At 59.0% G+C, this 40,371-nt stretch carries 32 protein-coding genes, 3 tRNA genes, 1 pseudogene and 1 riboswitch (1 of these 37 cut by a window edge); of the genes and pseudogenes, 25 read left to right on the top strand and 11 right to left on the bottom strand.

Annotated elements, in window-relative coordinates; translation table 11 throughout:
* The 3 genes and pseudogenes from hcp1 to dauA form a co-directional block, all read right to left on the bottom strand.
* Positions 1-140 (bottom strand): annotated as a pseudogene (hcp1, locus tag AACX78_RS10335) (type VI secretion system effector Hcp1); the annotation flags it as partial.
* 585 nt (positions 141-725) lie between these two features.
* Positions 726-813 (bottom strand) — tRNA-Ser (locus AACX78_RS10330).
* A 274-nt stretch (positions 814-1,087) separates the two neighbouring features.
* Complete coding sequence (dauA, locus tag AACX78_RS10325) at positions 1,088-2,824, bottom strand: C4-dicarboxylic acid transporter DauA (protein ID WP_159166131.1); 1,737 nt, start codon at positions 2,822-2,824, stop codon at positions 1,088-1,090.
* A gap of 568 nt (positions 2,825-3,392) precedes the next feature.
* Here dauA and AACX78_RS10320 point away from each other — a divergent pair.
* The 13 genes from AACX78_RS10320 to AACX78_RS10260 all read left to right on the top strand — a co-directional run bounded on the left by AACX78_RS10320 (position 3,393) and on the right by AACX78_RS10260 (position 17,456).
* Positions 3,393-3,468 (top strand) — tRNA-Asn (locus AACX78_RS10320).
* Between the two features lie 2 nt (positions 3,469-3,470).
* A tRNA-Asn gene (locus AACX78_RS10315) sits at positions 3,471-3,546 on the top strand.
* Positions 3,547-3,772: 226 nt separating this feature from the next.
* A complete protein-coding gene (locus AACX78_RS10310; protein WP_159166130.1) occupies positions 3,773-4,879 on the top strand; it encodes an HlyD family secretion protein in 1,107 nt (368 codons plus the stop codon).
* Positions 4,879-5,871, top strand: a complete 993-nt coding sequence (locus AACX78_RS10305) for a DUF2955 domain-containing protein (RefSeq protein ID WP_159166129.1) — start codon at positions 4,879-4,881, stop codon at positions 5,869-5,871. Before AACX78_RS10310 ends, AACX78_RS10305 begins: the two co-directional genes overlap by 1 nt.
* Positions 5,872-5,958: 87 nt before the next feature.
* Positions 5,959-6,444, top strand: a complete 486-nt coding sequence (locus AACX78_RS10300) for a YqhA family protein (protein WP_159166128.1) — start codon at positions 5,959-5,961, stop codon at positions 6,442-6,444.
* A 121-nt stretch (positions 6,445-6,565) separates the two neighbouring features.
* A complete protein-coding gene (locus AACX78_RS10295) occupies positions 6,566-7,015 on the top strand; it encodes a hypothetical protein (RefSeq protein ID WP_159166127.1) in 450 nt (149 codons plus the stop codon).
* A gap of 4 nt (positions 7,016-7,019) precedes the next feature.
* Positions 7,020-10,040 carry a YncE family protein gene (locus AACX78_RS10290; protein WP_159166126.1) on the top strand — a complete coding sequence of 1,007 codons (3,021 nt, stop codon included), beginning with the start codon at positions 7,020-7,022 and terminating at the stop codon, positions 10,038-10,040.
* Positions 10,040-10,879, top strand: a complete 840-nt coding sequence (locus AACX78_RS10285) for an FTR1 family iron permease (RefSeq protein ID WP_159166125.1) — start codon at positions 10,040-10,042, stop codon at positions 10,877-10,879. The genes AACX78_RS10290 and AACX78_RS10285 overlap by 1 nt, the downstream gene beginning before the upstream one ends.
* Positions 10,880-10,968: 89 nt before the next feature.
* A complete protein-coding gene (locus tag AACX78_RS10280) occupies positions 10,969-12,393 on the top strand; it encodes an NAD(P)/FAD-dependent oxidoreductase (RefSeq protein ID WP_159166124.1) in 1,425 nt (474 codons plus the stop codon).
* A gap of 34 nt (positions 12,394-12,427) precedes the next feature.
* The gene (locus AACX78_RS10275; protein WP_159166123.1) at positions 12,428-13,003 is read left to right on the top strand and encodes a hypothetical protein; all 576 of its coding nucleotides are present in this window, start codon (positions 12,428-12,430) and stop codon (positions 13,001-13,003) included.
* Positions 13,004-13,109: 106 nt separating this feature from the next.
* Positions 13,110-14,384, top strand: coding sequence for a hypothetical protein (locus AACX78_RS10270; RefSeq protein ID WP_159166122.1), 1,275 nt, complete (start codon positions 13,110-13,112; stop codon positions 14,382-14,384).
* Between the two features lie 96 nt (positions 14,385-14,480).
* Positions 14,481-16,151: a 6-pyruvoyl-tetrahydropterin synthase-related protein gene (locus tag AACX78_RS10265; RefSeq protein WP_159166121.1), complete on the top strand. Its 1,671-nt coding sequence runs from the start codon at positions 14,481-14,483 to the stop codon at positions 16,149-16,151.
* Between the two features lie 102 nt (positions 16,152-16,253).
* The gene (locus AACX78_RS10260) at positions 16,254-17,456 is read left to right on the top strand and encodes a Bcr/CflA family multidrug efflux MFS transporter (RefSeq protein WP_017412350.1); all 1,203 of its coding nucleotides are present in this window, start codon (positions 16,254-16,256) and stop codon (positions 17,454-17,456) included.
* A 101-nt stretch (positions 17,457-17,557) separates the two neighbouring features.
* Here the strand turns inward: AACX78_RS10260 and nhaD are convergent, their stop codons facing one another.
* Together nhaD and AACX78_RS10250 are read right to left on the bottom strand one after the other, a co-directional pair.
* A complete protein-coding gene (nhaD, locus tag AACX78_RS10255) occupies positions 17,558-18,982 on the bottom strand; it encodes a sodium:proton antiporter NhaD (RefSeq protein WP_099993711.1) in 1,425 nt (474 codons plus the stop codon).
* Between the two features lie 109 nt (positions 18,983-19,091).
* Positions 19,092-19,559 (bottom strand): DUF4357 domain-containing protein, encoded by a 468-nt coding sequence (locus tag AACX78_RS10250; protein WP_159166120.1) that lies wholly within the window; start codon positions 19,557-19,559, stop codon positions 19,092-19,094.
* Positions 19,560-19,756: 197 nt separating this feature from the next.
* On the opposite strand from AACX78_RS10250, the gene AACX78_RS10245 reads away from it, so the two are divergent.
* The 3 genes from AACX78_RS10245 to AACX78_RS10235 are packed head-to-tail and all read left to right on the top strand — an operon-like array spanning position 19,757 to position 23,973.
* Complete coding sequence (locus tag AACX78_RS10245; protein WP_099993713.1) at positions 19,757-20,437, top strand: ABC transporter ATP-binding protein; 681 nt, start codon at positions 19,757-19,759, stop codon at positions 20,435-20,437.
* 27 nt (positions 20,438-20,464) lie between these two features.
* Positions 20,465-22,909 (top strand): ABC transporter permease, encoded by a 2,445-nt coding sequence (locus AACX78_RS10240; RefSeq protein WP_159166119.1) that lies wholly within the window; start codon positions 20,465-20,467, stop codon positions 22,907-22,909.
* The gene (locus tag AACX78_RS10235; RefSeq protein WP_201302826.1) at positions 22,906-23,973 is read left to right on the top strand and encodes a lipocalin-like domain-containing protein; all 1,068 of its coding nucleotides are present in this window, start codon (positions 22,906-22,908) and stop codon (positions 23,971-23,973) included. Before AACX78_RS10240 ends, AACX78_RS10235 begins: the two co-directional genes overlap by 4 nt.
* Before the next feature lie 201 nt (positions 23,974-24,174).
* Here AACX78_RS10235 and AACX78_RS10230 read toward each other — a convergent pair whose 3' ends face one another.
* On the bottom strand, positions 24,175-25,122 hold the full coding sequence (locus AACX78_RS10230; RefSeq protein ID WP_201302939.1) for a hypothetical protein: 948 nt from the start codon (positions 25,120-25,122) through the stop codon (positions 24,175-24,177).
* Between the two features lie 534 nt (positions 25,123-25,656).
* Between AACX78_RS10230 and AACX78_RS10225 the strand changes: the two genes are divergently transcribed.
* The 3 genes from AACX78_RS10225 to kwaB all read left to right on the top strand — a co-directional run bounded on the left by AACX78_RS10225 (position 25,657) and on the right by kwaB (position 28,101).
* A complete protein-coding gene (locus tag AACX78_RS10225) occupies positions 25,657-26,136 on the top strand; it encodes an MgtC/SapB family protein (protein ID WP_236556316.1) in 480 nt (159 codons plus the stop codon).
* A gap of 425 nt (positions 26,137-26,561) precedes the next feature.
* Positions 26,562-27,149, top strand: a complete 588-nt coding sequence (gene kwaA, locus AACX78_RS10220; RefSeq protein WP_159166115.1) for an anti-phage protein KwaA — start codon at positions 26,562-26,564, stop codon at positions 27,147-27,149.
* Positions 27,142-28,101 carry an anti-phage protein KwaB gene (gene kwaB, locus AACX78_RS10215; RefSeq protein ID WP_159166114.1) on the top strand — a complete coding sequence of 320 codons (960 nt, stop codon included), beginning with the start codon at positions 27,142-27,144 and terminating at the stop codon, positions 28,099-28,101. The genes kwaA and kwaB overlap by 8 nt, the downstream gene beginning before the upstream one ends.
* 282 nt (positions 28,102-28,383) lie before the next feature.
* Here kwaB and AACX78_RS10210 read toward each other — a convergent pair whose 3' ends face one another.
* Positions 28,384-29,175, bottom strand: a complete 792-nt coding sequence (locus AACX78_RS10210; RefSeq protein WP_021140618.1) for an alpha/beta fold hydrolase — start codon at positions 29,173-29,175, stop codon at positions 28,384-28,386.
* Between the two features lie 106 nt (positions 29,176-29,281).
* Between AACX78_RS10210 and AACX78_RS10205 the strand changes: the two genes are divergently transcribed.
* From AACX78_RS10205 to AACX78_RS10195, 3 genes are read left to right on the top strand one after another with little or no spacing between them, the layout of a single operon-like run.
* Positions 29,282-29,638: an MmcQ/YjbR family DNA-binding protein gene (locus AACX78_RS10205; protein ID WP_021140617.1), complete on the top strand. Its 357-nt coding sequence runs from the start codon at positions 29,282-29,284 to the stop codon at positions 29,636-29,638.
* Between the two features lie 8 nt (positions 29,639-29,646).
* Positions 29,647-30,123 (top strand): GNAT family N-acetyltransferase, encoded by a 477-nt coding sequence (locus AACX78_RS10200; RefSeq protein ID WP_159166113.1) that lies wholly within the window; start codon positions 29,647-29,649, stop codon positions 30,121-30,123.
* A gap of 55 nt (positions 30,124-30,178) precedes the next feature.
* On the top strand, positions 30,179-30,514 hold the full coding sequence (locus tag AACX78_RS10195; RefSeq protein ID WP_005310468.1) for a DUF3802 family protein: 336 nt from the start codon (positions 30,179-30,181) through the stop codon (positions 30,512-30,514).
* 355 nt (positions 30,515-30,869) lie between these two features.
* Here the strand turns inward: AACX78_RS10195 and msrA are convergent, their stop codons facing one another.
* Complete coding sequence (gene msrA / locus AACX78_RS10190; protein ID WP_111589408.1) at positions 30,870-31,502, bottom strand: peptide-methionine (S)-S-oxide reductase MsrA; 633 nt, start codon at positions 31,500-31,502, stop codon at positions 30,870-30,872.
* 270 nt (positions 31,503-31,772) lie between these two features.
* Between msrA and argA the strand changes: the two genes are divergently transcribed.
* Together argA and lysC are read left to right on the top strand one after the other, a co-directional pair.
* Complete coding sequence (gene argA / locus AACX78_RS10185; protein WP_159166112.1) at positions 31,773-33,101, top strand: amino-acid N-acetyltransferase; 1,329 nt, start codon at positions 31,773-31,775, stop codon at positions 33,099-33,101.
* Positions 33,102-33,209: 108 nt separating this feature from the next.
* Positions 33,210-33,434, top strand: a riboswitch (Lysine riboswitch).
* 89 nt (positions 33,435-33,523) lie between these two features.
* Positions 33,524-34,876, top strand: coding sequence for a lysine-sensitive aspartokinase 3 (gene lysC / locus AACX78_RS10180; RefSeq protein ID WP_059112270.1), 1,353 nt, complete (start codon positions 33,524-33,526; stop codon positions 34,874-34,876).
* A 91-nt stretch (positions 34,877-34,967) separates the two neighbouring features.
* On the opposite strand, the gene AACX78_RS10175 is transcribed toward lysC, so the two are convergent.
* Complete coding sequence (locus tag AACX78_RS10175; RefSeq protein ID WP_159166111.1) at positions 34,968-36,056, bottom strand: hypothetical protein; 1,089 nt, start codon at positions 36,054-36,056, stop codon at positions 34,968-34,970.
* 252 nt (positions 36,057-36,308) lie between these two features.
* Here AACX78_RS10175 and AACX78_RS10170 point away from each other — a divergent pair, with 252 nt between their 5' ends.
* Positions 36,309-38,582 (top strand): LTA synthase family protein, encoded by a 2,274-nt coding sequence (locus AACX78_RS10170; RefSeq protein ID WP_159166110.1) that lies wholly within the window; start codon positions 36,309-36,311, stop codon positions 38,580-38,582.
* Between the two features lie 69 nt (positions 38,583-38,651).
* Here the strand turns inward: AACX78_RS10170 and AACX78_RS10165 are convergent, their stop codons facing one another.
* Positions 38,652-39,665 carry a S66 family peptidase gene (locus AACX78_RS10165; protein WP_159166109.1) on the bottom strand — a complete coding sequence of 338 codons (1,014 nt, stop codon included), beginning with the start codon at positions 39,663-39,665 and terminating at the stop codon, positions 38,652-38,654.
* Positions 39,666-39,856: 191 nt separating this feature from the next.
* Positions 39,857-40,371, bottom strand: the 3' portion of a protein-coding gene (locus AACX78_RS10160) for a substrate-binding periplasmic protein (RefSeq protein ID WP_159166108.1). 244 nt of this gene lie beyond the right edge of the window; the window shows 515 of its 759 coding nt (coding positions 245-759); its start codon lies beyond the right edge, outside the window — the gene reads right to left on this strand; the stop codon is at positions 39,857-39,859.

Raw genomic sequence — 40,371 nt, 5'->3', positions numbered from 1 at the left:
ACGTGTTGGAACTCTTGTACCAGCATCTCGTCTTCGTGGCCCTGCACGAAGATGTTGCCGACGGAATCGGAGGTGAAGGCACTCGCGGTGATGTTGCCCTGGGTTTTACCTTCGATGCTGATATAACATGGAGTTGGCATGTGTATGCTCCTGATTGGTTGAACGGTAATGACACTCGACCGAAACCATTAGCAGTGACCATGCCAAACATTTTTATTTATAAAAAACAAATGCTTACTAAAAACTCAGTTCTAAATCCTCCCCAAAAGAGCGCAACAAGTTGCGCAGCCGGCATATAACACTACCAAAAGTTGCACACCCAGCATTTAAAACCAAATTTAAAGCAATGCTTTGCTCATAATGACACTTAACCCCGCTAGGCAAGTGACAGCGTCTTGTGGCTGAGCTTCCCACTGAGTTATCAATTAGGAGAGCAGTAGCGGAGGGAATCCACTGATGACGCATACGAACAAGGTTCTGGCAATGATGACGGCCAGATCACCCGATGCGATCAGAGTAATGAAGAGGTTGAGTGAAGAGCTGAACCGATATGAGGTCGAATGGCTGCCATGGAAAAATACACCCCCCGGACAATCAGATTGCCTGGGGGTTTGCTGCATGTCAGTGATAACGAGATCTGTACACATATCACGTTCGAACCTGGCAGTCCGTCAAACGGGCATAAAGAAAAGGGCCTGTCTTGCGACAGGCCCTTTTCTTTTATTTGGCGGTGAGGGAGGGATTCGAACCCTCGATACGTTGCCGTATACACACTTTCCAGGCGTGCTCCTTCAGCCACTCGGACACCTCACCAAATTTTCACTTCGTTGAAGTGGCTTTCGGATCACGCCATGCGTGCTTTCTTGCCAACTTCGTCGGCGGGCAGCCTTGCAGACACCACACCAGAATTTCTCTCACATTTTCAGGTGCCTGAGTTGCACCATCGCTTGCGGGCCATGCCGTAGCGACGGGGCGTAATGTAAGGGATGCATTGTGTTGGGGTCAATGCAATTTTGCGGTTTTCAATCTGTTTGCTCAAGAACCGAGCCAACTGCGCAAAATCTTTCCACCTCTGCATCCCATACCATCAACTGGCGGCCGGTTCGTGACTCTGCTCACCTTTCAATGCCTCTTCCAGAGAGCCATAAAACTCCAACTGACCCGGCACAGGGCGCACCTTGGCACGCGCCAGTGTCTTCAACGGCTGAAACTGCAACTCGGCAACCCGCAGCTCTACTCCGGCCTTGGCCATCTGCTTTTCAAACTGCAGGAAAGCAGAGAGTCCCCCGGCATCCAGGATGGAGACAGCCTCCATCTGCAATACCAGCAGCTTGTGCCCCTGAACCTGAGCCACCAGCTCGCCAAAGACACGCTCTGCTGCCGCAAAAAACAGCGGGCCGTTGATCTTGTAGAGCAAGGCATTCGTCGGCACTTCGTCGGCATAGCGCTTGTGATCGGCCAAATCGTGCAGCTTGGTCATCTTGGCAATTTCACGCATGAACAACAGCGACGCCAGGATCACCCCGAAGGTAATGGCAATGACCATGTCGAAGATGACGGTCAGCGACAAACACACCACCAACACCAGCACATCGGATTTGGGGGCGCGACGCACAAGCTCCACCACCTTGTGTGCCTCACTCATGTTCCAGGCCACGATCAGCAACAGCGCAGCCATGGCCGAGAGCGGCAACCAGGAGAGCCAGGGTGCCAGCACCAGAATGGCGGCCAGTACCACAAGCGCATGCACTATGCTGGAAACCGGCGAGGTGGCACCCGCCCGTACGTTGGCCGCGGAACGGGCAATGGCCGCCGTTGCCGTGATACCACCGAAGAAAGGCGCCAATATGTTGCCCAACCCCTGCCCCACCAGCTCGGCATTGGAGCTGTGCTTGCGACCCGTCATGCCATCGAGCACCACGGCGCAGAGCAGCGACTCAATGGCCCCCAGCATGGCCATGGAAAACGCCGCCGGCAGCAAGCGCTCGATGGCCGCCAGGTTCCATTCGACCGGTGAACCATCCGGCCCCGGCAGTGCCCAGGGCATTACCAGAGTCGGCGCTATGGGCGGGATCCCCACGCCTCGTGTGCCATCGGCCAGGGTATAACTGAACTTGCTGCCAATGGTGGCCACATCGACACCAAAGTAGTGCAGACCAAACCCCAGCCCCACACCCACCAGCACGGCGGGCAAGTGACCGGGCACCGGCAAGCGCAGCCGTGGCCAGAGCAATAGCACGGCCAAAGTAGTAATCCCGACCAGCGTGTCACCCCATTGCCAGCTTGGCAGGGCATGTACCAGCGCCTCTACTTTGCCTATGTAATTTTCCGGCATATCGGGCACCTGGAGCCCGAAGAAGTCCTTGATCTGCAAGGTGGCTATCACGATGGCGATCCCGCCGGTAAAGCCCAGGGTCACTGACGGCGGAATGTACTCAATCAGGCGCCCAAGTCGGGCCATCCCCATGGCGACCAGAAAGAAGCCGGAGATCAGGGTCGCCATCAGCAGGCCACCGACCCCGAATTGCTGGGCCACCGGGTAGAGGATCACCACGAAGGCGGCGGTCGGCCCCGACACGGAGAAACGGGATCCACCGGTCACGGCAATGACGATACCTGCGATGATGGCGGTATAGAGACCATGTTGCGGTGGCACGCCGCTGGCAATCGCCAGCGCCATGGCCAGCGGAATGGCGATGATGCCGACCGTGACGCCGGCGATCAGGTCACGGCCAAAGCGAGGGATGCTATAGGGTTCATCAATACAGGATTGGCGTAAAGCAATGGCCAGCTTCACGCTTTGCAAGGGAGCTTGGTTGTGCATGTATGTCGTAATACCAGAAGAGGGAGATAAAGGCCGGATTGAACCGGCGCCCGATCATCATCAAGGGCCGGCAGAACTGTCGACACGGCGATGGTATCCGGGGCAACCATACTCCAGCCGAGGAAATATTTCGATGGGCAGGATCAATGAATGACCATTACACCGCAAAATAGCGGTTTGTTGCTGGCATATCGCCGATTTTTATCACCAGTACGCAGATTTTTCACTTCGCCTGCTAACCAAATGCACACGGCCCGCGGCAGACTCTTCTTTCCCCATAGAGGCGTTGTATGAGGCATGGGACCTTCCATTCACCCACCCCATTTTTATTGAACGGACAGGGATGGTTGGCCATCACTGAGCAGCCAGAACGCAATCCGCCACCAGCGCAAAAATTGATAACGTGGCAGCAAAAGGCCAATCTCAAGCTGCTTATTGTGCTGAAAATAGTCCACAATGACCAAGTTTTGGACAAACAGGGCGAAATTCCATTTTTTGCGCCGGATCGCGGGTTGACACCCGGCCGACAGGCTATTAATATCCGCACCGTCTCAACGAGACAGGCAATTCCTCCTTAGTTCAGTCGGTAGAACGGCGGACTGTTAATCCGTATGTCACTGGTTCAAGTCCAGTAGGAGGAGCCAATTCCCTCGTAGTTCAGTCGGTAGAACGGCGGACTGTTAATCCGTATGTCACAGGTTCAAGTCCTGTCGAGGGAGCCACATTCGAAAGCCCAGCCTTTGGCTGGGCTTTTTCGTATCCAACGTTCGAAGCTGCCATACAGGCTACAGTGGCTTGTACTTTCACCGAACGGCCTCAGCTCGGGTGTCGGCATCCCCTTCTTCCGTGCCCTTTCATGACACCACCCTTGCTTTTTTGCTTGCCTCTGCCGGATATTCATTATCACAATTACCGCCGCTGTTCACACCGTTAAAAGGATCCCTTGGCATGTCTGAGGATGCGATGCAAAAAGAAGCTGTGCCTGCTCAAGCCACCAAGCAGCCAAAAGATCCCGTCCGGCGTCTTACGCTGCAATTAGTCATGCTGGCCTTGATCGTCTTGGTCTATGTGCTGTTTGCTCAACGCCTGACCCCGATGGGCAGTCAGGGTACGGTGCAGGCCTTTTTGATCCGCCTGGCCCCCGAGGTGGCCGGACGGGTGACTGCGGTGGAAGTCAGTGACAATCAGCAGGTTTCCGCCGGTATGCCGCTGTTTCAAATCAACCAGGAGCCCTATCTGATTGCCGTCGCCCAGGCAGAAGCCCATGTGGCGGCAGTCGGGCAATCGATCGGGGCTGACACTGCCGCGGTGCAAACCGCCCAAGCCAAGGTGGTACAGGCCAAATCGGCCAAGGATAACGCTGCCGACAATGCCGCCAGGGTGGTCGAGCTGGCCAAACGAGGGGTCATGTCGATCGCGCAGCGGGATCAGGCGACGGCAACCTTGCAGCAAGCCATGGCCTCCCTGGCGGCCGCACAGGCAGAGTTGCGCCGTGCAGAACAGAGCCTCGGGCCTGCCGGCAATGAAAATCCCAAGCTGAAAGAAGCGATGGCCGCCCTGGCCAAAGCCAGACTCGATCTCATTCGCACCACGGTCAAAGCGCCCAACAAGGGGGCCATTACCAACATACAGCTGGCACCAGGCCAGTATGCCGCCGTGGGAAGTCCGGCAATGACCTTCATCGATACCTCGGCGGTCTGGATCAGCTGTATGTTGCCCGAGAACTCGTTGGAATACCTGCGACCGGGCATCAAGGCCGAAGTGGTCTTCGATGTACTCCCCGGCCGCGTCTTCAAAGCTCACCTCGATACCCTGGGGTGGGGCAGTGCTGGCAATACCACCACAGACCAGACCACCGGCCTGCTCACGGCACCACAAAACAGTCCCAGTGCGCGCCAGTTTCCAGTGAGCCTGGTACTGGATGAGGCACTCCCCCGCGGGTTGCGCTATGGCTCCCAGGCAACCGTCATTTTCTATCTCAACAAGGTGGGCATAATGGATACGATTGCCGCCGGCTGGATCCGTGTTGTCAGCCTGCTGACCTATATTGCCTGATGATGAACAAAGCGTGGTGGCAATGCAGCCTGCGTCTTGGCGTCATTCCCATGGCGGCACTGGCGGTTAGCCTGGGCATGGGTCAGGCCTTGCCCTTTCTGATCCCCATGTTCATCGTCATCATGCTGATGCTGAGTCCGACGCGCCTGCCGCTGATGATGGTAGTGAGAATGCTGGCTCTGATCGTCGGCTGTACCGCGCTCATCTGTTTTCTTGCACATGTGGTCGGCACCAATCCCGTCGCTTTCTGGCTCGCCATGGCTGCGGTTGTGGTACTGGCCTTTGCCCGCCTTGGCAAGAACCCTGACGATCTGCCCGGATTGCTGGTGCTGATCGTGTCGTCGATGACGATGGTGCTGGTACAAAGCCAGCCATCGCTGATCCTGGCACTCCCCGTGTTGATGGGAAAAGCCTTTCCGATCGCCTATTTATGGTGTCTGCTGGCCTTTGCCATCTGGCCTCGGTCTTCGCCTCCGCTAACGCCTCTGACCGCCATGCGCGGTGATGAAAGGGTGATGCTGATCCTGGGAAAGAGCGCCGCTCTGTTGCTGGCCATCGGCATCGCCATCTGGCTGCAAGACAGCAGTGCCATCTTGATCGGGGCCACGATTGCCAACCTGCTGCGCGCCAGCGACCCCCATCTGACACGAATGAACAGCAAACCACTGCTGCAGGCCAACTTGCTGGCGGCGGCCTTGGCCACCCCGGTGATCCTGCTGGCCTACATCAGCCAGTCTCCCCTGATCCTGTCACTGCTGGCGCTCGCCGGCAGCATCTGGCTGGCGGGACGATTGGCGGCAGCCTGGCCCAAAGTGGTGGTGCAAACTGCAATGACGGTTTACATCACTTTGCTGGGAACAGCCTTGCCCCAATATCAGCAAGGGCTGCACCTGGTATGGGATCGACTCGCGACGCTGTTGCTGGTCGTCCTCTATTGCACCCTGGTTGTGCATCTATTGACCACATCAACCGATAAGTCATGTCCTGCTTGAGCGACATCATCTTGTCCAGACCGTTTATTGTCAGAGGGTAGAGACATGCTTTGCCCTTTGCGACCCCCACTCGATTCAGGAGTTTCTATGCGCCGTTTCAACTTAATGCTCAATGGCAGCCGATTGATGATGTTTCCCTTTTACGTGTGCATTCTGGTGTGCGTGGCGCTCTTGATGGTGAAGTTTGCCATGCAGCTCTATACGCTGTGCCGCGACATCATCGACATCCATTATCTTGACCTCATCACAGGGGTGCTGACTCTGGTGGACTTCGTACTGGTGGCGCAGATGCTGATCCTAGTGGCCATCTGCGGCTATGTGCAGTTTATTCAGACTCAGGAGCAGCGCGAGGCGCTCGGCAACAACTGGCTCAGCAAGATCAACTTCGCCTCCCTGAAGCTCATCGTCATCAACTCCCTGGTGACCATAGCGGGGATCGAGGTGCTCAAGGCCTTTCTGGACGATGGCACAGGCAATGAAGTGGAGATGAAGTGGTCAGTCATCGTCTTTTTGGCCTTCTCTGCAGCAGCGCTTATCTATGCAATCACAGAAAGGTTGGCGGAACACAAATAGCCAGCCCTTGTTTTCATTCAGGATTGATTCATCAAGACCAGAATTGATAACTCTTTTCATTACCTTTACCCCATTGTAAACTTGCCCCCCCGGGCTGCACTGCCCGGGCGCTGGAGCACCTATGACAAGCCTTTCTCTCTCACCCCGACACTGCTGGCAGTGGCTGGCCTATCACCATCAGGCCGCCGAGGGCTCCCTCTATCTGATGTTCTTCTCCGGCCTGCTGCTGTGGGAGCCGCTGACCCCGCTCTGGTTCCTGGCTCGCTGGAATCTGTTTCTCCATGTGATGCTCTCGCTCACCCTCTTTCCCCTGCTGTTTGGCGCCTTCTGGCTCTCTCATCGCAGCCTGTTGAACCGCAGCAACAAGCCCTTTTTGCGCACCACGGGGCGGATTATCGAGGCCTTGCTGCTGGTGTGTCTGGCCAGCGGCCTGCTGCTGGTGCTGCACGGCACCCCGGGGGACAGCATGGGCAGCCTCGCCAGCTGGGCCCACTGGCTAAGCGCGTTGGCGTTAACTCCTCTGGTGCTGCGCCACGCCTGGCGCTGGACCATCTTGAAATGGTGCGCCTGATCCCATGTTGAAGTCATCGTTCTGTGCATTTTTGTCACCCCTGCTGGCCCTCCTCCTGCTGCTGGTCAGCCCCTTTGCGTTTTCCCAGCAGATGGGCGCCGGGATGCTCGCCTATGAGGAGGGGCAGAGCCCTCGCCTCGTCACCGCCAACCTGAGCGCAGGCTCGGTTACCCTGCTTGAACGCGATAGCGGCAAGCGAATGAAAGAGGTGCAGCTGGGGGGCGATCTGCGCCAGCTTGCCCACGCAGGCGACGGCACCCTGCTGGTCACCGATTACAGCGGCGATCGCCTGCTGCTGCTGGATGATGATCTCGACCTGGAAAGGACGATCCCCACCGGCCATAGACCCTACGGCGTCATCTTCGATCCCAAGCGGCAGTGGTTCTGGGTCACGCTGTTCGAGGCAGGCCGCCTGCAGGCCTACGACACAGCGGGCAACCTCCAGCTGGATACCAAAACCGCCGAGACCCCGCGCGGGCTGGCCCTGACCGACGATGATCGCCTGCTGCTCACCCACGCCATGACCGGCCAGCTCGCCATCTATGATCTCGCCAAGCTTGGCAACAGCGCCAAGGGCTCCTCCCTGCCCGAAACAACCCTGCCCAAGCCCAAGCTCATCACCCTGGCCGAGACCCACAGCGACACGCCAAGCGACTCTCAGGGACTGCCGCGCCTGCTCGATGGCATCGCCCTCTCCCCCGATGGCAGCGAAGCCTGGCTGCCCCACGAGCTGTGGAGCTTCGATCACCCCTTCCAGTTTCAGAGCACCGTCTTCCCGGCGGTCTCCATCATCGATCTGGATGAAGAGAAAGAGCGGGTCGATGAAAGAAAGCAGCTCTTCTTGCAGATCAACCTGCCCAGCGTCGGCAACCGCAGCCAGATCGTCTCCAACCCGTTTGCCGCGCGCTTCGCCGCCGATGGCAAGCGGGTCTATCTGACCCTGGCAGGCTCGGAAGACTTGTTGGTGTTTGACCTGTCGCGCAGCGGCAAATCCAACAGCAATCGTCACAGACGCAAGAAGTTTCAGGGGGGCGCCAAGGCGACCCAGCTCTTGCGTCACCTGCCGGGCCAGAATCCGCGGGACTTGTTTGTAGACGGCGACCACATTCTGGTGCACAACGCCATGGGGCAGGATCTTACCCGCCTCAATAGCGGCGGCAGCGGCCCCTTCGCCCGAGTCACCGTCGATGTGCCCCACTTCGCCAAGCTGGTGGAGACGGACCCCCGCCCCGAACCGCTCAAGCGCGGCGAGCGGCTGTTCAATCTAGGCAATACCGCCGCCAATGCACGCTTCCCCATGGCGGGGGACAACTGGATGAGCTGCAACTCCTGCCATCTGGATGGGTTCAACTTCACCAACCGCCATCTGATGGCGGCCCATCGCCAGAAGAGCGGCGACAACGCCATCAACGGCCACGCCAACCTCACCAACATGGTGGCGGGGGATTTTGTCGGCGAATACCTGCGCATGACCCAGCAGACCCAGGGCGGCATGGGCCATGACACCCGCGATGGCGCCGAGGTGGTTGACCCCGCCAGGCCACAACCGGAAGTGAAAGCGATGATGGAAGACTTGCACGCCTTCGTCACCGCTGATGGCAACCTCCCCTATCTCGCCAACTGGCTGCGGCTCGATGCCCCGCGCACGGATCCTGCCAAGGCGCCGACCACTCACCCGAAAGAGTGGCTCAACTCCGCCTCCTGCCAGAACTGCCACAGCCAAGCGTTCAAGGACTGGAGCGAGAGCAACCACAGGCTGATGGGCAACTCCCATCCCTATTACAAGGTGGTGCAAGCGCTGGCCCGCGAAACCGAAGGGGAAGCGTTCGGCCAGTGGTGTCAGGGCTGCCACATGCCCCAGCAGGTGATGACCGGCCAGATGGAACTGCCCAAGGGCTCCCACATGTTCGAGCAGGGCGGCGCCTCGCTGATTGCCGCCCACAAGGCGGGTGAACCTGTGGTTGAGGAAGGGACTGGCTGTGTGCTCTGCCATCGCATCACCAAAGTGGAAGATGCAGGCGGCAACAGCGCCTTTACGGTGAATTTGAAAGACCGCGAGAGCTATGTGTTTGAGGATGCCCCGGGGGGTAGCGCCCGCCACTGGCTGGCCGAGCGGCAGATCAACGCCCGCCCCGCCATGCACAAGGCCTCCTATCAGAAGGATTTCTACCGCGACGCGGCCCTGTGCAAGTCGTGCCACAACGAGTTTGCCCCGGGCACAGGCGCCAATATCGTCAACACCTGGGACGAGTGGGAAAAATCCAGCTTCGCAAACGCGGAGGATCCTGCCAAGCGGCGTACCTGCATCGACTGCCATATGAACCCGGAGCCGGGCAATGGCGGCGCGCCGGTCGCGGGCCAGTCCACCGAAAACGGCACCATGAAGGCGCGGCTCTATCGCCACAACTTTACCGGCGCCCAGCACCAGCTGGTGGGGCTGAGGAGTGCAACGCTAGAGCAGGAGAGTCTGGCCCTGCTGCGATCCAGCGCGACGCTCTCCGCCCGCATCGAAGGGGCTGCCGATAGCCAGCAACTGGTGGTGCGGGTCGCCAATACCGGCGCAGGCCACGCCCTGCCCACCGGGGTGGCCGATTTCCGCGAACTCTGGCTGGAGCTGACCGTCACTGACGCCACCGGCAAGGTGGTGCTTGCCAGCGGCCAGCCGGTGGATGGCGCCGTCCCTGAGGATGCGCGACTGTTTCGCAAAGTATTCGGCGATGCCGAGGGCAAGCCGGTGGGGCTCAAATTCTGGCGCTACGCCAAGCTCTTGGAAGATACCCGCATTCCGGCCGATGGCTGGCGCGATGAAGCCTGGCCGCTGCCAGCGGATGCCCAAGGGCCCTTCAAGACCGATATCAAACTCAATTTCCGCACCTACCCCAAGTGGGTCAATGATGCGGTGCGCGCCGCCGAGCCAAGCTTGCCGGAGCCACCCATAGTGCTGCTCGCTCGGCTACAACTTAATCGGCTGCAACTCACCTTGCAGCCTCTTCCCGTCACGCCCGCTACGGAGCCTCAAACCTGATGTTTGCAAGTTTTCTCATTACCCTGCGCGAGGGGCTGGAAGCCTTCCTGCTGGTCGGCATCTGCCTCTCCTACCTCGCCAAGCTGGGGGCGAGCCGCTACAACAAGTTCATCTATCTGGGGGTGGGGCTTGGCCTTATAGCTTCCCTGGTCGTCGCCTTCCTGTTCCAGGTGGTGGTGAGCCAGTTCGAGAGCGAGCGTTACAACCACCTCTTGATGGCGGGGATCCTGATGTTTGCCACCCTGGTGCTCACCTATATGGCGATCTGGATGCAAAAGCAGGCCAAATCCCAGATGGGGGCCATGACGGCGCGCATTGATGCGGCTATCGATGGCGGCAACCTGTTTGGTCTGGTGCTGCTCGCCTTCCTGGCGGTGATGCGCGAAGGGTTTGAAACCGTGCTCTTCTTCTCAGCCCTGCTCTACTCCGGCCAAGGGGTGGATCTGCAATCCGGCCTGATGGGCGCACTGGCAGGGCTGCTGGTCTCCATCGCGCTGGTGTGGGGGCTGCTGCGCTCCACCCGCAAGGTGGCGCTGGCCCCCTTCTTCCGCTGGACCGGGCTGCTGATCATCATCATAGCCGCAGGTTTGCTCTCCTCTGCCGTCAACATGCTGCAGGCAGCGGACATCATCACCTTCTGGACCACGCCGGTATTCAACATCAGCCACATTCTCGACGATCAGGGGGTATTTGGTACCTTCCTGCGTGCCCTGTTTGGCTACAATGCCTCACCGGCCGGCCTGCAGCTGCTGACCTGGGCCCTCTATCTGGCGATCTTCGTTACCCTCTGGCAGCGCAGCTATCGCCCACAGGTCAACGCCGCGCCCGCTAAGGGATAAAAGAGTTTCGCCACTCTCGGCAACAACACTATTCGGGGGCCGCGCCCTGGCGCGATTCCCTTATCTATCAAGCAGTTTCGGAATAGGTCATGAGCGATAACAACAAGAAGCACATTGCGGTACTGGGTGCCGGTCCTGCCGGTTTGATGGCCGCCTGGCGCCTGCGCCGCGCCGGTTTTGCAGTCACCCTGTTCGAGCAGGAGCCGGTCGTCGGCGGCATGTGCGCCACCCAGACCTTCAAGGGGCGCGATGGAGAGTATCGCTTCGACTACGGTGGCCACCGCTTTATCACCAAGAACCCCGAGCTGCTCGCCTTTATCGACGAGCTGATGGGTGACGACCTGCTCCACGCCGATCGCAAGAGCGTGATCCGCTTTGGCGGGCGCACCTATGACTACCCCCTCAATCTGACCAACCTGATCAAGACAGCCCCGCTGCCGCTGATGGCCGGTGCGGTGAAAGACTTGCTGCTGCTGCCTTTTGCCAAGAAGCCCACCGATTTCGCCAAGGCGAGCTTTGCCGAGTGGATCCAGAGCCACTTCGGTCGCACCCTCTACCGCCAGTTCTTCGAGGGCTACACGGCTAAGCTGTGGGGCATCAACCCGGACAAACTTTCCGCAGACTGGGCCGGTCAACGCATCAGCCTCATCGATCTCAAAGACGTGGCGCGCCGCCTGCTGCCAAGACGCAACGGCAACCTCTCGGTACGCACCTATGCCCGCAAGTATCGTTATCCAAAGTATGGCTTCGGCCAGATCTTCGCGACCCTGGGGGAGCGGCTGGTGGCTGAGGGGGCCTTGCTCAAAACCGGCGCCACCATCACTCGCCTTGAGCAGGCTGATGGCCGCATTGAACGGGTTTATTGGTCACAAGATAACATTGAGCAGAGCGAAGCGTTTGATCAGGTGATCTCCACCCTGCCGCTGCCACTCACCTGTCAGCATCTGGGCTTGCCGTGCGATCTCCACTACCGATCCTTGCGCTTCGTCAATATGCCGCTCAAACAGGAGAACCTGTCGGACAACACCTGGCAGTACCTCTCCGACCCCCATATTCTGGCCACCCGCCTGCAGGAGCCGCGCCGCCGCAGCCCCTTTATGGCGCCAGAAGGCCAGACCTCGGTGATGCTGGAGATCCCCTGCAATCCGGGGGATGCCACCTGGCAGGCGCCGCTCGCCGACTTGCGCGGCCGGGTCACCGCCGATCTCGCAAGCCTCGGCGTCGATACTGCCAAACTTGGCGATGAGACCTTCGAAGCCCGCAGCGAATACGCCTATCCGCTGATGGATCTCGGCTATCAGGCACGCCGCGACGCGGCCATTCAGGCGCTGATGCCGATTGGCAACCTCATCATGACCGGCCGTCAGGGGACATTCCGCTACATCTTCACCGACACCGCCATGGAGATGGGGATGATGGCCGCCGACATGGTGATCGACGGGGTGGACAGACGCCACGCAATCTTTAACCATCGCAACGAAAATACCGTGATTGAAACCCAGAGCGTGGCCTGAGTGCCGCGCCATTGGCATAAGTAAGGAGAACAGGATGACCATACGCCCGGGTTTACTCGCCCTCACCCTGCTGCTGACCCTCAGCGGACTGACCCTCAGCGAACAAGCACAGGCTTATTCCTATGCCGCAGCAGGTAAGGAGCCGCTGATCGATGCCCGTGAGGCGCTGCTCGGCGCCGCCACTGACGGCAAAGATGCCAGCGCCACCTTGAGCGAGATTGCCGACGAGCTGACCTATCTGGAAGAGCACCACAAGATGGATCTGCAAGCGCCGCTGGCCGCCGCCATCAAGGCCAAAGATGCTGCCGCCACCGCCGCCCTGCTCAACCGCGCCTATAAAGCGGAGATTGAGCGCCGCCTCGAAGGGGCCAGCCAGAATCTTGGCGACTACCAAACCGCCAAGGTGCTGGTAGTCAAGAGCAAGCGCTTCCTCGACTTGATCCTCCCCTCACTCAGTGAAGGGGATCGCAAGGCCGCCGAACAGGCGCTGGCCAAGGTGCTCGATGCCATCGGTAACCCGGGGGTATTCGGGGTGGGCGCCAAGACCGCCGATGGCGCCGCCTTTAGCGATGCAGAAAAAGCGCTGATGGCCGTGCTGGCGCCGCTTTGATGGCCTCTCATTGATGACGACGGCCCCCCTCATCCCCGGCCCTTCTCCCGCAAGGGGAAAAGGGGGGTGTCACCACGGCCGATTACGCTTCGCTAATCGACCCTACTTGCTGATCCTGCTGCAAGGGGTCTGGATGGGCTGGCTCTTTGCCTTTCCTATAGCCCTGGATTCCGACGATGCCCTCAATTTCGCCCACGGGGTAACACGTTTCAGCGTGCTGGAGTTCTCCCCCCACTTTCCGGGCTACCCCGCCTTTATCTGGCTGGCGCGTCTTGTCAATCTGCTGGTAGACGATCCAGCCCGCGCGGTGCAGTGGGCAAGCCTGCTCGGCACCAGCTTGCTGGCGCCACTGGCTGCACTGTTGGCGGTCAGGCTGTGGCAACGGCCAAGCCTGCTCGCCCCAGTCTGGCTGCTGGTGCTGGCCCTGCCGCTCACCCCGACGCTCGCCCTCTCCGGCCTCTCGGATGGGCCGGCGCTCGCCGCATGGCTCGGGGCTCTCTTGGCCTTGCAGTATCGAAAGATAGCGCTGGCCGGCCTCATGTTTGGCTTGTTGCTGGCGCTGCGCCCCTCCTATTTTGTGCTGGCCCTGCTGCCCCTTTGGCTCGGGCTGGCGCAGCAGGGAACACGCGTCAGGTTTGTGCTCCCCATCGCGCTGGTGGGGCTCACCAGCCTGCTCTTTGTCTGGCAGGCCGATGGCTGGGCCTATTTCAGCGAGGGGCGGCGCTTTACCGACGGCCACTTTACCCTGTGGGGCAACACGGCGGCGGCCCACGGCGATCGGCTGCTGAGCTGGGCGCACACCTTCAACGATCAGCTCACCCCGCTCTGGCCACTGGCTGTCGGAGCCTTGCTGGTGCTACCGCGCTGGCCAAGATCAAAAGGTCAAGCCACTGCTCTCTCCCCGCTCTGGACGCTCTACTGGCTCGTCCTGCTGATCTGGACACTGTTTGGCCAGAATCCCGACAATCCCCGCCATCTGGCGCCCATCACCCTGCTCGGCATAGTTCTGCTGGCAGGCTGGCTGCCGCGCCGTGGTGAGTGGCTGGCTGTGGTGGCCGGCTTGCTGCTGCTCGCGGCGACCTTCACCCTGCCCCGTCCACCCGCCATGGTGCAGGCGGCCAGAGTGGCAGAGAAAGCGTGTCCTGCGCTGGTGACTCAGTGGGGGGTACGTCTGCTGCGAGAGACCACTGCCCTGGCCGTCACCGATGGCTGGTATCGGGGGGATGCACGACTCGCACTGGCACAGGGGGCCTGCCGCCTCAGCCGACGCCCCATCGCCACCGGCGACATGCCGACACCAAACCAGCTGCTCTGGTTTTCACCTCGCTTTCATGCTGAGCCAGGTATCTGGCTCGGGATACCCGCCTACTTTTACCCTTAGTTGGCAGTGCAACGCACTTTGGCGACCATTTGACTAGCGGCTCTGGCGCCCCGGTCGGCTACACTCACTGCGCATCCGTGACAAGTGAGTCTATCCATGAAGAGATCAAGCGAGTGGTTTCTCATCCCCCTGGCACTGATACTGGCCAGCGGAGCCTTGCTATTGCCACTCTGGTTACAGGGGGGAAGCCAGGGGCATGACCTGTTTCATCATCTGCTTTCCGGCCACTATTTTGCACAACAACTGTGGCAGGGGGAGATCTACCCACGCTGGTTGATGGCCATGAATGGCGGCTTTGGCAGCCCCACCTTCTTCTTTTATCCCCCCTTGCCCTACTATGTCAGCGCCCTATTTGCCGGCCCCCAGGCCCCCCTGTATGACGCCATCACGCCCCTGCTCTGGAGCGCCAGTCTGGCCTTGCTGCTATCCGGCCTCTTTGCCTATCTCTGGCTGCGCAGTTTTGCCTCCCCCTTGCGGGCCCTGGCCGCCACCCTGCTCTATCTCGCCTTGCCTTATCATCTGGGCATGGATCTCTATGCCCGCTTTGCCCTGGCCGAATTCTGGGCTTTCGTCTGGGCTCCCCTGATCTTGCTGGGACAAGATCTCGCCAACCAGCGCAGTCGCAAGGGACTCCCCTTGCTGACTCTGGCGCTGGCATTGCTGGCGTTTTCTCACCTTCCCAGCCTGCTGTTGATGATGGGGCTGATCACACTGCGCGCCCTGCTGCAAGCCTGGCGATCCCGCATCCTGTTTCCGATCCAGCTAGTGGCAATGGCCCAAGTGCTGGGGCTGGTCATGGCCGCTATCCTGCTGCTGCCCGCCCTGCTGGATCAAGGCGCCATCTCCATGGAGTTGATGCGGGGCGGCATGTTCGACTTCAGACGCAACTTTCTCGACCGTTTGCCCTCTGGCTGGGGTGACTGGCGCTTTCGCGGCCACCTGGCCTGGCAAAGCATGCTGACCATGGGGCTGCTGCTGGTCGCCTGGGCGGCGACCCGGGAGCCACGTCATCCCGAATTATTGATGTGGGGGATCATAGGGACAGTCTCCTTTCTCATGATGCTGCCCCTGAGCGAGCCCATCTGGCATCTGCTGCCACCGTTGCAACGGGTGCAATTTCCCTGGCGGTGCAACCTGATCCTGGCCCTGGCCACTGTGGCCGTAGTGGCGCTGGGCACCCCTGTCGACCGGTCCTGGCAATGGGTCTGGTGGGGCCTGCTGCTGGTCACGCTCGTCTCCAGCCTTGCCTATGTGGCTTACTCCCCTCTCATCCAGGCACCGCGCAAGGACATGATTGAGAGCGAATTCGACAGCAAGCGCAGTGCCCAGGAATATCGCCCCAATCAGGTGCCCAGAGGGCAGTTCACTCCGACCTTGCTCGCCTGGAAAGGGGAGTTTCAACCCCCAGTCACCACAGAGCAGCCAGGCGCTGAGTGGAAGATCATTCGCTGGCAACCCAGATGGCTGGAGCTGGACGTGAAGGCGCAGCAGCCCACCAAGCTCATACTGCACCAATATGACTACCCCGGCTGGCAGGCCAGACTGGATGATTCGCTGACACTCGAGGTCAGTGCAAACCGGCAGGGACTATTGCAGGTCTGGATACCGGCGGGTCAGCACACCCTCACTCTCAAGCTGGCAGCACGCTGGCCAGAGCAGTGGGGGATTGGGATCTCCCTGTTCGGCTGGCTCTGCTGGCTGGTGCTCGCCTGCCTGGGGGCCAAAAAACCCAAAAAGCGTGTGACCCGGACACGGGTGATAGCGTGACGGGGGGCGGGCTTGGGCATAGTCCTGCCCAAGTCCGCCAAAACTGATAGACTCACCCCTGTTACCTTATTTCACGCGAACTTGCTCACGATCGGACATCCTATGCCCCAACCCTTACCCCTCTCTCCCCGCTTTCTGTTTATCCTGCTTGGCGCCCTGGCGGGCCTGACCCCGCTGGCGGTCGACATGTACCTGCCCGCCATTCCGGCCATCGCCCGGGATCTGGCCACCAGCATAGACGGGGCCCAGCTCACCATCAGTGCCTTCCTCGGTGGCTTTGCCATCGGCCAGCTGTTTTACGGCCCGCTGGCAGACAGCTATGGCCGCAAACCGGTCATCCTGGCGGGGCTCACCATGTTTGCCATCGCCTCTGTGGGCTGCGCCATGGCAGACTCCCTGCCCGAACTGCTAGCTTATCGGATGCTGCAAGCGGCAGGCGGGGCGGCGGGCTCGGTGGTGGTCAATGCACTGCTGCGTGATCTGTTTGAAAAGGATGCATTTTCCCGCGCCATGTCGTTCGTCATCCTGGTGATGACACTGGCACCCCTGGTCGCCCCCGTGATCGGCGGCTACATCAGCGCCCACAGCGACTGGCGGGTGATCTTCTGGCTGCTGGTGGGGATCAGCCTGCTGGTCTGCGTGGTGATGCAGTGGAAAATTCAGGAGACCCTGAAGCCTGAGCACAGACAACCGCTCAAGCTGGGCCAAATCCTGAAGAACTACTGGAGTGTGCTCTCCCATCGCGGGGCCATGGGTTATGTGCTGTGCGGATCCCTGTCGAGCTCCGGCATGTTTGCCTTTATCAGCGCATCCCCTTACGTCTACATCGAATATTTCAAGGTGCCGACCGAGCACTACGGCTGGTTGTTCGGCCTCAATATTCTGCTGATGATGCTGGTCACCTTCGTCAACAGCCGGTTGGTGAAGGGGGTGGGCGCCGAGCGCATGCTGCAATACGGGCTGCTGATGCTGCCCTGTGCCGGCGCCCTGCTCATCTACAACGCCTGGAGCCAGACCGGCGGCCTGTGGGGCATCGTCATCCCCGTAGTGCTGTTCGTCGGTCACATCAGTCTGGTGGGAGCCAACGCCATGACGGGCCTGATGGGGCACTTTCCCCAATCGGCGGGCACGGCCTCCGCGCTGGCCGGCACCCTGCGTTTTGGCATAGGCGCCGTGGTCGGCATCCTGGTCAACCTAGACCCACCACAATCCCCGCTGCCCATGGCCATCGCCATCGCCGGCTGCGGCTTTGGCTCTGCCATCAGTTACTGGCTGCTGACCGGCAAGCGCTCTGCTGTGGCCTGATGACCTGCGCCTCACTCTGATCCTGAAAAAGCCCTGTCTGCATGACAGGGCTTTTTTGCATCAAGGGTCAGCCTGGGGTCAGGCCTAGCACCCTGCGTATATCAGAACAGGGCGCTATTGAGCCAGAGATGCGCACCTATGCTCACCAGATAGCCGAGCAGGATGGCCGGTAACCATTTGAGATGGCTAAAGAAGGTATACATACCGTGGGCCTGCCCCATCAGGGCGACCCCGGCCGCAGAGCCGATGGAGAGCAGGCTGCCCCCCACACCGGCGGTCAGGGTCACCAGCAACCACTGCCCCTGCACCATGTCAGGATCCATCGACAGCACGGCAAACATCACAGGAATGTTGTCGACAATGGCTGACAGGATACCGATAAAGATGTTCGCCATCGTCGGGTTGCCACCGTCATACAGCAAGTGTGAGACCAGCTCCAGATAGCCCATGAACCCCAGCCCCCCCACGCACATGACGACGCCATAGAAGAACAGCAGTGTGTCCCACTCCGCCTTGGCCACCTTGTTGAAGACATCAAATGGCACAATGGATCCAAGGCTGCGCAGCCGTTCATGATCCCCGGTGCGCTCATAGAGTGCCCGCTTGCGCGCCAGGGAGAGCGGCAGTGACTTGCGCAGATAGAAGCCGAAAAATTGCAGATATCCCAGACCCAGCATCATGCCGAGGACAGGGGGCAGATGGAGGAAACTGTGGCAGAGCACAGCCGTGGTGATGGTCAGCAGGAACAGCAGCACTATGCGGCGGGCCCCCCGTTTCAGCTCCACCGCTTCACTGGCCGCCTCAGGCACATGGCGAGGCACCATCAGACTCATCAGCAGGGCGGGCACCAGAAAATTGAGCAGGGACGGAATGAACAGGGCAAAGAACTGGCTAAATTGCACCTTGCCAGCCTGCCACACCATCAGGGTGGTGATGTCGCCAAAGGGGCTGAAGGCGCCGCCGGCATTGGCCGCAATCACGATATTGATGCAGGCAAGATTGATGAAGCGTCGATCCCCGTTGGCGACTTTCAGCACAACGGCGCACATCAAAAGCGCTGTGGTGAGGTTGTCGGCCACCGGCGAGATGCAAAATGCCAGCCCGCCCGTCAGCCAGAACAGGGTTCGCAACTGAAAGCCGGACCGGATCAGCCAGGCCCTGAGCGCATCGAACAGATTTCTGTCTTCCATGGCGTTGATGTAGGTCATCGCCACCAGCAGAAACAGCATCAGCTCGGCATATTCGAGCAAGGTATGGCGAAATGCCTGCTCTGCGGCCGGGCTCATGCCATTTTGCGCATAGGCAATGCCGATCAGGATCCAGATCACGCCGGCAGCCACCAGCACGGGTTTTGACTTGCGCAGTTGCAGATACTCTTCGGCCATCACCAGCGCATAGGCCAATACGAACAGGCCCACGCAAAACAGGCCGATAGTGGAAAGGGTTAACGGGATCGGGCCGCTACTGGCCTGGGCAGGAGAGATGAACAGGGACAACAATACGGCAAAGCGGGTTAGCACAGACATGGGCCTCTTCCTTATAGAACCATCTGGCTGGGATGCTAGCACCTGGATGAAAACAAAAGTTCATCCAGGTCAATGAATTATCAATTAATGCATGGTCGAGGCAAAAGGGTTATTTCTTGCCAAAGCCCGACAGCTTGAGGGTGTAGCCAGCGCTGTTTTGCCAGGCATCCAGGCCACTGCGGTTGTTGCCAGCCACCAGACTGGCGGCCAGGCTCGGGCTGTTGAACAGCTGATCGGCGGTGAACACAAACCTCCCTTCACTGCGCGGGGTGAGGATCCCCTTGCCCAGCAGTTCCTGGCGCAGTTCGATCACGGCTTCACGCAGGGAGGCCGCATCCTCGCCATTGGCGGTGGAGCCCGCCAGCACCATGAAGCCGGGATTTTGCCGCTTGCCCACAGGATAACCGTGAGCTTCGGCACCCTTGCCGTTGAAGTGGTAGAGCTCGCGCTCCCCCGGCTTGTTGTCGGAGAGCGCCTTTTGAAGGGTCATCAGCTCGTTATAAATCTCGATGGGGACGACGGCAGCCTGCTTGTTGCCCTTGCTATCGATGATAAAACTGACTTGCTTGTGTAACATCCTTGCTCATCCTGTGACCCATGGAAGCTCCTATTCTAACCACCTCTGCCAAGCGGGATCCAGCGAGGATCCTCACCTCTTTTGCTGGGGTGATCACTAACTGGCGCTCTTGATCAGTTGCAAGGCGTGTTGATCATTCCCGGCCGTGGTAGCGTAGATGACATGATGAAAGCCATTGACCATCAAGCGGTTATCCCATGCTGACCCTGCACAACCTCTGCAAGAGCTTTGATAACGGCAGCGAACGCCTGCCGCTGTTCCACAGTCTGGACCTCACTCTCACCGCTGGCGAGACAAGCTTGCTGCTGGGGCAGAGCGGCTGTGGCAAGTCGACCCTGCTCAACCTGATAGCAGGCCTGCTCCCCCCGGATGAAGGGGAGATCTGGCTGGGGGAAACCCGGCTCGACACCCAGTCCCCGGATGAACGGGCACGCCTGCGCGGCCGGCATTTTGGCATCGTCTATCAGGATTTCAACTTGCTGCCGACCCTGACAGTGGAGGAGAACCTCTGCCTGCCCCTGTCGATCAACGGCCTGCCACGCCATGAGACAGAGATTGACGATTTGCTGAAAAGGCTCGATCTCGTCCACAAGCGCCACGCCTGGCCGGAGCAACTTTCCGGCGGCCAGCGCCAGCGGGTGGCCCTGGCCCGCGCCCTCATTCACAAGCCCCGCTGGCTCTTGGCCGACGAACCCACAGGGAGCCTCGATGAGCACAACGCCGAGCAGGTGATGGCACTGATGATGGAAGCGGTGCGTGAAACCGGCGCGGGTCTGTTGCTGGTGAGCCACAATCCGGCCTATGGCGCCCTGGCAGACAGAGTGCTTCGCCTCGAAGGTGGCCAGCTGATTGAGCTCAAGGGGGCGCACCATGAGTGAGGCCAGCCGTGATCGCGAGGCCGCCTTATGCTGCCGCTGAAGGCGCTGCTACGCCTCTATCGCTGGCATCCCTGGCTGCTGCTGATGAGTCTGACCGGGCTCATGCTGGGAGTCTCGCTGGTGGTGGCCATTGACCTGCTCAACCACAGCGCCAGCACCAACTTCGTCGCCGCCCGCACCCAGCTGGCGGGAGATGCCAACTATCGACTGGCCCCGAGCGGCGGCCTGGATGAGCAGCTTTACGTCAAACTGGTACGCAGCCAACCAAGCCTCAATGCCATGCCGCAGCTGCACGCCTGGCTCAAAGATGAGCAGGGTCGCAGCGTCCAGTTGCTGGGGATGGATCTCTTCAATCCCGGCCCCCTGAGCCAGCTGTTTGCCAGCGTGAGTAAAGAAGAAGCCCCCTCTTTCTCCCTGAACCAGGCAGACAGCGTCTGGCTGGCGACGCCGGAGGCCAAACGGCTAGGCTGGCTGCCGGGGCAGTCCCGCACCTTTGTGCTGAGCGGCGGTGGCGAGGGTGATCGCCCGCTGATCCTGACGCTCGCGGGCACCTTCGAGCCCGGCGCCGTGCCCATGGAGCGGCTGCTGGTGACCGACATAGGTCTGGCCCAACACATGCTGGGCAAGGCGGGAAGGCTGGATCGCATCGTCTTCAAGCTCAGTGACGCCGAGGCCCGCGCCCTGCAAGCGACCCTGCAAGCCTATCTCCCCCATCAGCCGCTCTGGCTCGAGCCCATCAGCCCGGCGCTCGATGCCAGCCAGCTCGGCGATGCGCTGGCGCTCAACCTCACCGCCCTCTCTCTGCTCGCCATGGCGGTGGGACTGTTTCTGGTGTTCAACGCCCAGCGCTTTGTACAGAGCGTGCGTCGCCCCCAGCTGGCCCAGCTGATCATTCTGGGGCTGCCGCCTCGCCGGGTCCTGCACTGGCTGGTACTGGAGCTGCTCCTTCTCGCCACTCTGGGCACCCTGCTCGGACTGCTGCTCGGCAGCCTCCTGGCCCTCACCCTCATGGGACAACTGACCCAGGCGCTGGCCGACCTTTATGGCCCCAATCCCATCGACCTGCTGCGCCTCTCCCCCATCAGCCTGTTCAAGGCACTGCTGATTGGCCTTGGCGGGACGCTGGCCGCCAACCTGCCCGGCTGGTGGCAACTGCTGCGCCAGTCCCCCCTTGCGCTTCGTGAGAGCAACAGCCGCCCTGCCACCCATCCGTGGCGTCGGCGCTGGCTCGCCATCGCCATCCTGCTCCTGTGCGCCCTATGCCTCGCCCTGCCCCGGACAGGGTTGCCAGGTGCCCTGTTTATCGCCGGTGGCTGGCTGCTGGCCATGGCGCTCTGGCTGCCGGATGCCCTGCGCTGGGTGCTGGGTCAGTTGCGTAAGCGCATGGGTCGCCAGCACAGGCGCAGCAGCCTGACCGCCCAACTGGCGGTGGCCGAGACCCAATATCATCTGGATCGCACCGCCATCGCCGTCATGGCACTGCAACTGGCCATCGCCGCAGCCATCGGCATAGGCGTCATGGTATCGAGCTTTCGCTCGAGCGTGGAGATTTGGCTGGACCAGCGTCTGGCCGCCGATCTCTATGTCACCGCCCCCAAGGGCGCGGCCGGCAGCAGGGGCATACTGAACCAGGTCACCCTGGATGCCATTCTCGCCAACCCCGCCGTAGAGCAAGCCTCGCGGCGTTCTGTGCAGCCCGCCCGCTGGCAGGGACACCCCATTGAGTGGGCACAGATGGATTTTATCCCGCCCCTCAAGGCGGCCTATCCCCTGCTGACCGGTCGCTGGCCCGCAACCCCAGACGAGGTGCTGGCAAGCGAACCCCTGACGGTGCGACTCGGAGTCAGGGTGGGCCAGACGCTCAGCATCACCAGCGAACAGGGCCCAAGGGAGCTCACCGTCACCGGCGTCTATCAGGATTACGGCAGCGACAAGGGACAAGTTCTGCACGCCTTCGAAGATGGCCCAGTGCAATCCCTCGCCCTCTTTAGCAAAACGCCGGAACAGCTGGCCGACAGCCTGCGCACCCGTTTTGGCGAGAGGGTCAACCTGCTGGCGGCCCCTGCCATTCACGCCGCCGCCCTCAAGGTGTTCGACCAGACCTTTGTGGTTACCGAGTTGCTTAAACTGCTGATCCTGGGCATCGCCTTCGTCGGCATAGGCTCGGCCTTCATGGTGCTGGGGCTGGCAAGGCGCAGCGAGTTGCAGACCTTGCAGAGTCTGGGGTTGAGCCCGCGTCATTGTCGCCGCCTGCTGGTGTGGCAAGGTGCGGGCCTGGGGCTGCTTACCGCGCTGCTGGCGCTGCCGGTAGGCTATGGGCTGGCCTGGGTGCTGATCGAGGTGGTCAACCCCCGCGCCTTTGGCTGGCGTCTCGCCTTCGAGGCCGCCCCCTTGCATGCCGTCACGGCCCTGTTGCTGGCCCCTGTGTGCGCGGCGCTCGCATCCTGGTTTGCCGCAAGGAAACTGGTATGAAAAAACGCAATGCCTGGCTACTGCTGCTCACCTGCACCCTGTATGGCGGGGCGGCCTGGGCCAACGATCTGGGCACCATCCTCGGTGGCCGCAGCGATCAGTTCAAAAAGGCTCTGCCGGGCCAATCCATCACGCTGCCCGCCGATCACGCTGCCCACCCCGACTACCGCTCCGAGTGGTGGTATCTCACCGGCAACCTCAAGGATGAGCAGGGGCGCGAATATGGCATGCAGTGGACCCTGTTTCGCCAAGGTATTGAACAGCAGATTAAAACGGACAACCCCTGGCTCACTCCCCAGCTCTGGCTGGCCCAGTTTGCCATCACTGACCTCGGCAAAGGCAGCCACCAACAGGATGAGCGCACCAGCCGCCAGGGCCCCGGGCTCGCGGGTGCCAGCGGCGGCGAGTATTGGCTCAGGGAATGGGGGCTTGCCTCACAGGGGAAGCCACTCTTTCCCGCCACCCTCAAGGTGCAGAGCAAGATTGGCGAGCTGAACCTCAAGGTCGATGCCGCCAAGCCTGTGGTCTTGCAGGGCATACAGGGTTACAGCGAGAAGAGCCCGGGCAACGCCTCGTTTTACTACTCCTACCCGCGCTTGACGCTTACCGGCACTTTGACCCTCGATGGCGAGGCGCGCAAGGTCACGGGTCAGGGCTGGTTTGATCACGAGTGGAGCAGCTCGGTATTGGCCGACTGGCAGTCAGGCTGGGACTGGTTCTCGCTGCAATTAAGCGATGGCCGCGAGCTGATGCTGTTTCGCCTGCGCACCAAGGAAGGTCGTCCCGAACCGGAGAACCGCTACGGCATCCTGATTGAACAGGACGGCAGCAGCAAAGTGCTCTCCCCCGACAGCATTCGCCTTGTGCCCGGCAAAACCTGGCGCGGCCCCAAGGGCCAAGCCTATCCCGTCGAGTGGCAACTGAGCGCCGCCGATATGAACCTCACCATTCGTGCCCGCCAACCCAATCAGGCCATGACAGGGCGCTTTGACTACTGGGAGGGGGCCGTGATGGTATCAGGGGATGCAAAGGGGCTGGGGTATCTGGAGATGACGGGGTATTGAGCGCAATGGCTGCGAATGCTCACACCCAATCCCCCCATACGGTTGCGCATTAACAACGTCCTGTTCTCACCGACGCAGGTTTTCATTCCAGCAAAAAGACCCCGGCATGGCCGGGGTAAACACGGGGTGGAACATAAAACACTTCGGTCGGTCATCACCTCGGCTGCGCTATGCGTCAGCCAAGGCGGCTTCAACAGTGACTCAGGGCTGTTTGTCCGCCATCAGCACCAGACCGTTTTGCTCGGGGAAACCAACCACCAATGCAGTCTGCTTGGTATTGGGGATGGTGAACGCGGCGGCATAGGCTAGAGCCCCGTCCCTGGCTTTGGCCAGGCTCAACACCCACTTGTTCTCAATCGGCGTGAAATCGCTTGAGGCCTTGAAGCGGCACTTGCCAAAGCCGCTCACGGTCAGCTTGCTCAGGCCATTGTGCTGATCGGCCTTGCCCTTGCCGGTCAGGGTGCAACCGGCGCTGGGGAATTCCATCTCCACCGTCAGGGAGCCGCTGTTGTTGGTGCTCTTGATCTGGCCCACCATGGCGTCGGCGAAGCCCTCATCGTCTGCAACTGACCAGCTGTCGCTGCTGATCGCCCGGGTGGCCAGCTTGTTGACGGCGACGTGGCCGCTCCAGGATGGGTAGAGGGTCGTGCTCTGATCCGGCTCCCAAAACTGGGTGCCGGTGCGGGTAAAGTCAAAGGTCCAGCGCTTGACCTCTTTGCCATTCACGTCAATCACCGACTGATCACGGAAGGTGATGAGGTTGTGGTCATTGCTCTGGCTATCGACCTTGTTGCCACGCTCGGAGGTACGCTCCAGCAAGACGGGGTATATCCCATCCTTGTTCTCTTTCTGAGCCGCCTTGCCGCTCCACTGGCTGTTGGTTGCCACCTTGCCCGCATCCTTGTCGACCCAGACACCCCAACGCTGCTCGCGATCCGCCTTGGGATAGATAAGTGCCATCCCTTCCAGCCCCTTGATCATTTTGAACGACGCCTTGTCATTATCGCGGCTCAACAGGCTGGCCTCGTAAAGACCCGCATCAGGCAGTGGCAGCGGTGCGCGCTTGGCAATACTGTTGGCGGCTTTCTCGCTGTCGCAGGCGGACAGGGCGGCGGTGCAGGCGATGGCCAGCATGGCTTTGTGGTGCATTCTCATTGACGCTTGTTCCTTGCAATTGCTTTGTTATGTGAGGTGCATTCAATCGCCGCTGAATTTACTGGAGGGAGGGTTCGCCAGTCGACTCAAGATCTGTAACCAGCTGTTACAAGGACTTGGGTAACAAGACGCAGACAGCACACCCAATATCGCAACAGGAAGGCCGGTGACTGGAAGAAATCTTGTGCGCCATTCGCTCACCCCGTCTGCCAACCCAACACGCTTGGCAACAAGCGAAGAGTCACGCAGCAACAAGGCGGGCCACTGCATCAGACCTTCCCCCTATAGACACTTCCCTACTCAGCTATCCCCACACCAGCACAGGCAGAAACCAGACTGCCATCAAAATTGCGTTCAAATTCCACGGGTTGGATAACATTTTGTTCAACAGAGTCAATCGCCATTTGATACCCTTTCAACCTGCATGCCTGTCAGCCCAAGAAGAGCTCATGCACTCGTCTCTGATGGCAACATAATGAACTTCTCATTATGTTCAGTTGGTAAGTTGCAAGTACAAGGATGGAATTTATGTGGCAAGAAATATGGAAAACTGTCTTGTCTGAATTTGCGGATATTCAGGATATCAAGCAGATGACGCAGATTGTATTACGTCTGCTGGTAGCCGGCTTATTGGGTGGTCTATTAGGCTACGAGCGTGAACAGAAAGGGAAAAGTGCCGGGATCCGCACCCATATGCTGGTCAGTATCGGTGCAGCCCTGTTCGTGCTGATCCCCCAGCAAGCAGGCGCATCAACCGCTGATCTGACCCGGGTGTTGCAGGGTCTCACTGCCGGGGTTGGGTTTCTGGGCGCTGGCACCATCATTCTGGGCACCCGGCAGACAGAAACCCAGGGGCTGACAACGGCAGCCGGTATCTGGGTCACCGCAGCCATCGGCATTGCCGCGGGTATGGGTCGAGAATCCACTGCGGTTCTCGCCACCCTGATAGCCCTGTTTATTTTAACCATTGTGCCTTGGTTGCTGGGTTTTAAAAAAGAGGGGCGCTGAATTGATGGGAAGCCAGATTCGCCCGTCGACACAAGCTCTGTCAATCGCGGTGACAGGCATTGATAAGCAAGGGATATCACCGCGCTTGCTTAACCGGGCGGTGTAACAACAAGAGGAAAAGCCGCCTCCCCGCCCCATATCTCTCGACCTTTCCACATCAAAATCTGACCGCCATCAAGATTTCATTCAAAACCCACGGGCTGGCTGTGTTTTCACTCAACAGGAGAGGTCGGCCTTTGATAGGCTACTCATCCGGCCCTTAGAGCCCCAAAGGCAGCCAAGATGTAGCGATGGTTTGCATCTCTTCAATACGCTTAGAAACAACTCGTTGGGAGCTGAAAATTGTGCGGCAGCAATCCAATTTGATGGCAAAGTTATTATTAAAGATAGTGACATTATGTTAAGGAATAAGTTAGAGGCTTGATATGAATACTAAGGAGAAGATAAAGCTTTACATTCTTTCACTTATGTTCCTATTTGTTATGGTGATTTTTTTGTCCATCAATATGGAATCTCCATCTTCAGATAGTGAACTTAAATATAATATTGTTATATATTATATATTGTCTAATTGGCTTCCTATATTGATGCTTTTCTCCATTATATATTGTGAATTTATAAGGCGTGAATTTGACTTTGAACTTAATGGCAGTGCTAGTGACAGTTTATTGGTCATTGATTGCAAAAGTGAAAATTATGAGCATTTAAGCTTCTTAGCCACATATATTGTTCCATTTGCAGGGCTCAATTTTGATTCCCCACTTAAGCTGCTTGCTTATTTATTCTTATTGGTTGTGATAGGTATAATCTTTGTTAGGACTGATAAGTATTATACAAACCCCACACTATCTATCTATGGATACAAGTTATACAGGGCCACCTTGGCCGATCATGTAAGCCATTACCATTCTGTAATCGTAATAACAAAATATGATTTAAAAAAAGGGCAGAACATTGCCTATAAATTTATCTCTGAAGATGTATGCTTTGCTAGGAAAATAAATAATGACTAGAGACGACATTAAATTTGACATGAAGAAGATTCTGGACACATGTACAGGGATTAAAGTTTTCTTTATTGATGATGATAATAACGAACTATATGATTCAGATATTGAAAGTGAGGGGTTGGATGAATTTATGATTGGCTTTGTCAATGATCTGAAAAACAGATTCACTGACAACGAGAAACTTTCAATTCCAAACCTATCTAATGCCGATGATCGAAAGAATGCACTTTATTATTTTGATTTCGATGTGCGAATTCATGAGTTCAATTATTTAGACAAAGTTAACGACATGCAAGCCAATAAAATTATTGGCAAATACCAAGTTAAAAGCAAAGGTCTGTCAAGTATTAAAGCTGTCGTCATAAGACTGAAAGGAAATGATGGGGAAGTAATCTCATTTTATCAGTACATACATAGAACAGCGCTATGGACTTCGGGGAAAGGTGTATTCTTTACCACTCATAAAACCCGAGTTGTAAAAATGACAGATGATGTTTTGAGACTAAACAACAATTTTATCTTTGCTAAAATAGGAAAAAGCTATTTAATAAACAACATTAATGCATTTGAGAAAGAGTTAGGGTTTGACAAAATAATACATGCTAAGGCAGAGCAATACTGTTCAAGTATTGAATCACGTGGCCTTGTCAATAATCTAGAAAAGTTTAATAAACGGCTAAAAAATGAGACTCACTTTGCAAGGAAATTTGTCAAGGTTTTCAAAAACTCAGCTGTTATTGAGCAAGAATTATCTAACGAAGAAATTATCTCATTCGCTATGAGTAAATCTTTCTATGAAAATAAGCTCAAGCTAACAGAAGATGGGAATCAGTTTGACTTAAATAGCATACAGCGCTGCTCTTATTTTCTGCAGTTATTAGATGATGAGTTTTTGAAATCAGAATTAACAGGCATGAATTATATTGCCAGAGCAAAAGATAGAGCGGGCTCTTAGTTCTGGTGAATTCAGCTTTGATGTGTAATTCCCATTTAAAAAAAGCTGCCTTGAACAACTGTTTTAGTCTTAAAGTAAGCCCCCTGAAAGAATACATTCTGCCGGGGGGGGGTATTTATCTCGCCGCCTGATCAACCAAATAAAGAATGCTGTGATAGGGAATGCCGGCGTGCTGGCTCTGCCCCATCTCACGAGTGCGCTATTCCAGTGACATCGAAGAACTGGATAAGCGCTGGCTCGGATATATCCCCTGCTTTATTTGACTCGGGATGAGGAGACAGATTATTTACGGCCGCGGGCCAGGGATTTTAAAAATGCCAGGGTGCGGCGGTTGAACTGCTCAGGCTGCTCCACATTGCAGACATGGCCACACTGTTCGATCACCGCCAAAGAGGAGCTGGCATCGCGGGCCACCTGCTCGCGCACCGGTGCCAGGAACATATGATCCTCCTCCCCCATCACGTAGAGGGTCGGGATCGGCAGGGCTCGCTCCTTGAAGTAGCGCATCAGGGGGTTGACCTCGGTGGCGAGGCGGAACCAGCGTTTGAACTCCTTCTGACACAATTTGCGCGCCTCGCGCACGAACAGGTTGCGCGACTCCTGATGGTGCTGGCGCGGCATTATGATGAAGGCGAACAGGCGGTAGAGCCACATGTAGGGCAGGATGTGCTGGCCGAGGCGCCCCAGTTGCACCAATACCCGGGAGCGGATATCCAGCCGCAGTATGGCACCGCCCAATACCATGCTCTTGACCCGCTCCGGGCAGAGCTCCGCCAGATGGCGAATAAGGATGGTGCCAAGGGAGATGCCGACAAAGTGGGCGCAACGGATATTGAGATGATCGAGCAGGCGCACTATGTCTTCGGTCACGGCCCGAAAGCTGTAGTGACCCTTGACCACCTGCTGCAACTGGTGGGACTGACCGTGGCCACGCAGGTCCAGCAGCAGCACGTTGAAGTGCTCGCGATAGGCGCGCAGCTGCTTGAACCAGATGGAGGAGCTGCCACCGGCGCCGTGCACGAATACCACCCAATCCCTGTCGGGGCCAAGCTCGAACGTCTTGTGATACAGCATCTTGCGACTCCCTCATCGACGGCATTGGGGTATAGTAGGCGCGCATCTTAGCAGATATTTTCACCCAAAAAATACGTTTGCATGGCAACTGGCGAGGAGCGTGACCATGGAGTTGACGAGTTTGAGAGCCTTTCTGCTGACCCTGCCGGGCACTCAGGAGGACACCCCCTTCGGCCCGGAGATCCTGGTCTATCGCATCGCCGGCAAGATGTTCGCGCTGGTGGATTGGCAGGCAGAGCCGCTCACCATCAACCTCAAATGTGAGCCCGAGCTCGCCCTGCTGCTGCGGGAGATCCATCCCGAGGTCAAACCCGGCTGGCACATGAACAAGCAGCACTGGAACACGGTTACCCTGAGCGACACCCTTGCCAGCGATCTTTGGCAAGGCTGGGTGCACCACTCCTATGAGCGGGTGGTCGCCGGCCTGCCCAAGGCCAAACGGCCGCAAGCGCCGACACTGTGAGACGCCCCATGCCAGAGCAGCCCAAGATAGTCCCGCTGAGCGAGCCGCATATCCCAGCCCTCATCACCCTGTTCGAGCAGGCGGTACGCCAACGCGGCCCCGAGCACTACAGCGAGGCGCAGGTAGCGCAGTGGGCCCTCGGTGCCCATCATCCGGGCTTTGTCAGCCAGTTGCGTGAGCACCACGGCTGGGTGCTGGAGCATGCCGGCGCCGTGCTCGGCTTTGTCACCCTCAGCGACGATGGTCACCTGAGCCTGCTTTATGTGAGCGCTGACCATCAACGCCAGGGGCTTGGCGGCCTCTTGCTCGCCACCGCCCTCAGCCAGGCGACTCGGCTCGGCATCGAGACCCTGACGACGGAAGCCAGCGCCTTCAGCTATGGGCTATTTTTACGGTATGGCTTTGAGCTGACCGGATTGGAAAGCGTGGAACGGGGTGGAGTCAGTTTTATCCGCTATCGTCTGCACTGCCGCTTGCCAAGCTAGGACCAGCCACTAAAATACGCACAGTTTTTTCGTATTGTTGAGGATTGAGGCAGCCATGGTTGTAGAAAGCGAAGGCTATATCGCCCTGATTGAGTATCTGGTGGAGAGTCTGGGACTGTTTGAAGCCCAGCAGCAGAGCGGTGGTGAACAGACCATCGAAGATCTGGTGAGCAGCCGGGTGGCGAGCAACCTGATGGCCATCTGCGAACAGAACCCGCAGCTCGATCCCAAATTGCGCTTCATGATCATGCAGGAAGCAGACGCCGTGGTCGCCGATCTGGAAGAGGTGCTCTCCGCCGTCTGGCTGCGTGCCCCTACCCCGGCCCAGCAAGCCTTCCTCGAAGAGTTCATCGACCTCATCAAGAACCTGTTTGACGGCGCCATCAGCTAATCCGTCGAGACACCTGATCCCCGTGGCGCCGACCCAGACGCCCGTATTTTTCCGCACACAGCACACATGAAAAGGGCCGCCTCAATGGGCAGCCCTGCTTGCTATCATTTCAATCTATCCAGCTTTTCAGTGGCGTTCAGTGAAGGTCGAGGCAAGAAATGTGTCTGGTCTTGGCTGCCATCCTTGGAAGCTACTTAGTTCGGCAGGGCCAATTCTATTTAGTTCCCGTTCGTGACATATTTTTTTACGATTTTTTTCACTGCGCCGACAGTCAGTCGACATCAGGCGTAAAAGAGGCCGCAAATGCGGCCTCTTTTGGTATCAAAGCAGGGGTGATCTAGCATGGCGCCATCTGTTAGCGATTGAGGCTCGGCGGCAAACAGACTCCGATCCCCCCCAGCCCGCAATACCCTTCCGGATTTTTCTCCAGATATTGCTGATGGTAATCCTCGGCGTAATAGAAGGGCGCCAGCGGCAAGATGCGGGTGGTGATGGCACGGCTGTCGCCACTGGCCATCATGGCCTGCTGATAGGCGGCTTGGCTCTGCTGGGCGATCACCTGCTGGGTCTCGTCGCCATAGAAGATCACCGAGCGGTACTGGGTACCGACATCGCCCCCCTGACGCATGCCCTGGGCCGGATCATGCTGCTCCCAGAACAGCTTGAGCAGGGCGGCATAACTGATGACGCTGGGGTCAAATACCACCTGTACCGTTTCGGCGTGACCGGTCAGACCGCTGCACACCTCCTTGTAGGTGGGATTCTGGGTGACGCCACCCTGATAGCCAGCGGCGGTGGAGTAGACGCCGGGCTGCTGCCAGAACAGACGCTCCACACCCCAGAAACACCCCATGCCAAACCAGGCTACTGCCATCTCTTCAGGCCAGGGGCCCTGAGTCGGGTGACCATTGACGGCATGTTGCTGGCCAATCACCATCGCATCGCGGCGTCCCGGCAGTGCATCTGCCGGTGAAATAATCTGTTCCATGAACCCTGTCCTTGTATAAAAACCTGTGTCATCGCACAGCTGACGAAAAGGAGTCTCGAAGATAACAGGTTATGAGCCGGGATCAACCAAGGCCACAGCCAGACTGGTGTTGCTGTATTTTTCACCGCCTTCTCGTCTCTCGTTTTTCTTCAGCGTCATCAAGCGGACAAAATGGTGGCATAAAATAGCAAAATCAATATTTAGTCTTGATTTGTGAATTTATTTTCATATATTGAGCCCATTGCTGTTTTTTTATGGAAGAAGCCTCAAGTGCGTGAACGCGAACCCAGCCTGGTCTATGCCTTTCGGCAGTCTACCCCCTATGTCAATGTGCACAGAGGTGCCACCTTTGTGCTGATGATGGGAGGGGAAGCCATCTGCCACCCCAATTTTGCCAATATCGTCAGCGATATCGCCCTGCTGCAGACGCTGGGAATTCGTTTGGTGCTGGTGTTCGGTTCACGTCCGCAAAACGACGAGGCACTGGCTCACGCGGGCATCGAAGCCCAGTACCACAGGCGGATCCGGGTCACCGATGACGAGAGCTTCGCCATCATCAAACAGGTGTGTGGCGGCCTGCAGTACGACATCACGGCCCAGCTCTCCATGGGGCTGGCCAACACCCCCATGCAGGGAGCCCGCATCAGCGTGGTGAGTGGCAACTTCGTCACCGCCCAGCCGCTGGGGGTGGATGATGGCATCGACTTTTGTCACAGCGGTCGGGTACGCCGCATCGACGTGGAGGGGATCACGCGCCAGCTGGATCAGAAGGGGCTGGTGCTCATCTCCCCCATCGGCTGCTCGGTCACCGGCGAGAGCTTCAACCTGAGCTCCGAAGAGGTGGCGCGCCGGGTGGCGGTGGATCTCAAGGCCGACAAGCTTATCTGTTTCAGCAGCACCCAGGGCGTCATGGACAGACACGGCGAAGCCATCTCGGAGCTCTTCCCAGAGCAGGCCGAGGAGCTGCTGGTGGAGCTGGAGCAGGCGGGGGAAGAGATGTCCGGCACAGCCCGTTACCTGCGTGCGGCGATCGCCTCCTGCCGGGGCGGCGTGCCCCGCTCCCATCTGGTGAGCTATCAGGATGACGGCGCCATGTTGCAGGAGCTGTTCAGTCGCGACGGCCTCGGTACCCAGATAGTGCGTGAAAGCGCCGAGCAGGCCCGCGCCGCCACCATCGAAGACATTGGCGGCATTCTGGATCTCATTCGCCCGCTGGAGGAGGACGGCATTCTGGTGCGCCGCTCTCGCGAGCAGCTGGAGATGGAAATAGACAAGTTCACCATCATAGAGCGCGACGGCCTCATCATCGGCTGCGCGGCGCTCTACTGCTTCATGGAAGAGGCGATGGCAGAAATGGCCTGCGTCGCCATTCACCCCGAGTATCGCAACTCCAATCGGGGGGATCAGCTGGTGGCCAAGGTGGCCGAGCGGGCCAAGCGGCTCGGCATTCGTCGCCTGTTCGTACTCACCACCCGCTCCATTCACTGGTTTCGGGAACGGGGCTTCGATCCGCTGGAGGTGGAAGACCTGCCAGTGGAACGGCAACGGCTCTACAACTGGCAGCGCCGCTCCAAGGTTTTGTCAAAAACCATTTCGTAACTTGTTGATCTTGTGCCGAGTTGTCGTCGATTGTTAACTTTTTCACAATCTCGATTGACAGTGCAATCCAGCACAGGGTATTTCTAATTGCACTCCACCGCCTGCGGTGGAGCCAGAAGAGGAGCGCTGCCCAGGCAGCCCAAGGGAGGACACCAGCGTCCGATGAACTTGGGTCAGGGGGAGCAGCGCCGAGACGTGTGAGGCAACTGGATACCTCAACGTCGGCTGCGGGGGCTGAATCCCCCGGGTTGTCATCGGTAGTGGTCATCCCCCACCGCGCCCCATCAGGGGCGGGTACGGGATGGGCTCTGCGGGTGGAGTGCTTCTGGCCGGGATAGCTTCTCTCATTCCTGCCATTTTCAGCCTCCTCCTCTCTTTTTGCCCGATGGAACCGGATTTTTATATTAAGACAGGAGTAAGCAATGAGCCCGATCAATGTCGCCAAGTTTGGTGGAACCAGTGTCGCCAATGCCGCGGCCATGAACAATTGCGCCAATGTGGTGCTGGCCAATCCGGCAACCCGGGTGGTGGTACTGAGCGCCAGCGCCGGCGTCACCAATCTGCTGGTGGCACTGGCCCAGGGTGATCTGGACGAGGCAGGCCAGGAGGCGCAGCTGGCCAAACTGGCCGAGATCCAGCAGGCCATTCTGACGGCACTGGGCGATCCCGCCGACGTGAGTACCCTGATCCATGCCACCCTTGGCGAGATCCGCACCATGGCCCGCCAGGCCAGTCAGCATACGGATGCGGAGCTGGCTGACAGGCTCATCGCCTGTGGCGAGCTGATGTCTACCCGCCTCTTCACCGAACTGTTGCACCAGCGTGGCATCAAGGCCCACTGGCAGGATGTGCGCCAGCTGATGCGCACCGACAGCCGCTTTGGCAAGGCGACCGTGGATCTCGCCGCCACTCGCGACCTCTGCCAACAGGCGCTGGGACCTCTGCTCGGCGACAGCCTCATCATCACCCAGGGCTTCATCGGCTCGGATGCCGATGGCCGCACCACCACGCTTGGTCGCGGCGGCTCCGATTACAGCGCCGCCCTGCTCGCCGAAGCGCTGGATGCGGGCAGCATAGAGATCTGGACCGATGTGCCCGGCATCTACACCACGGATCCGCGACTGGTGACACGTGCACGCCCCATTCCCGAAATAAGCTTCGTGGAAGCGGCCGAGATGGCTACTTTTGGCGCCAAGGTGCTGCATCCGGCCACCCTGCAACCTGCGGTGCGCCAGGACATTCCTGTCTTTGTCGGCTCCAGCAAGGATCCCGCTGCCGGCGGCACCTGGATCCGTGCCAGCACCAGCACCAACCCGCTGTTTCGCGCCGTGGCATTGCGCCGCCAGCAAGTGCTGGTGACCCTGCACAGCCTCAACATGTTCCACGCCTACGGCTTCCTGGCCGAGGTGTTCGGCATCCTGGCCCGCCACCGCATCTCGGTGGATCTCATCACCACCTCGGAAGTGAGCGTGTCGCTCACCCTGGATCACACCGGCAGCCAGAGCAACGGCGAGCCCGTGCTCAGCGACAAGGTGCTGGCCGAGCTGGGTCAGCTGTGCAAGGTAAAGGTGGAAACCGGTCTGGCACTGGTGGCGCTCATCGGCAACCGCATGAGCGAGGCGGCCGGGGTGGGCAGTCAGGTCTTTGACGCCATTCGCGAGCACAACATCCGCATGATCTGTTATGGCGCCAGTGCCCACAATCTCTGCTTCCTGGTCAAGGAAGAAGAAGCGGGCCACATCGTCAATCGCCTCCACCAGGAGCTGCTCGACTGAGCCAGCCAAGGTTTGACACCGCATAAAAGAGGGGCACTCAGGGTGCCCCTCTTTTCGTTGATGCCCATGTCATCGATGCAGATACCAGCCCCTACCCCGCCAGTGTCGGCACCGGCAACAGGCAGGTGCGGATCTCCTCACGCAGACCCGCGAGTCTGGCCAGCAATGCTGCCTGGCTATAGCCAGCCTCGTCAGGCCCCAGATTATCCGCCAGCTCGGCGAAATGGTCGGCCACCGCCTTCTCAAGCCAGTCGAGCCGGCGCAAAGTGAGCGGGCCGCAGCTCTTGCCGCTGAGGTCATCCATGATGTCGAGCCGATGGCTGCGATACATGTCCCGCCACCAGTTGGCGGCCAGCGCGTCATCGCTTGCAAGTGCCGAGCGCCACTCCCCCTGCAACCCTTGCAATCGAGCCAGTACTGCCGAGCTAGCCCCCTCCCGGGTCAGATATTGCAATTCGCGCTGCACCCAGCCCAGACAGAGTCCACGCCAGTAGCGAAACTGCGGCAACGGATCCGGCTCGTCGAGCCAGAGACCCGAGAGGGTGCGGGTCTCCAGCCGTTCCGGCACATGAAACTGGGGATCGGAGAGGCCGTTGGAGTTGAATTCATGGCGGGGATCGAACGGCCACATGTAGCCAAAATCGAACACGGCGATCTGCTGGCCATCATCGAGCAGGTTGCCCGGGCTCGGATCCCAGTCAAACCAGCCCCAATGGGCGAGCTCGGCCTGCACCGCCAGCATCTGGGCCAGATTGCGCTCATTGAGGTCGTGTACCGGCACCCCTCGCAACCAGGGAGAGACGAGCACCCCTGCCCTGGCCGAACCAAAGCAGGTACAGACCACGTGAGAGAGAATGGTGGGATGCAGCTCACGCAGCGCCTCTATCTCGCGGCGCCGCTCCAGCTCGGTCAGGAAGGCGGTCTTGCCGTCGATATTGGCCACCAGGGAGTCATGCCTTCGCCGTTTCAGGCACCAGTGATGTCCCTCCACCTTGAGGTGAAACACCTCGGCGGTGAGCCCGTGACGATAGACCTTGAGCACGGCGGGATGATCCTCTCTGAGTCTCACCAGCTGTGCCAGTGGCAAGGGGCAATCCTGCTCGCGTCCGATCCGGATCTCCTCCTTGCTCTCCAGCATGCGGAGCAATCTTGCCTGACGTGCCGCTACCTTGGGATTCATACATGTACCTCCATCCATTATTGAGAGACTAAGCAGCAAGGCAGGTACAGACCAGCAGCAAAGCGTCATGATGACGCTTTCATCACAGAATGAGTGTGACGGCCCGATCAGGATCACAGTTTGCATGGCTCCATGGTCACGAAATATTCATTGTTTGGTCATTAAATTGACAACAAGGAACAAGCCCCTCACCATCGGGTCACATTAAATGCAGCAGCCATTCGTCGTTACTCGCTCAAAGGATGAGCTCATATGAAAGTCCCCTCCTCAGCACGCCGGTCAGCCAGGATCCCCAGCCTGCCTTCCCTGCTGCTTGGCTTGCTGGCTGCGCTGCTGCTGCTGACCCTGATACTGCCGCAGATCAATCCCGGCAGCTGGCTCGGCCAGGCCCGGCAGCTGGTGCTGGGACCTGCCGACCAACCCATAGCGACGCTCACTCGTCACTCTCTGCTCTACAAGAGTGACAACCGTGGCCTCTATCTGGTGGTGCGCAGCCAGTGGCAGCTGCTCAAACCGCTGCAAGCGGGGGACAAGGTGCGGGTGGAGCTGCTCAACGACAAAGGGGAGCGCATAGATCAGCTGAGCCAGGCGGTAGAAAAACGCCAGCGATGCAATAAAGGGCGCTGCACCCTGGATCTCAACAGCACCTTGCGTGCACCGGACGATGCCCTCGCCAGTCGCTATCAGCTGCGGATCGGCCTGCTGCTGGCAGATCGGCCCGAGAGCGCTGAATTCAGCCAGATCCTGCAGACTCTGCCGGAGCAGGGTTTCAACCTCACCTACCTCTTCACCAGCCTGGTATTGGTACTGGCACTGAGCGCCGCCGTGCTCAAGGCCCTGCTGCCCAAGCTCAGGCGCAGTTTGCGCTGGCGGATCATCGGCAGTCTGCTGCTCGGCAACCTCACCTTCGTGTTGCTGCACGGCTTTGTGGTATTCAAACTGGGGGAGTTTCTGCTCTGGTCCGGCTTCAGGCCGGAGCACTACTATCTCGCCTGGGGCAGCATGGTGCTGGGCTGGAGCCTCTGTGCTCTGGCGGGCTTCAATCTCTATATGGGACTGGTGTTCACAGCGCTTTCCGGCATTGGCCTGCTCGCCAACTTCATGAAGATCGCCATCTACGGGGTGCCGCTGGGGGGTGACGACCTTGGCAATCTGCTGGCACTGCTGCGCATCCTGCTGGATCAGCATCCAGTATTGCCTGTGCTCGGCGTCGCTGCGCTGCTGTTTGTCTGCTGGCGTTTCGCCCTGTCACGTTGGGTCTTGCGCGGCCTGTTTCGCACGACCGCCGCCACCGCCGCCTTTTTTGCCCTTTGTGTGTTCGCGACCCAGACCGGCAACAAGCTGCTGGGGGCCAACATTCGCTACGTGGACAGAGCGGTCAACTATCACAGGGATCTCATCCGCTCCGGCCCCGGCCTCTATCTGTTCAATCTGGTGGACGAGATGCTGCAAAGCGGCAGTGTGTTTCGCTATCCCCTGCAGATCAATGAGTTCACTCCCCAGATCAGCCATGTGAGCCAGGGGCAGCCCCCACGCTTCGATCTGGTAATAGTGCTGCAATACGAGTCGCTCTGGCTCGGCTGGCAGGGCAGGATCTGCGCCCCGCCTCCCACATTGAGCCTGCCCGCCAGCGTGCAACAGTGGCAAAAGACCATCCACTCCCCCACCACAGGCGGCATGACGGTGCTGGCCGAGTTCGAGATGAACACGGGTCTGCCGGTGGGCCTGCTCAAGCAGGGGGTCGTGCCCTATTACTACCTGTCCGAGCAGGTGCCTGGCCTTGCACAAAGCGCAAAGCAAAGCGGCTATCACACCCTGTTTGCCCACCCTTACGTGGAGAAGTTCTGGGGCCGTGCCAAGGCGATGCCTGCCCTTGGCTATGAGGAGCGCTGGTTCGATACCCGCTTTACCAGTCTCGAGCACAAGGGGCTCTATATCTCGGACGATGCGCTGATCGACCATCTGCTCAGACGCAGCGAGCAGGACGCCTCACCGCTCTTTGCCTACGCGGTTACCATGCAGGGTCACGGCCCCTTCGACGGGGATCGCTATCAGGCCCAGCAGCTCGACAAGGCCTGTCCGGATCAGAGTGCGGCAGACCGCCAGCTGCTCAACACCTACTACACGGGGGTGGTGGATGCCATGGCTTCCCTGGAGCGGCTGCTCAAACGGCTGGACAATTCTGGCAAACGCTATCTGGTGGTGGCCTTTGGCGATCATCAACCCTTTCTGATGTCGGCAGGCAAGGGCATTCACGGCGACAAACCGCCCCGTGACGCCAGCTACCAGATCCCCATGATGGCCTTTACCCGCGATGATGGTGCCCTCTCTCTCGAACGGCAATTCGCCCATGTGCGCCAGCTCTACCAGATGGGCCAGGCCACTCGCCAGCTGCTGGCAGGGGATCTGACCCCGATCCCGGATCTCCCCCTGCTCCACCCTGTGCTGGGGGAGGAGAAAGGCTTCGACGTCTCTCCCCTTGTGCCCCAGATCCGGGCCAGCTTCAGGACCAATGCCCTGCCCTGATCCCGGACCTGAGAAAGTGAAAGAGGCCGCTGTTGCGGCCTCTTTGCATAATGCGGTTGACGGGATAACTCACTCGCCAAGCCAGGGTTCGCACAAGGTAAGGGTCCGGGCATCGAGATCCAGCTCAGCCTCGATGCCAAGAGGCAGAGTCAGCATGGGATGAGTGTGGGCACAGTCAAACTCCGCCAATATGGGGAAACGCGGCGTCCCCACCACCTCCAGCAGAATATCGAGCGGCCGCTTGCCACTGCCCTGATGATCGAACAACTCGTGCTTGCCGAGAACCAGGGCGCCGATGCGGTCAAACACACCGCACAGCTTGAGATGGGCGAAGGCGCGCTCCACCGTATCAGCTGTCAAGAGGCTGTCTTCCAGCAGCAGAATATCTCCGTGCGCTATGGCAGGCATGTAAGGAGAGCCCCAGATCCCCGTCAGGGTATTGAGGTTGCCACCCAGCAGCCGCCCCCGCACCCGACCTGTCCCCACCGAGATCAACCGATTGGGCTGACACTGCTTGGCCCGAGTCTGGTTTTCCCAATCGAGCCGCTCGTCGGTCCAATAAGCAGGGGTCGGCAAGGTATGAGGCACGGCGCCCCCACCCGCCAGGCAGATCTGGCTAAACCCGGCCAGGGTCTCATCCACCAGCGGGGGCAATTCACCGAACGAGGCCACCAGCGCCGGGCCATAAAAGGTGACGAGGCCGGTTTTGGCATAAATGCCGAGCAGCAGGGCCGTCACATCCGAGTAGCCGATGATGATCTTGGGATCCCGTTTGAGCGCATCAAAATCGAGATACGGCAACAGGGAGTTTGAGTTGCTGCCGCCAATCACCGACATGATGCAACGCACGTGCGGATCGCGAATCAGTGCATTGAGCTCGGCAACCCGCGCGGCGATGGTGCCGGATCGCCAGTGATCCTGCTGGCCGGTGAGGCTGCCCGCCTTGAGCCTGAAGCCCTGCGCTTCCATAAACCGCTTTGCACGGGCAAAGCGGTTTGGCGCCCAGGCTGTGGCCGCGCTGGAGGGGGAGAAAAAACCTATGGTGTCGCCAGGCTTGAGCCCTGGCGGCTTGAGTAATGTCATTGTCAGGTGTCCTGTCCCGAGTGCGGCCATCTGGCATTATGGTGCCGACCTTGAAGGACTCATAGTGACCCGTAAATAGTCCTAAAGACATCAGGATAAGCTGCTTGGCCCAGGTGAGCGATTCGGCGAGACGCGGCGAACCATCACAACCCCCCTTGCCACCTCAGTGACATGGGCCGCCGCGCAGACGCTCATTCGCTCGCCGGCCTGATCCAGAAGCGACGCTCCCATTTCTGGGTGATCTCATCGTAAGTCCCATCCGCGCGCATGCTGTCCAGGGTCCCTTGCAGTGCCTTGATGATGGCCTCGTCCGTCTCCAGGCTGAAGGCAAAGTAGAACTGCTTGGTGTCCTGATACTGAAACAGGGGGACAAAGTCCGAATAACTGTGGCCCAGCGACTCTATGTGATAGGCCGCCCCCATCTGCATGGCTGGAGCTATGTCCGCTCGCCTGCGCAGCATCATGCGAAACTTGTCATCTTCATCGTGCACCAGCACCAGATTAAGCCCCTGATCAGCCAGTTCACGTGCCGCAGCCGAATTGCGCACAACGGCAATACGCCAGGATGCCAACTCAGAGAGCTGATTGGCCGTCACCTCCTCTCGTTTCGCCAGGCGATAAAACCAGAGGGTGCGAGGTCCTATGGGGCCAACCCAGTGAAAGAGCGCTTCTCGTTCCGGCAGCCGTACCATGCTGAAGATAACTG

Source organism: Aeromonas sp. 9A, assembly GCF_963900955.1.
GTDB classification, from domain to species: Bacteria; Pseudomonadota; Gammaproteobacteria; order Enterobacterales; family Aeromonadaceae; genus Aeromonas; species Aeromonas salmonicida.
Note: the sequence above shows the minus strand (reverse complement) of the source record. Positions and strands in the feature narration are given on the sequence as shown.

Bases quoted from the DNA above. Each gene is read 5' to 3' on its own strand.
- AACX78_RS10165 (WP_159166109.1), bottom strand. From the start codon at position 39,665: ATGACATTACTCAAGCCGCCAGGGCTCAAGCCTGGCGACACCATAGGT.
- AACX78_RS10300 (WP_159166128.1), top strand. From the start codon at position 5,959: ATGCGCCGTTTCAACTTAATGCTCAATGGCAGCCGATTGATGATGTTT.
- AACX78_RS10265 (WP_159166121.1), top strand. From the start codon at position 14,481: ATGAAGAGATCAAGCGAGTGGTTTCTCATCCCCCTGGCACTGATACTG.
- AACX78_RS10260 (WP_017412350.1), top strand. From the start codon at position 16,254: ATGCCCCAACCCTTACCCCTCTCTCCCCGCTTTCTGTTTATCCTGCTT.
- AACX78_RS10245 (WP_099993713.1), top strand. From the start codon at position 19,757: ATGCTGACCCTGCACAACCTCTGCAAGAGCTTTGATAACGGCAGCGAA.
- kwaB (WP_159166114.1), top strand. From the start codon at position 27,142: ATGACTAGAGACGACATTAAATTTGACATGAAGAAGATTCTGGACACA.
- AACX78_RS10280 (WP_159166124.1), top strand. From the start codon at position 10,969: ATGAGCGATAACAACAAGAAGCACATTGCGGTACTGGGTGCCGGTCCT.
- AACX78_RS10235 (WP_201302826.1), top strand. From the start codon at position 22,906: ATGAAAAAACGCAATGCCTGGCTACTGCTGCTCACCTGCACCCTGTAT.
- lysC (WP_059112270.1), top strand. From the start codon at position 33,524: ATGAGCCCGATCAATGTCGCCAAGTTTGGTGGAACCAGTGTCGCCAAT.
- AACX78_RS10210 (WP_021140618.1), bottom strand. From the start codon at position 29,175: ATGCTGTATCACAAGACGTTCGAGCTTGGCCCCGACAGGGATTGGGTG.
- AACX78_RS10230 (WP_201302939.1), bottom strand. From the start codon at position 25,122: ATGCACCACAAAGCCATGCTGGCCATCGCCTGCACCGCCGCCCTGTCC.
- AACX78_RS10175 (WP_159166111.1), bottom strand. From the start codon at position 36,056: ATGAATCCCAAGGTAGCGGCACGTCAGGCAAGATTGCTCCGCATGCTG.
- AACX78_RS10195 (WP_005310468.1), top strand. From the start codon at position 30,179: ATGGTTGTAGAAAGCGAAGGCTATATCGCCCTGATTGAGTATCTGGTG.
- AACX78_RS10295 (WP_159166127.1), top strand. From the start codon at position 6,566: ATGACAAGCCTTTCTCTCTCACCCCGACACTGCTGGCAGTGGCTGGCC.
- AACX78_RS10170 (WP_159166110.1), top strand. From the start codon at position 36,309: ATGAAAGTCCCCTCCTCAGCACGCCGGTCAGCCAGGATCCCCAGCCTG.
- AACX78_RS10305 (WP_159166129.1), top strand. From the start codon at position 4,879: ATGATGAACAAAGCGTGGTGGCAATGCAGCCTGCGTCTTGGCGTCATT.
- AACX78_RS10205 (WP_021140617.1), top strand. From the start codon at position 29,282: ATGGAGTTGACGAGTTTGAGAGCCTTTCTGCTGACCCTGCCGGGCACT.
- AACX78_RS10250 (WP_159166120.1), bottom strand. From the start codon at position 19,559: ATGTTACACAAGCAAGTCAGTTTTATCATCGATAGCAAGGGCAACAAG.
- kwaA (WP_159166115.1), top strand. From the start codon at position 26,562: ATGAATACTAAGGAGAAGATAAAGCTTTACATTCTTTCACTTATGTTC.
- nhaD (WP_099993711.1), bottom strand. From the start codon at position 18,982: ATGTCTGTGCTAACCCGCTTTGCCGTATTGTTGTCCCTGTTCATCTCT.
- AACX78_RS10310 (WP_159166130.1), top strand. From the start codon at position 3,773: ATGTCTGAGGATGCGATGCAAAAAGAAGCTGTGCCTGCTCAAGCCACC.
- AACX78_RS10290 (WP_159166126.1), top strand. From the start codon at position 7,020: ATGTTGAAGTCATCGTTCTGTGCATTTTTGTCACCCCTGCTGGCCCTC.
- msrA (WP_111589408.1), bottom strand. From the start codon at position 31,502: ATGGAACAGATTATTTCACCGGCAGATGCACTGCCGGGACGCCGCGAT.
- AACX78_RS10225 (WP_236556316.1), top strand. From the start codon at position 25,657: ATGTGGCAAGAAATATGGAAAACTGTCTTGTCTGAATTTGCGGATATT.
- dauA (WP_159166131.1), bottom strand. From the start codon at position 2,824: ATGCACAACCAAGCTCCCTTGCAAAGCGTGAAGCTGGCCATTGCTTTA.
- AACX78_RS10240 (WP_159166119.1), top strand. From the start codon at position 20,465: ATGCTGCCGCTGAAGGCGCTGCTACGCCTCTATCGCTGGCATCCCTGG.
- AACX78_RS10275 (WP_159166123.1), top strand. From the start codon at position 12,428: ATGACCATACGCCCGGGTTTACTCGCCCTCACCCTGCTGCTGACCCTC.
- AACX78_RS10285 (WP_159166125.1), top strand. From the start codon at position 10,040: ATGTTTGCAAGTTTTCTCATTACCCTGCGCGAGGGGCTGGAAGCCTTC.
- AACX78_RS10200 (WP_159166113.1), top strand. From the start codon at position 29,647: ATGCCAGAGCAGCCCAAGATAGTCCCGCTGAGCGAGCCGCATATCCCA.